Annotated in this window: 50 protein-coding genes and 3 tRNA genes (2 of these 53 only partly in view); 44 read left to right on the forward strand and 9 right to left on the reverse strand. The window is 69.2% G+C overall.

Annotated elements, in window-relative coordinates; all coding sequences use genetic code 11:
• A protein-coding gene (gene pulA / locus AC6CH0_RS06640; RefSeq protein WP_498099016.1) for a pullulanase-type alpha-1,6-glucosidase crosses the window boundary here: on the forward strand, positions 1-2,960 show its final stretch. It extends 3,106 nt beyond the left edge of the window; 2,960 of the gene's 6,066 nt are visible here — the last part of the coding sequence; its start codon lies off the left edge, out of view; the stop codon is at positions 2,958-2,960.
• A gap of 80 nt (positions 2,961-3,040) precedes the next feature.
• On the opposite strand, the gene AC6CH0_RS06645 is transcribed toward pulA, so the two are convergent.
• The gene (locus AC6CH0_RS06645) at positions 3,041-4,291 is read right to left on the reverse strand and encodes an MFS transporter (protein WP_498099017.1); all 1,251 of its coding nucleotides are present in this window, start codon (positions 4,289-4,291) and stop codon (positions 3,041-3,043) included.
• Between the two features lie 57 nt (positions 4,292-4,348).
• Here AC6CH0_RS06645 and AC6CH0_RS06650 point away from each other — a divergent pair, with 57 nt between their 5' ends.
• A complete protein-coding gene (locus tag AC6CH0_RS06650) occupies positions 4,349-4,711 on the forward strand; it encodes a MerR family transcriptional regulator (RefSeq protein ID WP_498099018.1) in 363 nt (120 codons plus the stop codon).
• Positions 4,712-4,753: 42 nt separating this feature from the next.
• On the opposite strand, the gene AC6CH0_RS06655 is transcribed toward AC6CH0_RS06650, so the two are convergent.
• Positions 4,754-5,743 carry an o-succinylbenzoate synthase gene (locus tag AC6CH0_RS06655; protein ID WP_498099019.1) on the reverse strand — a complete coding sequence of 330 codons (990 nt, stop codon included), beginning with the start codon at positions 5,741-5,743 and terminating at the stop codon, positions 4,754-4,756.
• A gap of 70 nt (positions 5,744-5,813) precedes the next feature.
• Here AC6CH0_RS06655 and AC6CH0_RS06660 point away from each other — a divergent pair, with 70 nt between their 5' ends.
• From AC6CH0_RS06660 to AC6CH0_RS06675, 4 genes are read left to right on the forward strand one after another with little or no spacing between them, the layout of a single operon-like run.
• On the forward strand, positions 5,814-6,005 hold the full coding sequence (locus AC6CH0_RS06660) for a hypothetical protein (protein ID WP_498099020.1): 192 nt from the start codon (positions 5,814-5,816) through the stop codon (positions 6,003-6,005).
• Positions 6,006-6,025: 20 nt separating this feature from the next.
• Positions 6,026-7,006, forward strand: a complete 981-nt coding sequence (locus tag AC6CH0_RS06665) for a 1,4-dihydroxy-2-naphthoyl-CoA synthase (protein WP_498099021.1) — start codon at positions 6,026-6,028, stop codon at positions 7,004-7,006.
• 13 nt (positions 7,007-7,019) lie between these two features.
• Positions 7,020-8,264 carry an AMP-binding protein gene (locus tag AC6CH0_RS06670; RefSeq protein WP_498099022.1) on the forward strand — a complete coding sequence of 415 codons (1,245 nt, stop codon included), beginning with the start codon at positions 7,020-7,022 and terminating at the stop codon, positions 8,262-8,264.
• A 43-nt stretch (positions 8,265-8,307) separates the two neighbouring features.
• A complete protein-coding gene (locus AC6CH0_RS06675; protein ID WP_498099023.1) occupies positions 8,308-9,342 on the forward strand; it encodes a 1,4-dihydroxy-2-naphthoate polyprenyltransferase in 1,035 nt (344 codons plus the stop codon).
• Between the two features lie 87 nt (positions 9,343-9,429).
• On the opposite strand, the gene AC6CH0_RS06680 is transcribed toward AC6CH0_RS06675, so the two are convergent.
• The gene (locus AC6CH0_RS06680) at positions 9,430-9,696 is read right to left on the reverse strand and encodes a DUF4229 domain-containing protein (protein WP_498099024.1); all 267 of its coding nucleotides are present in this window, start codon (positions 9,694-9,696) and stop codon (positions 9,430-9,432) included.
• A gap of 73 nt (positions 9,697-9,769) precedes the next feature.
• Here AC6CH0_RS06680 and AC6CH0_RS06685 point away from each other — a divergent pair, with 73 nt between their 5' ends.
• From AC6CH0_RS06685 to AC6CH0_RS06705, 5 genes are all read left to right on the forward strand, one after another.
• A complete protein-coding gene (locus tag AC6CH0_RS06685; RefSeq protein WP_498099025.1) occupies positions 9,770-10,201 on the forward strand; it encodes a PLD nuclease N-terminal domain-containing protein in 432 nt (143 codons plus the stop codon).
• Positions 10,194-12,035 (forward strand): 2-succinyl-5-enolpyruvyl-6-hydroxy-3-cyclohexene-1-carboxylic-acid synthase, encoded by a 1,842-nt coding sequence (menD, locus tag AC6CH0_RS06690; protein ID WP_498099026.1) that lies wholly within the window; start codon positions 10,194-10,196, stop codon positions 12,033-12,035. Before AC6CH0_RS06685 ends, menD begins: the two co-directional genes overlap by 8 nt.
• A gap of 76 nt (positions 12,036-12,111) precedes the next feature.
• On the forward strand, positions 12,112-12,966 hold the full coding sequence (locus AC6CH0_RS06695; RefSeq protein WP_498099027.1) for a polyphosphate kinase 2 family protein: 855 nt from the start codon (positions 12,112-12,114) through the stop codon (positions 12,964-12,966).
• A 46-nt stretch (positions 12,967-13,012) separates the two neighbouring features.
• Positions 13,013-13,958, forward strand: a protein-coding gene (locus tag AC6CH0_RS06700) for an IS5 family transposase (protein WP_498099028.1) whose coding sequence is annotated in 2 segments (ribosomal slippage) — positions 13,013-13,363 and positions 13,365-13,958 — 945 coding nt in all. Because the reading frame shifts where the segments join, the coding sequence is not laid out codon by codon here.
• 30 nt (positions 13,959-13,988) lie between these two features.
• Positions 13,989-14,555, forward strand: a complete 567-nt coding sequence (locus AC6CH0_RS06705) for a hypothetical protein (protein WP_498099029.1) — start codon at positions 13,989-13,991, stop codon at positions 14,553-14,555.
• Positions 14,556-14,729: 174 nt separating this feature from the next.
• Here the strand turns inward: AC6CH0_RS06705 and AC6CH0_RS06710 are convergent, their stop codons facing one another.
• Positions 14,730-16,022 (reverse strand): isochorismate synthase, encoded by a 1,293-nt coding sequence (locus AC6CH0_RS06710; protein WP_498099030.1) that lies wholly within the window; start codon positions 16,020-16,022, stop codon positions 14,730-14,732.
• Positions 16,023-16,126: 104 nt separating this feature from the next.
• Between AC6CH0_RS06710 and AC6CH0_RS06715 the strand changes: the two genes are divergently transcribed.
• The 15 genes from AC6CH0_RS06715 to AC6CH0_RS06785 all read left to right on the forward strand — a co-directional run bounded on the left by AC6CH0_RS06715 (position 16,127) and on the right by AC6CH0_RS06785 (position 30,903).
• The gene (locus AC6CH0_RS06715) at positions 16,127-17,083 is read left to right on the forward strand and encodes a hypothetical protein (RefSeq protein ID WP_498099031.1); all 957 of its coding nucleotides are present in this window, start codon (positions 16,127-16,129) and stop codon (positions 17,081-17,083) included.
• Positions 17,080-17,805 (forward strand): class I SAM-dependent methyltransferase, encoded by a 726-nt coding sequence (locus tag AC6CH0_RS06720; RefSeq protein ID WP_498099032.1) that lies wholly within the window; start codon positions 17,080-17,082, stop codon positions 17,803-17,805. Before AC6CH0_RS06715 ends, AC6CH0_RS06720 begins: the two co-directional genes overlap by 4 nt.
• Before the next feature lie 98 nt (positions 17,806-17,903).
• Positions 17,904-19,028 (forward strand): polyprenyl synthetase family protein, encoded by a 1,125-nt coding sequence (locus AC6CH0_RS06725; RefSeq protein WP_498099033.1) that lies wholly within the window; start codon positions 17,904-17,906, stop codon positions 19,026-19,028.
• Positions 19,029-19,044: 16 nt separating this feature from the next.
• Positions 19,045-20,424, forward strand: a complete 1,380-nt coding sequence (locus AC6CH0_RS06730) for an FAD-dependent oxidoreductase (RefSeq protein ID WP_498099034.1) — start codon at positions 19,045-19,047, stop codon at positions 20,422-20,424.
• Between the two features lie 66 nt (positions 20,425-20,490).
• A complete protein-coding gene (locus AC6CH0_RS06735) occupies positions 20,491-21,135 on the forward strand; it encodes a prepilin peptidase (RefSeq protein ID WP_498099035.1) in 645 nt (214 codons plus the stop codon).
• Between the two features lie 274 nt (positions 21,136-21,409).
• On the forward strand, positions 21,410-21,607 hold the full coding sequence (locus AC6CH0_RS06740; protein ID WP_498099036.1) for a Flp family type IVb pilin: 198 nt from the start codon (positions 21,410-21,412) through the stop codon (positions 21,605-21,607).
• An 80-nt stretch (positions 21,608-21,687) separates the two neighbouring features.
• Complete coding sequence (locus AC6CH0_RS06745) at positions 21,688-22,077, forward strand: TadE/TadG family type IV pilus assembly protein (RefSeq protein ID WP_498099037.1); 390 nt, start codon at positions 21,688-21,690, stop codon at positions 22,075-22,077.
• Positions 22,074-23,057 (forward strand): TadE/TadG family type IV pilus assembly protein, encoded by a 984-nt coding sequence (locus tag AC6CH0_RS06750; protein ID WP_498099038.1) that lies wholly within the window; start codon positions 22,074-22,076, stop codon positions 23,055-23,057. Before AC6CH0_RS06745 ends, AC6CH0_RS06750 begins: the two co-directional genes overlap by 4 nt.
• A 53-nt stretch (positions 23,058-23,110) precedes the next feature.
• A complete protein-coding gene (cpaB, locus tag AC6CH0_RS06755; protein WP_498099039.1) occupies positions 23,111-23,872 on the forward strand; it encodes a Flp pilus assembly protein CpaB in 762 nt (253 codons plus the stop codon).
• Positions 23,869-25,260, forward strand: a complete 1,392-nt coding sequence (locus tag AC6CH0_RS06760) for a CpaE/TadZ family protein (protein WP_498099040.1) — start codon at positions 23,869-23,871, stop codon at positions 25,258-25,260. Before cpaB ends, AC6CH0_RS06760 begins: the two co-directional genes overlap by 4 nt.
• A complete protein-coding gene (locus AC6CH0_RS06765) occupies positions 25,247-26,770 on the forward strand; it encodes a TadA family conjugal transfer-associated ATPase (protein ID WP_498099041.1) in 1,524 nt (507 codons plus the stop codon). Before AC6CH0_RS06760 ends, AC6CH0_RS06765 begins: the two co-directional genes overlap by 14 nt.
• Positions 26,767-27,720, forward strand: a complete 954-nt coding sequence (locus tag AC6CH0_RS06770) for a type II secretion system F family protein (protein ID WP_498099042.1) — start codon at positions 26,767-26,769, stop codon at positions 27,718-27,720. The genes AC6CH0_RS06765 and AC6CH0_RS06770 overlap by 4 nt, the downstream gene beginning before the upstream one ends.
• Positions 27,720-28,607 (forward strand): type II secretion system F family protein, encoded by an 888-nt coding sequence (locus AC6CH0_RS06775; protein ID WP_498099043.1) that lies wholly within the window; start codon positions 27,720-27,722, stop codon positions 28,605-28,607. Before AC6CH0_RS06770 ends, AC6CH0_RS06775 begins: the two co-directional genes overlap by 1 nt.
• Before the next feature lie 75 nt (positions 28,608-28,682).
• Complete coding sequence (locus AC6CH0_RS06780) at positions 28,683-29,729, forward strand: alpha/beta hydrolase (protein WP_498099044.1); 1,047 nt, start codon at positions 28,683-28,685, stop codon at positions 29,727-29,729.
• 199 nt (positions 29,730-29,928) lie between these two features.
• Entirely contained in the window at positions 29,929-30,903 is a 975-nt protein-coding gene (locus AC6CH0_RS06785) for a type IV toxin-antitoxin system AbiEi family antitoxin domain-containing protein (protein WP_498099045.1), read from the forward strand.
• A 90-nt stretch (positions 30,904-30,993) separates the two neighbouring features.
• Here the strand turns inward: AC6CH0_RS06785 and AC6CH0_RS06790 are convergent, their stop codons facing one another.
• Positions 30,994-31,482 (reverse strand): YajQ family cyclic di-GMP-binding protein, encoded by a 489-nt coding sequence (locus AC6CH0_RS06790; protein WP_022891219.1) that lies wholly within the window; start codon positions 31,480-31,482, stop codon positions 30,994-30,996.
• Positions 31,483-31,616: 134 nt separating this feature from the next.
• The gene (locus AC6CH0_RS06795) at positions 31,617-32,636 is read right to left on the reverse strand and encodes a LacI family DNA-binding transcriptional regulator (protein WP_498099046.1); all 1,020 of its coding nucleotides are present in this window, start codon (positions 32,634-32,636) and stop codon (positions 31,617-31,619) included.
• Between the two features lie 189 nt (positions 32,637-32,825).
• On the opposite strand from AC6CH0_RS06795, the gene AC6CH0_RS06800 reads away from it, so the two are divergent.
• From AC6CH0_RS06800 to AC6CH0_RS06830, 7 genes are all read left to right on the forward strand, one after another.
• Positions 32,826-32,990, forward strand: a complete 165-nt coding sequence (locus tag AC6CH0_RS06800) for a hypothetical protein (RefSeq protein WP_498099047.1) — start codon at positions 32,826-32,828, stop codon at positions 32,988-32,990.
• A gap of 4 nt (positions 32,991-32,994) precedes the next feature.
• On the forward strand, positions 32,995-33,648 hold the full coding sequence (locus AC6CH0_RS06805) for a PH domain-containing protein (protein WP_498099048.1): 654 nt from the start codon (positions 32,995-32,997) through the stop codon (positions 33,646-33,648).
• A 119-nt stretch (positions 33,649-33,767) separates the two neighbouring features.
• A tRNA-Tyr gene (locus tag AC6CH0_RS06810) sits at positions 33,768-33,852 on the forward strand.
• Between the two features lie 108 nt (positions 33,853-33,960).
• Positions 33,961-34,833, forward strand: coding sequence for an inositol monophosphatase family protein (locus tag AC6CH0_RS06815; protein WP_498099049.1), 873 nt, complete (start codon positions 33,961-33,963; stop codon positions 34,831-34,833).
• A complete protein-coding gene (locus AC6CH0_RS06820) occupies positions 34,830-34,991 on the forward strand; it encodes a hypothetical protein (RefSeq protein WP_498099050.1) in 162 nt (53 codons plus the stop codon). The genes AC6CH0_RS06815 and AC6CH0_RS06820 overlap by 4 nt, the downstream gene beginning before the upstream one ends.
• 412 nt (positions 34,992-35,403) lie before the next feature.
• Entirely contained in the window at positions 35,404-37,029 is a 1,626-nt protein-coding gene (locus AC6CH0_RS06825) for a M23 family metallopeptidase (RefSeq protein WP_498099051.1), read from the forward strand.
• Between the two features lie 20 nt (positions 37,030-37,049).
• The gene (locus tag AC6CH0_RS06830; RefSeq protein WP_498099052.1) at positions 37,050-37,424 is read left to right on the forward strand and encodes a CHY zinc finger protein; all 375 of its coding nucleotides are present in this window, start codon (positions 37,050-37,052) and stop codon (positions 37,422-37,424) included.
• A gap of 62 nt (positions 37,425-37,486) precedes the next feature.
• Here AC6CH0_RS06830 and AC6CH0_RS06835 read toward each other — a convergent pair whose 3' ends face one another.
• Positions 37,487-39,178, reverse strand: coding sequence for a glycoside hydrolase family 13 protein (locus AC6CH0_RS06835; RefSeq protein WP_498099053.1), 1,692 nt, complete (start codon positions 39,176-39,178; stop codon positions 37,487-37,489).
• A 182-nt stretch (positions 39,179-39,360) separates the two neighbouring features.
• Between AC6CH0_RS06835 and AC6CH0_RS06840 the strand changes: the two genes are divergently transcribed.
• The 8 genes from AC6CH0_RS06840 (at position 39,361) to AC6CH0_RS06875 (ending at position 52,329) form a co-directional block, all read left to right on the forward strand.
• Positions 39,361-40,593: a sugar ABC transporter substrate-binding protein gene (locus AC6CH0_RS06840; protein WP_498099054.1), complete on the forward strand. Its 1,233-nt coding sequence runs from the start codon at positions 39,361-39,363 to the stop codon at positions 40,591-40,593.
• Between the two features lie 78 nt (positions 40,594-40,671).
• The gene (locus AC6CH0_RS06845) at positions 40,672-42,291 is read left to right on the forward strand and encodes an ABC transporter permease subunit (protein ID WP_498099056.1); all 1,620 of its coding nucleotides are present in this window, start codon (positions 40,672-40,674) and stop codon (positions 42,289-42,291) included.
• A 98-nt stretch (positions 42,292-42,389) separates the two neighbouring features.
• Positions 42,390-43,283, forward strand: a complete 894-nt coding sequence (locus AC6CH0_RS06850) for a sugar ABC transporter permease (protein ID WP_498101060.1) — start codon at positions 42,390-42,392, stop codon at positions 43,281-43,283.
• A 184-nt stretch (positions 43,284-43,467) separates the two neighbouring features.
• A complete protein-coding gene (locus AC6CH0_RS06855; RefSeq protein WP_498099058.1) occupies positions 43,468-45,360 on the forward strand; it encodes a glycoside hydrolase family 13 protein in 1,893 nt (630 codons plus the stop codon).
• A 100-nt stretch (positions 45,361-45,460) separates the two neighbouring features.
• Positions 45,461-45,532, forward strand: a tRNA-Thr gene (locus AC6CH0_RS06860).
• A 35-nt stretch (positions 45,533-45,567) separates the two neighbouring features.
• Positions 45,568-45,641 (forward strand) — tRNA-Met (locus AC6CH0_RS06865).
• Between the two features lie 163 nt (positions 45,642-45,804).
• Positions 45,805-50,646, forward strand: coding sequence for a 3-keto-alpha-glucoside-1,2-lyase-like domain-containing protein (locus AC6CH0_RS06870; protein ID WP_498099060.1), 4,842 nt, complete (start codon positions 45,805-45,807; stop codon positions 50,644-50,646).
• Positions 50,647-50,865: 219 nt separating this feature from the next.
• The gene (locus AC6CH0_RS06875) at positions 50,866-52,329 is read left to right on the forward strand and encodes an alpha/beta hydrolase domain-containing protein (RefSeq protein ID WP_498099062.1); all 1,464 of its coding nucleotides are present in this window, start codon (positions 50,866-50,868) and stop codon (positions 52,327-52,329) included.
• Between the two features lie 91 nt (positions 52,330-52,420).
• On the opposite strand, the gene AC6CH0_RS06880 is transcribed toward AC6CH0_RS06875, so the two are convergent.
• On the reverse strand, positions 52,421-53,155 hold the full coding sequence (locus AC6CH0_RS06880; RefSeq protein WP_498099064.1) for an SDR family NAD(P)-dependent oxidoreductase: 735 nt from the start codon (positions 53,153-53,155) through the stop codon (positions 52,421-52,423).
• A gap of 3 nt (positions 53,156-53,158) precedes the next feature.
• On the reverse strand, positions 53,159-54,568 hold the full coding sequence (locus tag AC6CH0_RS06885) for an aldehyde dehydrogenase family protein (protein WP_498099066.1): 1,410 nt from the start codon (positions 54,566-54,568) through the stop codon (positions 53,159-53,161).
• A 279-nt stretch (positions 54,569-54,847) separates the two neighbouring features.
• Here AC6CH0_RS06885 and AC6CH0_RS06890 point away from each other — a divergent pair, with 279 nt between their 5' ends.
• The 3 genes in view from AC6CH0_RS06890 to AC6CH0_RS06900 are tightly spaced (at most 28 nt apart) and all read left to right on the forward strand, a layout consistent with a single transcriptional unit that may run on beyond the window.
• On the forward strand, positions 54,848-56,155 hold the full coding sequence (locus AC6CH0_RS06890) for an ABC transporter substrate-binding protein (RefSeq protein ID WP_498099068.1): 1,308 nt from the start codon (positions 54,848-54,850) through the stop codon (positions 56,153-56,155).
• 28 nt (positions 56,156-56,183) lie between these two features.
• Complete coding sequence (locus AC6CH0_RS06895) at positions 56,184-57,047, forward strand: branched-chain amino acid ABC transporter permease (RefSeq protein WP_498099070.1); 864 nt, start codon at positions 56,184-56,186, stop codon at positions 57,045-57,047.
• Positions 57,044-57,194: the 5' end (the start) of a branched-chain amino acid ABC transporter permease gene (locus AC6CH0_RS06900; protein WP_498099072.1), read on the forward strand. The gene runs 890 nt beyond the window's last position; only the first 151 of its 1,041 coding nucleotides appear in the window; its start codon is at positions 57,044-57,046; the stop codon falls past the right edge of the window. The genes AC6CH0_RS06895 and AC6CH0_RS06900 overlap by 4 nt, the downstream gene beginning before the upstream one ends.

Below are 57,194 nucleotides of genomic sequence, written 5' to 3' on the forward strand. Positions count from 1 at the left end.
CGCCGCTCGCGGGTACCGGGGAGCTGCGCGCGCACTGGGTGAGCGAAGACACGCTCGCCTGGCCGGCCGAACTGCTCGGCGGCGCAGAGGCGTCGGATGCCGCGTGGTCGCTCGAGCACTCGCCCGACGCGTCACTCGCGGTGGCCGATGGCGAGGTCACGGGCGGCGGCGATGCCGTCGAGCTCGAACTCGACCCTGCCGGGCTCTCCGACGCGCAGCTGGCGACCTTCCCGGCGCTCGAGGGCTACCTCGCCCTGCGTCCGGTCGGGCTCGACCGCGCCGAGGTGCAGGAGCTCCTCACCGAGCAGCTCGCCGTCGCGCAGCGCACGGATGACGCGCTGAGCGCCTTCACCGGCGTGCAGCTGCCCGGCGTGCTCGACGAGCTCTACGGCGACGCCGTGGCATCCGTGCCGCTCGGTGCGAGCTGGCAGGGAGACCAGGCGACGCTCTCGCTGTGGGCGCCGACCGCACGATCGGTTTCGGTCGAGCGGTGGGATGCCGGGGCATCCGGTGAGGCAGAGGTGATCGCCGCCGAACTGAACGACGCCGACGGCACGTGGAGCGTCGACGGCCTCGGTGCCGGCGACGAGTACCGCTGGTCGGTCGAGGTCTACGCCCCGTCGACCGGTGCGATCGAGACGAACTCGGTCACCGACCCGTACTCTGTGGCCCTCACGACGAACTCGGTGCGCTCGGTCGTCGTCGACCTCGACGACGAGTCCCTGCGACCGGCGCAGTGGGAGGAGACGCCCGCGCCGGTCATCGAGCGGGCGGTCGACCGGGCGATCTACGAGCTGCACGTGCGCGACTTCTCGATCGGCGACGAGACCGTGCCGGCCGAAGAGCGCGGCACCTACCGCGCCTTCACTCGCGAGTCGGCGGGCACGGACCAGCTGGAGCAACTCGCCGAGGCCGGCATCAACACGGTGCACCTGCTGCCGACGTTCGACATCGCCACGATCGAGGAGAACCGTGCGGCGCAGGCGACCCCGGCATGCGACCTCGCGTCGTTCGGGCCCGCGTCGGCCGAGCAGCAGGCCTGCCTCGAATCGATCCGCGACCTCGACGGCTTCAACTGGGGCTACGACCCGTTCCACTTCCAGGCGCCGGAAGGCTCCTACGCGGTCGACCCGAACGGCGGCGCCCGCGTCGCCGAGTTCCGCGAGATGGTCGGCGCGCTGCACGCGACGGGCCTGCAGGTCGTGCTCGACGAGGTGTACAACCACACCGCGGCATCCGGCCAGGGTGAGAAGTCGGTGCTCGACCGGATCGTGCCCGGCTACTACCAGCGGCTGAACGCCGCCGGCAACGTCGAGACCTCGACGTGCTGCCAGAACGTCGCAACCGAGCACGAGGTGGCGCAGAAGCTCATGGTCGACTCCGTGGTGCTGTGGGCCAGGGAGTACAAGGTCGACGGCTTCCGCTTCGACCTCATGGGCCACCACTCGAAGGCCAACATGCTCGCGGTGCGCGACGCGCTCGACGAGCTCACGCTCGCCGAAGACGGTGTCGACGGCTCGGCCGTGCACCTCTACGGCGAGGGCTGGAACTTCGGCGAGGTCGCGAACAACGCGCTCTTCGAGCAGGCGACGCAGGGCCAGCTCGGCGGCACGGGCATCGGCACCTTCAACGACCGGTTGCGAGACGCGGTGCACGGCGGCAGCCCCGTCGATGGCGCCTCGACGTTCGTGCAGGGGTACGGCACCGGGCTCGCGACCGATCCGAACGGCGACCCGATCAACGGCACGCCCGAGCAGGCGCTCGCCGACCTCAGGCACCAGACCGACCTCGTGAAGCTCGGCCTCGCGGGCAACCTGCGAGCCTACGAGCTGACGGATGCCTCGGGCCAGGTCGTGCGCGGCGATGAGCTCGACTACCGCGGATCGCCGGCCGGGTACGCCGACCAGCCCGACGAGGTCATCAACTACGTCGACGCCCACGACAACGAGACGCTCTACGACCTCTCGGTGTTCAAGCTGCCGACCGACACCTCGATGGCCGACCGCGTGCGCATGAACACGCTGTCGCTCGCGACGGTGACGCTCTCGCAGTCGCCCTCGTTCTGGCACGCCGGCACCGAGCTGTTGCGTTCGAAGTCGCTCGACCGCAACAGCTACAACTCCGGAGACTGGTTCAACCGCATCGACTGGACCGGCCAGGAGTCGACCTTCGGCTCCGGCCTGCCGCCTGCCGCCGACAATGAGGGCAAGTGGTCGATCATGGCACCGTTGCTCGCGAACCCCGCGCTGAAGCCGGGCGCCGCGGACATCGCCGCCGCCGAGGCATCCGCGCTCGACCTGCTGCGGGTGCGCAACGAGGTCGACCTGCTGCAACTCGGCTCGGCCGAGCTCATCGACGAGAAGGTGTCGTTCCCGGTCGGCGGACCGGATGCCGCGCCCGGCCTCGTCGTGATGCAGATCGACGATCTCGTGGGCGACGACGCCGACCCCGAGCTCGACGGCGCGCTCGTCGTGTTCAACTCGTCACCGGAGGCGATCACCGAGCAGGTCGACGGTCTCGCCGGTCGCGAGTTCGCGCTGACCGAGGCGCAGGTGTCGGGAGCCGACGAGGTCGTGAAGGCGACGACCTGGGATGCCGCGACGGGCGCCGTCACCGTGCCGGCACGAAGCGTCGCGGTGCTGGTCGACGAGCAGCCGCCGCCGGCAGTCGCGACGTTCACCGTCGCGACGCCGAACAAGCTGCTGGCCAAGGCCGGCTCGGCCGTTCGGATGCAGGGCCAGGTGTTCGCGGTCGACGGCAACGCACCGGAGGGCACCCTGCGGGTGTTCGACGGCGGCACGGTCATCGCCGAGACCGAACTCGTGGCGGCCGATCGCGGGCGCTTCGGCATCAAGCTGCCGAAACTGCCGCGCGGCCTGCACCTTCTGCGCGCCGAGTTCGATGGCGGCGAGGGCTTCGCCGATTCGCAGTCGTTCGCCGTGCCGCTGCTGCTCTGGTGACGCCGCCGATCGAGTAGCCGACGAAGGAGGCGTATCGAGATCCAGTGCGGGTCTCGATACGCCCCCTCCTTCGTCGGGCGCTACTCGACCGGCGGGGCGAGCGGTGCGAAGGCCGGCCGCACGGTCGCGGCGATGACGGCGGCGAGGGCGACCAGCACGAGCGCGAGCCACGGCAGCCAGTCGACTCCGAACGCATCGAGCGCGAGCCCGCCGAGGAACGCGCCCGCAGCGATCGAGCCGTTCCAGGTCGCGACGACCATCGACTGCGCGACATCCGCTGCCTCACCGGCGATGCGAGCCGGTGCGGCCTGCAGCAGCGTCGGCGCACTGCCGTAGGCGAGTCCCCAGACGCCGAGCGCGACGTACACGACACCGGGTTGCGACGCCCACAGCCCGATCGCGAGCATCGCGAGGCCGAGCAGCACGGCGGCGACGATCACCATCGAGCGCATGCGCCGGTCGACGAGCACCCCCGCGCCGATCACGCCGACCACCGCGAGCATGCCGAAGACCAGCAGCGCGAGGTCGAGGCGTGCGTCGATGCCCGACGCCACGGTCAGCGGCGCGATGTAGGTGTACGCGATGTTGTGGGCGAGGATGAAGAACGCCGTGGTGGCGAGCACGGCGGCGAGCCCGGGCATCCGCAGTACCGAGGTCAGCGACGGGCGTGCCCCGGCTCGCTCACCGGGAAACGACGGCAATGCGGCGATGGCCCACACGGCCAGGCCGACGCCGGCGATCGCGACGACGCCGAACGCCGCGCGCCAGCCGATCGCACCGCCCAGGCTCGTGGCGATCGGCAGGCCGAAGGCGAACGCCAGGGGAGTGCCGACCATCGCGATCGAGAGCGCTCGGCCCGAATGCTCGGGCTCGACGGTGCGCATCGCGTACCCGGCGGCCATGGCCCAGAGGAGTCCGGCGAGCATGCCGCCGACCATGCGGGCGACGAGGATGAGCACGTACGAGTCGGCGATCGCGGTGACGCCGTTGACGACCGCGAACCCGAGCACGAGCGTGACGAGCAGGGGCTTTCGGGGCAGGCTCCGGGTGAGGGCGGTGAGGGGAATCGCCGTGATCGCCGTGGTGACCGCGTAGACGGCGACGAGCTGGCCGATCTGCGACTCGGATGCCCCGAGGTCGGCGCTCATCTGCGGCAGGAGCCCTGCGGGGAGGATCTCGGTGACGACCCCCACGAAGACGACGGAGGCGAGCGCGAGGAGGCCGTTGAGCGGCAACCGCGCAAGACCGCGTCGGGGGAGCGGTCGGCGCGCTGGGCCGAGGCGGGATGCGGGCGAGGGCGCAGGGTGATTCGCGGTGATCGGTGAAGCCATGTCGACAGTGTCGAACCTTCACACTAATGTGAAGGTCAAGTCCACTCAGGAGGTGGCATGCGCATCGGCGAACTCTCCACCCGTACGGGCGTGGCCACGCGCCTGCTGCGGTACTACGAGGAGCAGGGCCTCGTGCCCTCGACCCGGGAGTACAACGGCTACCGCGACTACGCGGAATCGGCCGTCGAGCGCGTGAAGCAGGTGCGCGGGCTGATCGAGGCCGGCATTCCCACCGCAGTGATTCGCGACATGCTGCCGTGCCTCGCGAACACGTCGTTCGTCGAGGCCCCGATCATCGAACGCGCGCTCGCCGAGACCCTCGCCGAGCGCCGTGCTCAGCTCGAGCAGCGCATCGGATGCCTCTCGAAGAACCGCGACGCGATCACGACCTACCTCGAGCGGGCGACCGTCACCGGCTGAGGTCGTCGGCGCGCGTGCGCGACTGTTCGCGTGCTCGAGTCGTCACCCCGACGCCTGCGCGAGTACCGCGTTGCACCGCACGATGCGCTCCATCCACCACTCCGTGCGCTCGGGCGACGCAGCGTACCGGTCGAGCAGTTCGGGGTCGGGCAGTACCCGGCGCACGGGGATCGACCCGTTCTCGGGCAGCAACGGCGCCCGGGTGACATCCGCTGCCAGCAGCGCGGCGGTACCGAGTCCGCAATCGAACTCGAGCGAGGTGACGGATGCCGCGAGCTGGGCGCCCATCGCGAGGCCGACGCTCGTGTCGAGCGCACTCGAGACGACGACGGGCAGGCCCGTGCGCCCGATGAGCTCGAGCGCGCGGTGGATGCCGCCGAGCGGCTGCGCCTTGATCACGAGCAGATCGGCGGCGCCCGCCTCGGCGACCGCGAGCGGGTCCTCGGCCCGGCGGACGCTCTCGTCGGCCGCGATCGGCACGCCCATGTACTTCGTGCGCCGACGGATCTCGGCGAGCTCCTCGACGCTCTCGCACGGCTGCTCGACGTACTCGAGGTCGAACGGGGCGAGCGCATGGATCGCGTGCTCGGCTTCGTCGACGTTCCAGCCGCCGTTGGCGTCGATGCGAATGCGGCCCTCGGGCCCGAGCGCCTCTCGCACGGCGCGCACCCGGGCGACATCCTGTGCGAGGGTCTGGTCAGGGCTCGCGACCTTCACCTTCGCGGTGCGGCACCCGGGGAATCGGGCGAGCACCGCCGCGACACTGTCGGGATCGACCGACGGCACGGTCGCGTTGACCGGAATCCGGTCGCGCACGACCGGGGGCGGCGCGTTCCACCCGTAGTCGATCGCAGCGGCGAGCCAGGCGGATGCCTCGTGGTCGTCGTACTCGACGAACGGTGAGAACTCAGTCCATCCCTCGGGCCCCTCGAAGAGCACGGCCTCGCGCACGTCGATGCCGCGGAATCGCGTCACGAGGGGGAGGGCCACGACTCGGGCGGTGGCGAGCAGGTCATTCGGCTCGGGCAGCATGTGCCCAGTCTCGCACCCGTGCTCCCGGAAAGTGGCGGTGTTAGGGTGAACGCCCACAGGGATGGTGGACATGGACGCATTGCAGCAGCTCGGCATCGACGACGTCGAAGTGCCCGACGACCCGGTGTCGCGAAACGTGCTGATCGGCGTCGGCGGGATCGTGCTCGTGATCGCGGCGCTGATTCCGATCACTGCGGCCGTCATCACCGTCGTGGTCGTCGTCACGACGTACGGCAGTTCCCTCCTCGGGCTCGGCGGCTGACTCCCGAATAGGCTGGGGTCATGAGCGCCGAGGTCTCCGAACTGTTCGATGCGAGCGTGTGGGCGGATGCCGCGACCGCAGTCGCCGGGGCATCCGGCTTCACCGACATCACCTACCACCACTCGCTCGACGGGCGCATCGCGCGTATCGCCTTCGATCGGCCCGAAGTGCGAAACGCGTTCCGCCCGCACACGGTCGACGAGCTCTACCGCGCGCTCGAAGACGCCCGCACGAACCCGCGCATCGGGGTCGTGCTGCTGACCGGCAACGGTCCGAGTGCGAAAGACGGCGGCTGGGCGTTCTGCTCGGGCGGCGACCAGCGCATCCGCGGGCGCGACGGCTACAAGTACGAAGCGCCCGCCGGTCGAGACTCGGATGAGTCCGCCGGTCGAGTAGCGAGCGCCAGCGAGAGTATCGAGACCTCGTCGGCGACTCGATCTGCGGGTCTCGGGCGGCTGCACATCCTCGAGGTGCAGCGGCTCATCCGATTCATGCCGAAGGTCGTCATCGCGGTCGTACCCGGTTGGGCGGCCGGCGGCGGTCATTCGCTGCACGTGGTCTGCGACCTCACGATCGCCAGCCGCGAGCACGGCCGCTTCAAGCAGACCGACGCCGACGTCGGCAGCTTCGACGCCGGCTACGGCAGCGCGTACTTCGCCCGGCAGATCGGGCAGAAGTTCGCGCGCGAGGTCTTCTTCCTCGCCGAGGAGTACTCGGCCGAGCGCGCCTACGAGATGGGAGCGGTGAACCGAGTCGTGCCCCATGCCGAGCTCGAGCGCGAGGCCATCGCGATGGCCCGCACGATCCTCACGAAGTCGCCGACGGCGGTCCGCATGCTGAAGTTCGCGTTCAACGCGGTCGACGACGGCATGGTGGGCCAGCAGGTCTTCGCGGGCGAAGCGACGCGGCTCGCCTACGGCACCGACGAGGCCGTCGAAGGACGCGACGCCTTCCTCGAGAAGCGCGACCCCGACTGGGGCCCGTACCCGTGGCACTACTGATCCACGGTCGACCATGAAACCGCTCGAACGGGTTACGGCGGCGGATGTCCCGTCGCTCGCCGATGCGCTCCGCGCGGCCCTCGACGGCGGCCCCGCCGTCTGGCCGGTGCCCTCGGTCTCGCCCGAGTCCCGTGAGGTCGCGCCAGCTGCTGTCGAACGCGAACGCGAACGCGAACGCGACGAGCAGGTCGCGCGACGCCAAGCCGTCACGGGCGGAGTTCCCGACGACATCGCGCTCGTCGTCGAGACGAGCGGGTCGACGGATGCCCCGAAGCGGGTGATGCTCACCGCCGACGCGCTCATCGCGAGCGCCGATGCCACGGCCGACCGGCTCGACGGACCCGGTCGCTGGCTGCTCGCGCTGCCCGGACACTACATCGCCGGAGCGCAGGTGCTCGTGCGCTCGATGCTCGCCGGCACGACCCCGGTGCTGCTCGGCGAGGGGCCGTTCACGCCCGAGGCGTTCGCCGCGGCATCCGCTCGCCTCGACGCCGACGCGCCGCGCTACACCTCGCTCGTGCCGGTGCAGCTCGCGCGGGTCGTCGAGCGCGCGCAGCGCGACGCCTTCGTCGCGGCGGCGCTGACCGGGTACGACGCGGTGCTCGTCGGCGGGCAGGCGTTGCCTTCCGAGCTCGCCGCGCGAGCCGAGGAGCTCGGTGCCCGCATCGTGCGCACCTACGGCTCGAGCGAGACCGCCGGCGGATGCGTCTACGACGGGCGCGCACTCGACGGCGTCGACGTGCGCATCGTCGACGGCGGGGTCGAGCTCTCGGGCCCGATGCTCGCCGAGGGGTATCTCGGCGACCCCGAGCGCACCGAGGCCACGTTCACGACCGACGCCAGAGGACGCCGCTGGTACCGCACGGGCGACCTCGGCGAGCTCACGGCCGACGGTGCGCTGCGCATCCGCGGACGCGCCGACGACGCCATCATCTCCGGAGGGGTGAAGGTCGCGCTCGGCGAGGTCGAGCGGGCCGTGCGCTCTCGTCCAGGTCTGGCCGACGCCGTCGTGGTCGCGGTCACCGACCCCGAGTGGGGCGAGCGCGCAACGGTCGTCGTACCGGCGACGGATGCCGCGACATCCGTCACCCTCGGCGACCTCGCGTCGGCGACGGATGCTGCGGGCCTGCCGCCTGCCGCGAGGCCCGTGCGCATCGTCGTGATCGCCGAGCTGCCGGTGCTCGCCTCGGGCAAGCCCGATCGACGCGCCATCGCGGCGGTGGCTCGCGCTGCGGCTCCGCAACCGCCGTCGGCGTAGCGTGTCCGTGCGCTGAGGCGAGGCACCATGGCGGCGAACTAGCATGTTCGTTGTGGCACGCCCGAAATCCCAGCGCATGAATCCCGCCCCCGATCTCGCGGGCAGCAACCGCGCGCGCGGGCGCAGCGGCAACCCGGCCAAGGCCGCGAAGACGGCGGGAGGCGCGCCATCCGGCGGACCCCGCCGCCCGGCCCGTGATCGCGCCACGGCGGCCGACTGGGTGTCGGGCGCCCGTCTCCGCACGCTGCCGCTCGCCATCGCCCCGGTCGCGCTCGGAACCGGTGCCGGCATCGTCGCGATCCCCGACGGCCCTTGGCATGTCACCCGGGCGCTGCTCGCACTCGTCGTCGCCCTCGGGCTGCAGATCGGCGTCAACTACGCCAACGACTACTCCGACGGCGTGCGCGGCACCGACGAGCATCGGGTCGGACCGGCACGGCTGACGGGCTCGGGCATCGCGAAACCCCGGCAGGTGCTCGCCGTCGCCCTGACCTTCTTCGCGCTCGCCGCGCTCGCCGGCCTCGCCCTGACGATCGTCACCGGCCAGTGGTGGATGCTCGCCGTCGGCGCCGTCGCCATCGTGGCCGCCTGGTTCTACACCGGCGGCAAGCACCCCTATGGCTACTACGGACTCGGCGAACTCTTCGTGTTCGTGTTCTTCGGCATCATCGCGACCGCCGGGTCCGCCTACGTGCAGGCGCTCAACGTCAACTTCGAGGCCTGGCTCGGCGGCGTCGGGGTCGGCCTGCTGGCCTGCGCCGTGCTCATGGCGAACAACCTGCGCGACGTCGCGCAAGACAAGATCGCAGGCAAGCGCACCCTCGCCGTGCTCGTCGGGCCGCTCGCGGGGCGCATCCTGTTCACGATCTTCATGCTCGCGCCGTTCGCGATCGTCGTGTTCTTCGCGCTGCTCTACCCGACGGCATGGCTGGTGCTGTTCGCCCTGCTCGCGGCGCTTCCGGCGTGCCTGATCGTGCTCACCGCGAAGACCCCGCGGGAGCTCATCATCGCCCTGCAGCTCGCGAGCCTCACGGCGCTCGTCTACGGCGTCGGGCTCGGGCTGGCCTTCGCGCTCTAGCATCGGTCGAGGAGCGAGCGCCAGCGAGCGTATCGAGACCCATGCGGAGGTCTCGATACGGCCCTGGCGGGCCTACTCGACCGGCGGCTACCGGTCGCGCTCGACGGCGGCGTCTTCGGCCTCGTCGTCTTCGGCGACGAGCGGCTTCTCGCGGTGGCGAACGGCGTAGAGGTCGCTCGACATCGACTCGCGCGGGCGGCGCAGGAAGATGAGCGACGCACTGAACCCGAAGAGCGCGGCGACGGCCGCGGCGATCAGCGGATCCACCCCGACCATGAGCAGCACGGCGAGCGGCACGGCGAACAGCGCGAGGCGCAGCGCGGTGTACCAGATCCAGACGGGCACGGATTTCACCTGCCCAGTGTAGATCGCAATGCCTGAACGCACTCACAGCCGCAGGACACGGCCGCGCGCTTAGACTGGAGGCATGGCCCGGCTGCTCTTCGGACTCGGCGTCGCCGCCGTGATCTTCACGATCTACGCCGTCGCCGACTGCGCGTTCTTCGATCGCACGCGCATCCGTGGCCTGCGCCGCGGCTGGTGGATCGTCGTCATCCTCTTCGTGCCGATCATCGGTGCGCTGCTCTGGTTCGTCATCGGCCGCGGTCGCGCCGAACGGCTGCCCGGTGGGCGGTCGCACACCGTCGCTCCCGACGACGACGCGGACTTCCTGCGGCAACTCGGCAGCGACGCGGTGCAAGACGAGCGAATCCGCCGACTCGAGCAGGAGCTGGCCGAACTCGACGCCGACAAGAACGGCGGCAACGACGTCGACGGCTCGCTCGACACCGAGCGCAAGCGACCCGACACACCCGAGACACCGGGTGAGCCCGGTCCGTCCGGCCGCCCGAATGGCTGAGCCGGCACCACACCGATCAGCCAGCGGCAGCCCGGCGAGCGACCACGCGTTGGCCCTGCTCACGTCGTTCGTGCGCGAGGGCGTCATCGACGTCGTCGTCGCACCCGGCTCCCGCTCGCAGGCACTCGCCCTCGCCGCGGCCGAGCTCGAGCGTGCCGGCGCCGTGCGAATGCACGTGCGCATCGACGAGCGCGGCGCGGCGTTCCTCGCCCTCGGTCTCGCGGTGGAATCGGGACGCCCGGTCCCGATCATCACGACCTCGGGCACCGCGGTCGCGAACCTGCACCCAGCCGTGCTCGAGGCGCACCACTCGGGCGTGCCGTTGATCGTGCTCTCGGCCGATCGCCCGGCGGAGCTCCGGGGCATCCGATCGAATCAGACGACCATGCAGCCGGGCATCTTCGCGGGTGCGGTGCGCTTCGAACGCGATGTCACCGCGCCGGTGGGGGCGGCGAGCGAGACGGATGCCGCGGCTCGCCTCGCCCGCGACGCCGTCGCCGCTGCACTCGGCCGTGGCGCCGACGGGCTGCCTGCGCCGCATCCGGGTCCGGGTCCGGTGCACCTGAACCTGCAGTTGCGCGAACCGCTGTCGGCGGTGGTCTCGGCCGGCCCCGGCCTCGACGCCCCGCCGTCTGCCGCTCGAACACGTGAACCGCGTGCCGATCGGCGCGATGCCGACGCCGCTGCCGGTGCCGATGATTCGGCCGTGCCCATCGCGCCAGGGCCGCGCACGGTCGTGGTCGCCGGGGCCGGCGCCGGCCCCGGAGCCGAGCGTTTCGCCCGCGCGGGCGGGTGGCCGCTCTTCGCCGAGGTCACGAGCGGAGCCCATTTCGGGCCGAACCTCGTCGTCGCTTACCGCGAGCTCATGCGTGAGCCCGGGTTCGGCGACGAGATCGAACGGGTCATCGTCTTCGGGCACCCGACGCTCTCGCGGGAGGTGCCGGCACTCGTGCAGCGCGAGGGGGTCGAGGCGATCGCGGTCGCGCCGTGGGGCATCGAGTGGTTCAACCCCGGGCGCCGGATCGGCCGATTCGAGCGGGCCGTCCGCGCCGAGCCGCACCAGCCCTCGGCCGAGGAGCGCGCGTGGGTTGGCCGTTGGGTACACGCGAGCCGCCTCCTCGTCGAGGCCGGACTGCCGGTGACCGTCGTGCAGCGCAGCGGCATCGACGAGACCGGCCACGTGTCGGACTTCGAGGCGCAACGCGAGTACATGAAGGCGCAGCTCGCCGCAGTACGCGCTCCGGTCACCCGGCGCATGCTGGTCGACGCGGTGTGGTCGGCGACCTGGCCGCACGACCGGCTCGTGTTCGGGGCATCCCGCCTCATCCGCGACGCCGATCGTGCCGTACCGGGCCGGCGCATCGCGGTGCACGCCAATCGCGGGCTCGCGGGCATCGACGGCACGGTCGCGACGGCGATCGGCGTCGCGATCGCGAGTCAGTCGTCGCCACCGGGTGAGCCCGTCGAGGCGGATGCCGCGAACGCCGCCGATGCCGCGCGCACCGGCATCACCAGAGCGGTGATCGGCGACCTCACTCTGTTGCACGACGTCGGCTCGATGCTCATCGGCGACGGCGAATCGCGGCCACGGGTGCAGCTGATCGTGGGCAACGACGGCGGGGGCTCGATCTTCGACTCGCTCGAGGTCGCAGCATCCGCACCGGCCGACGCGTTCGACCGGGTGCAGTTCACGCCGCAGCACGTCGATCTCGCCGCGATCGCCTCCGCATACGGGTGGGCCTACACCCGGGCGACCACTCGCGGTGAGCTCGATGAGGCGCTCGCCACGCGCATCGACGGGCCGTCGCTGCTCGAAGTGCCGCTGCCGCGTTGAACCGGCACTTGCCGCGGCATCCGCTCGCTCGGCAGGATGGAGCCGATGCGACGCCGCGTCGCCGAAGGAGCCTGACATGACCCGCGAGTCGTACTGGACCGCAGACCCCGCCGATCTGCTGCGGGTCGGTGAGGGATTCGAGCTGGCGGAGTCCGACTCGCATGCCCACCCCGGGTTCGACGGCGACAAGGCGGCTGGGCAGGATGCACTCGCCGCGGGCGCCGAGATCCTCGCCGAACTGCAGGAGCAACTCTTCGCGATGAGTCGCATGGGCGACGAGCGTCGCGTGCTGCTCGTGCTGCAGGCGATGGACACCGCAGGCAAGGGCGGCATCGTCAAGCACGTCATGAGCGCCGTCGACCCGCAGGGCGTGCAGTTCGCCGCGTTCAAGAAGCCGACGCCAGAAGAGCTCGAGCACGACTTCCTGTGGCGCGTGCACAAGGAGGCGCCCGGCGCCGGCATGATCGGCGTGTTCGACCGTTCGCACTACGAAGACGTGCTCATCGGGCGGGTGCGGCAGCTCGCGCCTCCGGCCGAACTCGAGCGCCGGTACGAGGCGATCAACGAGTTCGAGGCCGAGCTCACCGCGACGGGCACGACGATCATCAAGGTCATGCTGCACATCTCGCGCGCCGAGCAGAAGGCGCGGCTCACCGAGCGGCTCGCCAGGCCCGAGAAGCACTGGAAGTTCAACCCGGGCGACGTCGACGAGCGGATGCGCTGGGACGAATACGCCGAGGCGTACCAGCTCGTCTTCGACCGCACCGCGACTCGGGATGCCCCGTGGTTCGTCGTGCCCGCGGACCGCAAGTGGTACGCACGGCTGGCCGTGCAGCACTTGCTCATCGACGCGCTCGAGGCGATGCAGCTCGAGTGGCCGAAGGCCGACTACGACGTCGAGGAGCAGCAGGCGAGACTCGCCGCGAGCTAGGGCGTGTCTGAGAAATGGCTTGCCCGTTTGCTGGGAGGCTGAGTGCGTGTCGCGGTTTCAGTTGCTCTCGGATGCTCAGTGGTCGTTGATCGAGGGGTTACTGCCGCGTCCAACGGGCCGGAAGGGGCGCCCGTTCTCGGATGCCCGGGCGGTAGTCGACGGCATCGTGTACCGGTACCGGACGGGCATCGCGTGGCGTGATCTGCCCGCGGTGTTCGGGTCGTGGCAAACGGTGTGGACATGGCATCACCGGATGGCGACGGACGGCACCTGGGACAGGGTGCTCGCGAAGCTGACCGCCGCGGCGGACGCGGCGGGACTCGTCGACTGGTCACTGTCGGTGGACTCGACGATCGCTCGCGCGCATCAACACGCGACGAACACGACCCGGCTCACGGGGGGCTGGATCGAACTACAAGAATCTGCGGGAAGAGCCGCCTGATCACGGCATCGGCCGATCCCGTGGCGGGTTGTCGACGAAGATCCATCAACTCGTCGATGGCCACGGCCTCCCGCTGGTCACGCTGATCACCCCGGGTCAGGCGGGTGACTCCCCGATGTTCCTGCCGTTGATGGCGCACTTGCGCGTCGGCCGCGACACGGGCCAGCCGCGAACTCGCCCCGACGCGGTGCGCGGCGACAAGGCGTACTCCTCCCGTGCGATCCGCGGCCACCTCCGCTCTCGTGGCATCAAAGCCGTAATCCCGGAGCCCGACGACCAGAAAGGCCACCGCAAGCGGCGAGGATCACGCGGTGGCCGGCCCGTCGGGCTCGACGCGGGCGACTACAAGAACCGGAACGTGATCGAACGTCGCTACTGCCACATCAAGCAATGGCGAGGTCTTGCCACCCGGTACGACAAGTACGCGATCGTCTACCGTGCGGCCGTCGTCCTTAACGCCGTCGTCGCCTGGTTGCAAGCGATGATCGGTGCTGCTACGCACTACATCGAGGACGGCTCTGAACCCGAACATCGTGGGCACCGAGATTGAGCAAGATGTGAGCGTCCGATACTGGGTCTTATGGAGAACCATGACGGCGCCGCAGCGCTGCGAGCTGAAACGCTTTGGATCGAATCCCGCGGTGGGAACGAGTGGATCGCGCGTTACATCCGCCCGTTCTACATGAACTGGATGGGTGAGAATCCCACGTTCCGGGACGAAGCGATCGCACAGATTGCCGAACTCCGAAGCCACGCATTTGAACTGGAACTCGGCGATGTCGAATCGATGCTTGGCATGCAGTGGCGAGTTCAAGTCGTTGGAGCCTGGTACGCGATAGCTCGCGCAGACTCCCGGCTCTCCGAAGCGGTCCACAGCGGCCTCGCGCACTGCTACGGAACTCTCACCGCTCCAGCACTGGCGACCGCAGCACTGATCTACCCGAATGACACGACGGTCGCGGTCCTTCGCGCGTATCAGGACCGGGACACCGCCAACCACTACGGCGCGGACGGCCTCATCAGCGCGGCGCTCCGAGCACTCGACCCCGAACCCACCCCAGACCCACGGACCGATGATGACGACACCATGAGCCGCTTGCTCGAAATCGCCAAAGCGCTACAGCACCCAAAAGCAACGCCGATCTAGAACGCGAGACGGACCTCATTTGTCAGACATGCCCTAGCTGCCCCGGGCGGCTCAGCCGCTGCAGGGGGCGTGTCGAGATCGGGCGGGGTCTCGATACGCTTCGCTACTCGACCTGCGGGGTCTCGCTTCGCTGCTCGACCGGCGGGGTCTCGGCTCTCGAGCGGCGGCAGGAAGTCAGCCGCCGAAGGCCTCGACGATCGGGCGGAACTTCATCACGGTCTCGGCGAGCTCGTCTCGAGGCGCGGAGTCGTGAACGATGCCGCAACCGGCATATGCAGTGACCGTGCCGTCGGCGTCGACCTGTGCGCAGCGCAGCGCGATCGCCCACTCGCCGTCGCCGTCGCCGTCGATCCAGCCCACCGGCCCGGCGTAGCGGCGCCGGTCGAAGCCCTCGAGCTCGGCGATGACGGGCAGGGCGATGCGTCGCGGGGTGCCGGCGACCGCGGCGGTCGGGTGCACGGCCTGCACGAGGTCGAGCGAGCTCGATCCGTCACCGAGGGTGCCCTTGAGGTCGGTGGCGAGGTGCCAGAGGTTCGGCAGCTGCAGGGTGAACGGTTCGGGGCTCGTGTCGAGGCGGGCGGTGTGCGGAGCGAGCCGCTTCACGGCGCTCTGCACGGCGAGCGCGTGCTCGGCGCGGTCCTTCTCGGACGCCGAGAGCGCGACCGCCCGCTCGCGGTCGGACGCCTCGCCCGCGCCGCGGGATGCGGTGCCCGCGAGTACCCGGGCCGACACGGTGCCGTGGTCGACGCGCACGAGGGTCTCTGGGCTCGCGCCGATGAGCCCGTCGACGGCGAACACCCACGTGTCGGGGTAGTCCTCGGCGAGACGGTTGATCGTCGCACGCAGCCCGGCGTCTTCATGCAACTCTCCGACGAGCTGCCGCGCGAGCACGACCTTCTCGAGTTCGCCTGCGTCGATGCGACGCACCGCTTCGGCGACGGCATCTTCGTATGCCTCTGGCGTCATCGAACCGGGCGTGAATGCCACGCGCGGCACCTGTCGCTTCGGGGCGGGCTCGGGCAGTGCCACGTCGACGGCGGAGCCGGAGACATCCGCGGCCTCGTCGTCGCCGGTATCGAGCGTGATGCGCGTCACCCAGGCCCGGCCGTCGCGTCGGCCCATCACGAGCTCGGGAACGAGGAGCACGCTCGTCGCCTCGGACTCGTCGGCGAACGCGAACGCGCCGAAGGCGACGAGCCCGGTGCCGGGCAGCCCCACCCGGTCGTCGATCTCGGCGAGCTCGGAGAGCGCGGTCCACGCGGCTGCGGCGTCTGCGACCCGGCTCGGCCCCGTGGTCTCGATGCGCATCGTCTCGCCGAGTCCCACGATGCCCTCGCCGCGGCGCATCCACACGAGCGGATGCCGCGGATCGGCGCGCGGGATCAGGGGCTCGGTCTCATCGACGGCGACGGTGCGAACGACGAGCCGAGCACTCGCGGCCTGCGCCGCGCCATCCGTCTGCCTCACCGCTTCAGCCTACGCCCGGCGTGCTGAGCGCCCCGCCGCTACGCTGACGGGTGGGCGCACTCGTCACCAGCCGTGCACGCCTGACGAGGAGACGGATCTGCACGATGACCGGTACCACCCCCGTGCCTGACGAGGCAGCAGCCGACGCACTCGCTGCATATGTCATCGACCCGGTCCGGTGGGGGCGGCGTCATGGCAGCTCGCATCTTCCGGCGGCGGCCCAGCTCGAGTACGCGCTGTTCCGTGCGCGTGGGCTCGGCGCCGTCGGCGACGCGACGTGGCATGCCGCGCGCGCCGTGTCGGATGCAGCGGGCCGCAGGGTCGGCCGGCTCGTGCGGGCCCGGTTCGGTGCGCGCAGCCCGAAGGGCGGGCTGGTTCCGATCTCGGTGTTCCTCCTCACCCTCGGGATGACGGCGCCGTTGGTGTTCCTCGGGATCGGCTACCGCGGGAACTCACTCGAGCCGAGACCCGATGCGGGAGCGTTCTGGACGGCGATCATCGGCGGCGCGATCTTCGTCGTCGCGCTGTGCACCCTCGGTCGCCCCGTTCCGCGCTTCACGTTCTTCCAGTCGCAGGTCGTCTGCGTGGTGCTCGGGGGATTGGCGGCGATCTGGGCCTTCGCGACGGAGTCACCGACGGTCCGTCTGGGGCTCGTCGTCGGCATCGTCGGGCTCGCGCTGACCGTCGGGATCTTCTGGTTCGGGCGAGCTCGTGATCGCGGCGCGACAGCGGCGATCGACTCGGCCGTCGACGACGCACGCGCAGAGGTGAAGCTCGAGGTGGATGCCGAGCGGGGGCGACTCATCGCCGACCTGACGGCGGAACTGGCCGAAGCGCTCCCGGGGCGCGATGACCTCGCGGTGCTGCGTCAAGCGCGGAACATCGCATTCGACGCCCTGCACGGCGAGGGGAACAGCGGCGAGGACCTCGATCCGGAGTCGATACCGGGCGCCCACATCATCGAGGCGCGCACGAGCGATTGGCTGCCTCGCCGAGACGGAGCGCAGCGTCGAGCGCGACCGTCGGTGATCAGGGACCGGCGAACTAGAATCGAGGGATGACGCGCGCAGACCTCGGCAAGCAGCCCGACCAGGTGTCGGCGATGTTCGATCGCGTCGCCGCGAGCTACGACCGCACCAACAACGTGCTCTCGGTCGGCAACGCTCCGCTCTGGCGGGTCTCGACGACGCGTGCGGTCGACCCTCGACCCGGTCAGAAGATCCTCGACGTCGCTGCCGGCACCGGTACCTCGAGTGCGAGCCTCGCGAAGTCCGGAGCATCCGTCGTCGCGGCCGACTTCTCGCCGGGCATGATCGAGGTCGGCCGCCGACGGCAGGCGGGGGTGCCCAACCTCGTGTTCGTCGAGGCCGACGCCACGAAGCTGCCCTTCGACGACGACGAGTTCGACGCCGTGACGATCTCGTTCGGCCTGCGCAACGTCAACGAGCCGAAGCAGGCGCTCGCCGAGTTCTTCCGAGTCACGAAGCCCGGCGGACGCCTCGTGATCTGCGAGTTCTCGACGCCGCCCGCGCCGCTCGTGCGCACCGGCTACGGCATCTACCAGCGCTACGTCATGCCTCCGCTTGTGAAGCTCTCGAGCTCGAACGACACCGCCTACGAGTACCTCAACGAGTCGATCAACGCGTGGCCCGACCAGCCGAAGCTGGCCGGCTGGGTGCGCGAGGCGGGCTATACGGATGTCGCGTGGCGCAACCTTGCGCTCGGCGTCGTCGCGCTGCACCGCGGCACCAAGCCGGTCTCACCGGTCTCGCCGGTCGAGTAGGCCCGCCAGGGCCGTATCGAGACCTCGCAACGGGCCTCGATACGCCCCCTCCTTCGTCGGGCGCTCCCCGGCCGACGACCCCCGGTAGGCTGGTGATCGTGAAACCGAGTCACCCGGTCGCCCGTCGAGGCTCATCGCTCGCCGCGAATCTCGGCCTCAGCGAGCGCGTCTTCGCCTCATCCGCCGACAAGGCGATGGCCAAGGCGATCGACGCCGGCCTCGACCGGGTCGAAGCGGGTCTCCTCGAAGAGGTGCGGTTCGCCGACACCGTCGCGGATGTCTCGACGCGGTACCTGCTCCAGGCGGGCGGCAAGCGCGTGCGGCCGATGCTGACCCTGCTCACCGCCCAGCTCGGTGCCGGGGTCACCGACGACGTCGTCACGGCCGCCGAGGCGATCGAGATCACGCACCTCGCCAGCCTGTACCACGACGACGTCATGGACGACGCCGACCGCCGCCGCGGCGTACCGAGCGCGCAGGCCGTGTGGGGCAATTCGATCGCGATCCTCACCGGCGACCTGCTCTTCGCCCGCGCCAGTCAGCTCATGGCCGGCCTCGGCGAAGGTGCCATCCGCATGCAGGCGACCACTTTCGAGCGGCTCGTGCTCGGCCAGCTGCACGAGACGGTCGGTCCGCAGCCGGGCGACGACCCCATCGCCCACTACATCCAGGTGCTCGCCGACAAGACCGGCTCCCTCATCGCTGCCGCAGCCCAGTCGGGCATCATCTTCTCGGGCGCCGACCCGGGCTACGAGGCCCCCATCATCGAGTTCGGCGAGAAGATCGGCGTCGCCTTCCAGCTCGTCGACGACGTCATCGACCTGTCTCCGCAGCCGGCGGAGACCGGCAAGGTCCCCGGTACCGACCTGCGCGCCGGCGTCGTCACGCTGCCGATGCTCCGGCTCTCCGAGCATGCCAAGCACGACGAGGCATCCGCTGCCCTGCTCGAGCGCATCGAGCGCGACGTGGTCGTCATCACCGACCCGGCAGCGCTCGGCGACCCGCTCGACACGAACACGCTCGCGTCGCGCATCGTGCCGTCGAAAGAGACGGTCGACGCGATCGTCGCCGAGCTTCGGGCGCACGAGGCCACTCGCGCTACGCTCGCTGAGGCCCACCGTTGGGCGCACGAAGCCGTCGCGGCCCTGGCGCCGTTGCCCGAGGGCAGTGTGAAGAAGGCGCTCACACGATTCGCCGAGACGGTCGTGGAGCGCGAGAGCTGATGGAGAGACCACGCACGTGACGAGGAACAAGCTGAGACTGGCGATCGTCGGGGCCGGCCCCGCGGGCATCTACGCCGCAGACATCCTGCTCAAGTCGGAGCGCAACTTCGACGTCTCGATCGACCTCTTCGACCACCTTCCGGCGCCCTACGGGCTCGTGCGGTACGGCGTCGCCCCCGACCACCCGCGCATCAAGGGCATCATCACGGCGCTCCGCGAGGTGCTCGACCGCGGCGACATCCGCATCTTCGGCAATGTGCGCTTCGGTGAAGACATCACCCTCGAAGACCTGAAGAAGCACTACAACGCGGTCATCTTCGCGACCGGCGCGGTGAAGGATGCCTCGCTGAACGTGCCCGGCGCCCAGCTCGAGGGTTCGTACGGCGCTGCCGAGTTCGTGAGCTGGTTCGACGGACACCCCGACTTCCCGCGCACCTGGCCGCTCGAGGCGCGCGAGGTCGCCGTCATCGGCAACGGCAACGTCGCGCTCGACGTCTCGCGCATCCTCGCCAAGCACGTCGAAGACCTGATGCCGACCGAGATCCCCGCGAACGTCGCGGCGGGCCTCGCCGCCTCGCCCGTCACCGACGTGCACGTGTTCGGCCGGCGCGGCCCCACTTCGGTGAAGTTCACGCCGCTCGAGCTGCGCGAACTCGGCGAGCTGCGCGACGTCGACATGATCCTCTACGACGAGGACTTCGACTACGACGACGCTGCCCGCGCCGCCGTGTCGGGCAACAAGCAGGTCTTCGTCATCGACAAGGTGCTGAATCAGTGGCGCCAGCGGTCCGTGGGCGAGGCCAGCCGTCGCCTGCACCTGCACTTCTTCGCGAAGCCGCTCGAAATCGTCGACGACGGCACCGGCCGGGTCGGCGCCATCCGTTGGGAGCGCACCGCGCCCGACGGCGAGGGCGGGGTCGTCGGCACCGGCGAGATCCGCGAGCTGCCCGTGCAGGCCGTGTACCGCGCGGTCGGCTACTTCGGGTCGCCGCTGCCCGGGATCCCCTTCGACAAGGACTTCGGCGTGATCCCGAATCACGAGGGCCAGGTGCTGATCCGCGACGAGCAGACCGGTGACGCCCGCCAGATGTACGGCGTCTACGCCACCGGCTGGATCAAGCGCGGCCCCGTCGGACTCATCGGGCACACGAAGTCCGACGCGATGGAGACGATCAAGCACGTCATCAACGACCTCGGCAACTGGTGGACGCCCGAGTCGCCGTCGGAGCAGTCGGTGATCGACCTGCTCGAGTCGCGCGACATCCGCTGGACCGACCTCGACGGCTGGCACCGCCTCGACGAGCACGAGCAGGCGCTCGGTTCGGCCGAGGGGCGCGTGCGAGTGAAGGTCGTGCCGCGCGACGACATGGTCGACATCTCGCGGGGCGAGGCGTAACGCACTCGCCGGTCGAGTAGGCGCGCCAGCGCCGTATCGAGACCCGTGACCCGCTACGCTCCACGGATGGCCCTGCTCGCACCCGCGCTGATCGCGGCTCTCGTCGGGTTCGCGCTCGGCTGGTGGCCGCTCGCCGCTTGGGCCGCTCATTCGATGCAGGGCGAGCGGATGTCGCGGCGCACGGTCGAGGTGACCGCTGCTGTCGTCGCATCCGTCGTCTTCGGCGCGCTCGCCTGGCGCTTCGGTCCGTCGTGGGTGCTGCCGGCGCTGCTCGCCTTCGCGGCCTGCGCCACGGTGCTCTCCATCGTCGATCTCGCCGAGCACCGGTTGCCGAACGCGGTCGTCTTCCCCGCGCTGGCCGGCGTGGCGGCGCTGCTCATCGTGGCGAGTGCCGCGACCGGCACCTGGATGGCGCTCCTCTGGGCGCTCGCGGGCGCGGCGGCGATGTTCGCCGTCTACCTGCTGCTGGCCCTCATCTCACCCTCGTCGATGGGAATGGGCGACGTGAAGCTCGCGCTCGTCATCGGGCTGCTGCTCGGCTGGTTCGGCCTGTCGACGTGGTTGCTCGGGCTGCTCGCCGCGTTCGTCATCGGCGGGGTCATCGCGATCGTCGCGCTTGCGCTCCGACGTGTGACGCTTCGGGGCTCGATCCCGTTCGGGCCGTCGATGCTCGCCGGCGCGCTCATCGCGGTGCTGGTCGCGGGGTCCTGACCGGGCGATCGCCTGAGCCGGTCGGGGGACACCATGTACCCCGATAGTGGGGGACGATGTACCCCATGGTGGGGGACAATCGGTACCCCCAGAACGGGGGTCGGGATGGTCGCATCGTGCGTGAAATCCGGCGGAATCGCGCGGTTCGTTGCGCGGTCGGCCCTCACATCCCCCGAAGGGGGGCATTCGAGGCGCATACACGCAGGACTACCTTCGGTTCACCGCTACCTACCCGAGCGGGGATTGCACCTCACCCGAACCCGAAGGACCCGAAATGCTCCAGGCATACTCGCGCATTCAGGCGCGCATCAACGCTCGCATCAACGCACTCCGTGACGAAGAAGAAGGCGCGACCGCGGTCGAGTACGCCCTCATCGTCGGGCTCGTCTCCCTCGTCATCATCGCTGCCCTCGCCCTGATCGGGCCGGCCGTCGTCACCTTCGTGAACACCGATATCATTCCGAACCTCTAGCCAGGAGGTCCGAACAGCGAGCCGACGGGCCGCGTCCGACCGGACGTGGCCCCGAGGTGCGTGAGCAGAGTGAGGTACTGATGCGATCTCCACGATCGGAGCACGGGGTTGCCGCCGTCGAGTTCGCGCTCGTCGTGCCCTTCCTTCTGATCGTGCTGTTCGCGATCGTCGACCTCGGATGGGTCTTCAACCAGCAGCTCACCGTGACGGCCGCTGCGCGCGAGGGCGCACGCTACTACGCGGTCCACGCGAACGATCCCGGCGCGCAGGGCGACGCCGAAGACATCGTCGCCGGCATCGTGCCCGGCACGCCGACGATCACCTACGCGTCGACGTGCAGTCCCAACGTCGATGACGACGAACTCACCATGATCGTGAGTATCCCGCTCACCGATCTCACGGGATGGCTGGCGGCAATCAGCGGCCAGGCAACCCTCGGCGGAACGGGAACCATGCGATGCGGTGGGTGAGAGCACGCAAGCGACACGAGCGCGGGGCGATAGCGGTCTGGGTGGCGATGTCGGTCATCCCGATCCTCGTCTTCATCGCGGTCGTCGCCGACGTCGGCCTGCTGTTCTGGGAGAAGGGGCAACTGCAGAACGGCGCGGATGCCGCGGCGCTCGCCGTCGCCCAGGAGTGCGCCGCCGACCCCACGTGCAGTGGCGGTGCCGGTGCGCTCGCTGATGAGATGGCGATGCTCAACGCCAACGATGACAGCGCGGCGAGCGAGCTCCTGTCGCTCACCGTGAACTCGAGCAGCGGTGAGGTCGTGGTGCGCGCGTCGACGATGACCGACAGCGGCACCACCGTCAGGCATCCGTTCGCCTCGATCATCGTGCCCACCGAGACGACGGTCGACGCCGAGGCGACGGCGGAGTGGGGGGCTCCGATCTCCGGCAACACGATCCCGCTGGCGATCGCCCAGTGCGAATTCGACGATCTGCCGGCACAGCCCGCCGACACGCAGAACCCGCAGCGTTCACTCATCCTGATCAACAACGGGAACACCGGGGAGCCGTGCGCCAACGGGTACCCAGGCGGATTCGGCTGGCTCGACGGCACCAACTGCCAGGCCGAGATCTCCGTTGGCGGGATCGTCGGCGGAGAGCCGGGCATTCAGCCGAACCCGAACAAGAACGGCTGTTCGAATGCGTATCTCAACACCCTGCTCTGCAAGACCGTGCTGATTCCCCTCTACAGCGCAACCACCGGGCAGGGGAACAACGCGACCTACACGATCTCGAGGTTCGCTGCCTTCAAGATCACCGGGTTGAAGACCAGCGGTGGAAACGACGTCTACTGCGGCGGCAGCCCGCTCACCCCCCAGTTCCCCAGCGGGAACTCCAAGGGCATTCAGGGCTTCTTCGTGAAGTACGTCGAACTCGGCGAAGACTTCGAACTCGGCAACTCCCCGGGAGCTGGATTGATGATCGTGCGCCTCTCCGAATGACCGACTGACCCTGCTCAGCGGAGGACTGACCCTACTCAGCGAAGAAGGACCACATGAAGACCCGAATCATCGGGGCGATCCTCGCCCTCGTGCTCGCCGCGCTCGGCGCATTCGTGCTCGTCAATTACGTGCGAGGCGCCGACGCCCGGGCGGCGAGCGGTGCCGAGATGGCCGACGTCTTCATCGTCGAGAAGGAGATCCCGAGCGGAACCCCCGGTGCTCAGGTCTCCGAGTACGTGACGGTCGACACGATGCCCAGGCGCAACATCGCCGACGGTGCGGTCGACGACCTCGCCACGCTCGAGGGCACCGTCGCCGACGTCGCGATCCTCCCCGGCGAGCAGCTGCTCGAGGCCCGGTTCGTCGATCCCGCGGTTCGCGCGGCACAGGGCACGGTGGATGTGCCGGTCGGCATGCAGGAGGTCAGCTTCGCGCTTCCGGTGCAGCGAATGGTCGGCGGTTCGGTCGTGCCCGGCAGCACCGTGGGGATCGTCGTGACCACGTCATCCGAAATCAGCTCGCCGCCCGGTGTCGCGCCGATCACCACTCGTTTCGAATTCGATGGGGTGCTCGTGACGGCGGTGCGGGTCGGCACGACAGTGTCCGACGGCTCCGAAGAAGTCGAAGGGGTGCAGTCGGGCGACACGCTCCTCTTCACGGTCGCGCTGGGCACCCACGACGTCGAACGCCTCGTGTGGGCGCTCGAGGCGGCCGAGAAGTATCCGCAACACCACGGAGTCTGGCTGACCCTGCAGAACGAGGCGACCGACACCTCCGGCTCCGCCCCCGTCGATGAGAGCAACGTCAGACGGTGACGACGGTGACTCCCTACCTCCTCATCAGCCGGTCCGCCGAGTACGAGCAGCGCTTGCGTGCCCTGCTCGGTCGACGGCTGCAGGTGGTGACGGGGGAGTTCCTGACCTTCGGTGCCGAGACGATCCTCGACATGGCGGGCGAGTCGCCGCGCATCGCGCTGCTCGGCCCAGTGCTGAACTACGAGGAGACGCGCGATCTCGTCGAGGGGCTCGTCGAACGTCACCCGGGCATCGGCATCATCGTCGTGCGCGAGCAGCGCAGCGACCTCGAAGACTGGGTCGACGAACTCGAGCTGCACGCAGTGCTGAGCCCGATGGCAAGTGACACGACGACGCTCGACCTGCTCGACCGGCTCTCAGAGTGGCTCGTCGTGAACGGCCGGGCCGAACAGCGGGACTTCGAGCTTCCGCCCGAACCTGAAGTCGACCTCCCCGAATTCGACGACGTCGTCGCCGGCGGCGGCATCGACGAGCTCGTCTCGTACGACGACCTGGTCGCCGACTCCGCCTCACTCGACGAAGCGGGGTCGGATGCGACCCCCGAGACGATCGAAGAGGCCGCCGAACCCGAAGCTCCCGTCTGGGAGTTCCCGCCGTTGCCGCCGGGCACCCGCAGCGAGGTGATCGCAGTGGTCGCACCGAAAGGCGGACAGGGAAAGTCGACCCTCGCGATCAACATCGCGGCGAGCGTCGCCGAAGGCGTGCCCAACTCGGTCGTGCTCATCGATGCCGACCTGCAGTTCGGCGACGTGAGCGCCTCGCTCGCGCTCGAGCCCACGGCGACGATCGTCGACGCGGTGGCGCCCGAGGCATCCGACGAACTGGTGCTGAAGACGACGCTCACCCATCACCCCGACGGCTTCTTCGTGGTCGCGAGCGCACCGTCGCCCGAACTCGGCGACGGCATCGCACCTCGCGCCCTCGCGCGGCTCATCGCCCGGCTCCGCGCTGCCTTCCGGTACGTCATCGTCGACACCACTCCCGGGCTCGGCGAGCACACGCTCACGGTGATCGAGCACGCGACCGACGCCGTCTTCGTCACCAACATGGCCGTCGCCAGCCTTCGCGCGATGCGCACCGAGTTCGAGCTGCTGCGAACACTCGGCCTGACCCCCGCCAACCGCCATCTCGTCGTGAACTTCAGCGATCGGATGTCGGGACTGACGATCAAGGACGTCGAGAACATCATCGGGGCGCCCGTCGACGTGGAGGTTCCCAGATCGCCGGCGGTGCTCCTCGCCGGCAACCGCGGGGTGCCGCTCGTCCGATCCGAGGCGCGCGACCCGGCGGCCAAGGCGATCCGCGTCCTCGCGGCTCGGATCGCACCCGACGCGTTGCCCGGCCGGGCCCGAACCAACAAGAGGCGGCGATCGCATGAGCCTGCATGATCGACTGAACGCGCTGCAGAACCCCGGCGCAGCGGATTCGACCGAGCCCGAGCCATCCGCGCCTCCCGCCGTTCCAACGCCCGAATCGCTCCTCGAGACGACGAGCGCCGGGGGTGAGGCGCCGTCCGAGCCCGAGTCCGTCGTGCCGGCGCCAGAACCGCCCCAGCGCGAATTCGTGCCCTACGCGGCCGGGAACGGTGAGTCCGCAGCATCCTTCGATCCGCTCGCCGGCGTGAAGGAGAAGGCGGCCGACGAACTCTTCGCGCGCATCGGGGCACGACTCAACGATGCGAGCCTCACCGAGGAGCAGCTGCACGCCATCGCCCGGAGCGAGCTCGCCGAGATCGTCGCCGGGGAGCAACTCGCACTGACGACCGCAGAGCGCAACCGCCTCATCGACGACATCGGCGCGGACGTGCTCGGGTACGGGCCACTCGAACCGCTGCTCGCCGACGACTCCATCAGCGAGATCATGGTCAACCGGCACGATCAGATCTACGTCGAGCGCCTCGGCCGGCTCTCGGAATCTCCGCACCGCTTCACGGGCGAGCCGCAGCTCCGGCGCGTCATCGAACGCATCGTCGCGCGGGTCGGTCGACGCATCGACGAGTCGTCTCCACTCGTCGACGCGCGACTCGACGACGGTTCGCGAGTGAACGCGATCATTCCGCCGCTCGCGGTCGACGGCGCCTCGCTCACCATCCGCAAGTTCGCGGGAACCCCGTACACGGTCGAAGACCTCATCCGCTTCGGGTCGATGACGCGCGAACTCGCGACGGTGCTCGATGCCGCGGTTCGGGCGAAGCTCAACATCCTCGTCTCGGGTGGAACCGGCACCGGCAAGACGACCCTGCTCAACGTGCTCTCCGCGTTCATCCCCTCCGAGGAGCGGATCATCACGATCGAAGACGCCGTCGAGCTGCAGCTGCAGCAGAACCACGTCGTGCGGCTCGAATCGCGCCCCCAGAACATCGAGGGTCGTGGGGAGATCACGATTCGCGATCTCGTGCGCAACTCGCTGCGCATGCGCCCCGACCGGATCGTCGTCGGCGAGGTGCGAGGTGCCGAGAGCCTCGACATGCTGCAGGCCATGAACACCGGGCACGAGGGTTCCCTCTCGACGATCCACGCGAACTCGCCGCGCGACGCCGTCTCGCGCATCGAGACGCTCGTGCTCATGGCCGGCATGGACCTGCCGCTCCGGGCCATCCGCGAGCAGATCGCCTCGGCGGTCGACATCATCGTGCAGATCAGTCGGCACAAAGACGGCGTGCGCCGAGTCACGCACCTGACCGAGGTGCACGGCATGGAGGGCGAGCTCGTCACCCTGCAGGACGCGTTCACCTTCGACTACACGGCCGGCTTCGACGAGGAGGGACGACTTCTCGGCCGCGTCGAACCGACCGGGGTGCGGCCACGGTTCGCGGAGAAGATCGCCGACCACGGCATCCCGCTTTCGATGGCACTGTTCCAGCCGCAGCAACGCGACCTGCTCGGGGAGATCCGATGAGTGCCGTGCTGCTCGTGCTGGGCCTCGTGCTCGGACTGCTCGCCGTGCTCACCCTCGTCTTCCTCGTCATCGCGCCGCCCGCACCGCGCGTGGCGGCGTCGCGCCGTCGCGCACCGGGGGTCGAACACGTCTCGCTGCTCAACCGGGCATCGGCGCGAACCACCGCCGTCGTCGATTCGGCGACGAGTGGGCGCACCCGATTCTTCGGCGCGGAGCAGCTCGAGTTGGCCGGCATCGCCTCGACGCCCTCGCAGTTCGTCATCTACGTGGCGGCCGCCGCGAGTGGCGCAGCCCTCGTCGGCGCGCTCCTCGGCCTGGCGAGCGGCACGGCCATCCTCCTCGCGGTGCTGTTCGCCATCGCCACTCCGCTCGTGGCCAAGGTGATCGTGATCCTGAAGACCGGGCGCCGGCGCGCACGATTCGCGGATCAGATCGACGACACCGTGCAGCTCGTCGCCGGCGGACTGCGCGCCGGGCACGGCCTCTCGCGCACGATCGCCGCCGTCGCGAGCGAGGCACCGGCACCGATGGGTGAGGAGCTCGCCCGAGTCATGAACGAGACGCGCCTCGGCCGCGACCTGCCCGGCTCGCTCAGCACCACGGCCCGGCGCATGCACAGCGACGACTTCGACTGGGTCGCCCAGGCGGTGAGCATCAACGCCGACACGGGCGGCAACCTCGCAGAGGTCCTCGACCGAGTCGGCACCACCATCCGGGAGCGCAACCAGATCCGCCGCCAGGTGAAGGCACTGAGTGCTGAGGGACGACTCTCGGGCATCATCCTGGTCGCGCTGCCGATCGGCATGTTCATCCTGCTCTCGGTGATCCAGCCGAACTTCCTCCCCTCGTTCTTCGGGACGTTCATCGGCATCATCGCGTTCATCGTCGCGGTGATCCTCCTGATCCTCGGCACGTTGTGGATCGCGCTCGTGGTGCGGGTGAAGTTCTGATGGACACCCTCATCGCCTACCTCGCGGCCGGTATCACGGCGGCTGCCGTCGCGCTCTTCGTGTTCCTGCTCTTCCCGAAGCGGACGGCGGCGGCGGCGACGGCGACCGACGAGGTCGTGGAGGTGCACCCGACCGCCGGCGTCGTGCAGCAATCGACCCTCGGCAGGTCGTTGGCGGCCGCCGCACCGAGCGGCTACGTCGGCTGGCTCGAGCGGCAGATCGTGTTCGCCGGCCGGCCGGCGGGTTGGAGCGTCAACGGCATCGTCACGTGGAAGCTCGTGCTCGCGGTCGCCGGCGCGCTCTTCGGCCTGCTGTTCGTCGTCGTGGGCGGGCCGCATCCGCTCAAGGTGCTCCTGGCGGTCGCGGTCACGATCCTGTTGTTCTTCCTCCCCGACGTGCTCATCAACAGTCGAGCGCACGAACGTCAGCAGGCGATCCGGCGGGCGCTTCCCGACACCCTCGACCAGATGACGATCGCCGTCGAGGCTGGGCTCGGGTTCGACTCGGCGATGGCCAAGGCGGCACGCGGAAGCGCGGGGCCGCTCGCCGAAGAGCTCATCCGCGTGCTGCAGGACATGAGCATCGGGCGCACGCGCAGGGCCGCGTTCATGGAGCTCCAACGACGCACCGACATCGACGACCTCAACCGATTCGCGCGCGCAGTGATCCAGGCGGATGCGTACGGCGTCGCGATGGGCGACATGCTCCGCGTGCAGTCGGGCGAGATGCGGCTCAAGCGTCGCCAGCGCGCGGAGGAGCAGGCCATGAAGATGACCGTGAAGATCCTCTTCCCGCTCATCTTCTGCCTCCTGCCGGTGCTGTTCATCGTCATCATGACGCCGGCCGTCGTGCAGATCGTCGCCACCTTCACCGAGCTCGGCTCCTGACGCTGCGCGCGGCGCCGTCGCGTGCGGGCACCGAACCTCGGCGCGCCGCTCGTTAGGATGCGCGGAGGAGGTCTCGTGAATCCCACCAACGCGCTCGACGGCGGGGCCCCTGCCGCGAGCTCAGGAGAGCAGTGGCGGCCCGACGTGCTCGGGGCGCACTTCGAACAGCTCACCCTGCCGCTCGGTCACGACGATCAGGGCGAACTCGTCGCCACCCTCGTGCGGCACCGACCGCCGTGGCGCCCGCGGTTCACGCGAGGCGCGGCATCCGGAGCCGATGTGCTCTACGTGCACGGCTGGAGCGACTACTTCTTCAACCCGGAGCTCGCCGAGTTCTGGTCGAATGCCGGCGCCCGCTTCTTCGCGCTCGACCTGCGCAAGTACGGCCGAAGCCTTCGTCCCGGCCAGACCCCCGGATTCATCAGCGACCTCAGCGACTACGACGCCGACATCGAGGCCGCGCTCGTCGCGATGGGCCAGGGCACAGCGGATGCCGCGGCATCCGCTCGGCCGTTGATCCTGCTGGGCCACTCGACGGGCGGGCTCACCCTCAGCCTCTGGGCGGGCCGTCATCCCGGCCGCGCCGCGGCGCTCGTGCTGAACAGCCCGTGGCTCGAGTTCCAGGCGAGTCGCGTGGGGCGGGAGGCGCTCGCGCCCGTGATCGGGTGGGGAGCGAAGGTCAACCCGCTCGGCGCGCTGCCGAACGTCGACCTCGGGTTCTACACGCGGTCGGTCGCGAAGGAGGCCGACGGCGAGTGGGAGTACGACCACGCCTGGCGGCCCGACCGCGGCTTCGCGACGCACGCGGCGTGGTTGACGGCGGTGCTGAACGGGCACGCCACGGTCGCCTCCGGAATCGACGTGGGAGCGCCGGTGCTGACGATGGTGTCGGCGAGATCGACGATCCAGCCGCGGTGGGATCCCGGGATGCTGTCGAGCGACATCGTGCTCGTCGTCGACGAGATCGCGCAACGCGCCCTGCGCCTCGCGCCGACCGTCGCCGTCGCGCGCATCGACGGGGCACTGCACGACGTGTTCCTCTCGCGGCAGCCGGCGCGGTCGGCGGCGTACGCGGCGATCACCCACTGGCTGCGCGGCTACGCCCCGCGCTCGCGCACCTGACCCCCGCCCTCTCGCCCGCGCGCCTCCCCGCCCGCGACGACCTTTCGACGCATCCGGGTAGGAATGCACCTTGGCCCTTGCCGTCAAGCCGTCGTGACGCGCGCCGACAGTCGCCCTCCACAGCGACGCCGGACCTGAACCTCGGCGGTTTCCGCCATCGTGGCGTCGCCGAGGACGCCCCAGCCGGCACAGTGATCGGATGGAGCTGCTCATCCCGAACGAGAACGGGTTCGTGCTCGCGCGCGATGCTCGCCCGGCCGGATTGACGTCTGCGCTTGCTGCGGCGGTGCGGCATGGCGATCTCGAGCGAGTGCGTCGAGGCGTGTACCGGCCACCGCCAGCATCCGACCCGGCGCTGTCGCGCCCGCAGCGCGCTGCACGTGACTACCGTCATCAGGTGCTCGCGGCCGCCGAGACACTGCGCGACCCCGTGTTCACGTCGTACTCGGCCGTCGCGCTGCACGCATTGCCGATGATCGGCTCGTGGCCCGAGGCGGCGTACGTGCTCGCTGACGGCGACCACGGCCATCGCCGTTCGTCGACGATCACGGTCGCGCGCATCGGTGATGTGCCGATCACCGAGGTCGATGGGGTCGCCGTCACGGCGATCGAGCATTCGCTCATCCAGCTGTGCAGGCACGCGCCGCTCGGCGGCGCACTGGTCGCCGTCGACGCCGCGCTCAGTTCGATGCCCTGGGAGACGTCGCCACCACTGACGACGATCGACGCGCTCTTGGCCGAGCACGAACGCCTCTTGCCGTATGCCGGCAGCCGCCGAACGTCGGCAGTGCTGCAACGAGCGACATCGCTCGCGGCGACGCCGCTCGAGACGTGCAGCAGGCTCGTGTTCGAGGAGTACGGATTCCCAGCGCTTGCGCTGCAGCATCCGCTCTGGATGCCCGAACTCGGTGCGTGGGCGTATCTCGATTTCTACTGGGGCGAGTTCGGAGTCGGCGGCGAGGCAGATGGCGACGGCAAGTACCTCAGCGGAGGAAACGCGCACGTGTCGTCGCAAACGGTGGTTCAAGAGAAGAAACGTGAGGAGGCGGTCCGTCGCCGGATGCGTGCCTTCGACCGATGGGATTGGGCCGACATGTGGGCACGCAGTCCGCTCGTCGCGCGGTTGCGTCGCCTCGGTCTGCCGGGCGGGGCACGCCGGCTGCGGCTCTTCTGAATCGCGTCACGACCTTTTGACGGAAGTGGGCGGTGATGAAGCCGTCGTAGATCGTCGAAGGGTCGTGACGGGAGAGTGGGGCGCCGCCAGCTAGCGGAAGTTCACGAACTGCAGGGCGACCTCGAGGTCTTTGCCCTTGAGCAGCGCCATCGTGGCCTGCAGGTCGTCGCGGCTCTTCGAGGAGACCCGCACCTCGTCGCCCTGCGTCTGGCTCTTCACGCTCTTGGGTGCTTCGTCGCGGATGATCTTGTTGATCTTCTTCGCGTTCTCGGAGTCGATGCCGGCCTTCATGGTCGTCTCGATGCGGAACTCCTTGCCCGACGGGAACGGCTCCCCGGCGTCGAGCGAGCGCAGCGAGATGCCGCGCTTGATGAGCTTCGCCTCGTAGACCTCGAGGATCGCTTTCGCGCGCTCCTCGCTGTTGGCCTTGATCAGCACCTTCTCGCCGGACTGCTCGATCGAGGCACCGACGTTCTTGAAGTCGTAGCGCTGCGCGACCTCTTTCTGCGCCTGGTGGAGGGCGTTGTCGGCCTCCATCTGGTCGACCTTGGAAACGATGTCGAACGTTGCATCTGCCATGCCGCCCAGTGTATCGGCGAGCGGATGCCGCGGGCATGGTGCTGCGCGCCGGTCACGAGCGCCCCGCGGAGGTCTCGATACGGCCGCGAGCGGCCTACTCGACCGGCGTCGGGCCTCGAGCGAGCCCGAGCGAATCAGGCCGGCGGGCGGGCCGTCGACGAGCGCACGCGCAACTCGTACGGCAGGGGAGTCGCGGCGGGCGTTGCGGCATCCGTCGTGCTCGGTTCGAGTTCGTCCATCAGGATCTCGACCGCCATCTCGCCCTGCACCCGCGGGAACTGCGCGACGGTGGTGAGCCCGAAGAAGTCGGAGAGGTCGTGATCGTCGATGCCGGCGATCGAGACGTCGCGCGGCACCACCAGCCCGAGGTCGCGTGCGGCGAGGATCGATCCGATCGCCATCTCGTCGGACGCCGCGAAGATCGCCGTCGGCCGATCGTGCGGTGCGCCGAGCAGCTGCTTGGCGGCGTGGTAGCCACCGCGGATCGTGAAGTCGGCCGGGGCGAAGAGCCGCGGATCGATGTGGAGTCCGGCGTCGCTGAGCGCGCCCTCGTAGCCGATGCGGCGGTTGGTCGGCAGGTGGAAGTCGAGGTCGAACTCGAGGTCGCCGCCGATGTGCGCGATGCGGGTGTGGCCGAGCCCGATGAGGTGCTCGGTCGCGAGGCGGGCGACGGCGACATCGTCGATCGTGAGGGTGCGCACGCCGGGGATGGGGCCGCCGACGCCGACCAGCGGCTTGCCGAGCTCGTGCAGGCGGGCGACCTCGGGCTCGGTGAGCTCGAGCGACACGGCGATGACGGCGTCGACGCGCTGCCGCAGCAGGAAGTGCTCGAAGACGCTCGATCGCTCCTGCCCGTCGCCCGAGAGGTTGTAGAGGGTGAGGTCGTAGCCGCTGCGGAGGAGCGACTGCTGCGCGCCCTCGAGCACCGAGGAGAAGAACCAGCGGTTCAGGAACGGGATGACGACGCCGATGTTGCGCGTACGGCCGGAGGCGAGGCTCGAGGCATTCGAGGAGACGACGTAGCCGAGACGGGCGGCGGCTTCTTCGACCTTCGCCTTCGAGGTGGGGGAGACGTGACCACGGCCGCTGAGCGCGCGCGACACGGTCGCGGTGGACACGCCCGCGAGTCTCGCGACCTCTTCGATGCCGGCCATGGCTCCTCAATCCCGGGCGTCGCCGAGTCGGTTCCCGGCCTCGCCGAGTCAGTGGAATCCTATCGCCCGGCTCGGCCGCGGCCCGCGTGGCGCATTGTCCACTTCCGCCCGGTGCGGTAGACATGCGTGTCGGGGCCGGCTCTGGGGGTGGTGGTTTGCCCCAGTCGCCGACGTGAAGGGAAAGCACCCGTGAAGTGGCTCAAGGGCATCGCTGTGGCGTTGGTCGTGATCTTCGCCCTGTTCTACATGATCAGCCGGCCTGAAGATGCGGCGAACGTCGTGCAGGGCGCGTTCGGCGCGGTCGTGACGGCAACCGAGGCAGTGGGCAGGTTCTTCACCTCCCTCGCCACATGACGCCATGAGCGTGTTCGGCTTCGATCCACGCGTCGAGCGGCATCTGATCGCCGACGAGGGCGAGGTGATCGTCGACGAGGTGCGCAAGCACTGGGCGGCGATCGTGGGCGCCGTGCTCGAGATGCTCGCGGCGGTGCCGGCACTGCTGCTGCTCGCGTGGGTGCCGCAGCAGGTGTACTGGCTGCCGCTCTTCCTCGCGCTGTTCCTGCTGCTTCACGGCCTGTGGCGCATCCTGCAGGCGCGCATGGACCGCTTCGTCATCACGAACATGCGAGTGTTCCGGGTGCACGGCATCCTCTCGCAGCGCATCGCGACCATGCCCATCTCGCGCATCCTCGACATCTCGGTGCACAAGCCGGTCATCGGCAGAGTGATCGGCTACGGGCACTTCGTCTTCGAGTCGGCGGCGCAGGACCAGGGCTTGCGCGAGATCCGCTTCGTCGGTTCCCCCGACGAGCGCGGTGCCACGATCCAGCGGGTCATCCAGCGCTCGGGCCTCCGCGGACCGGCGCGCTCCATGCATCGCGACGAGCAGTACGAGTCGGCGCCATCGCCGCGTCGTTACGACCCGGCACCGCGGCCCGACCTCTACGACACGACCCCGCAGCGCGATCCGAACGACACCGCCGAGATGCCCTGGTGGCGCGCCTCGAGTTGACGCGTCTACGGCTCCTTGCGGGGCGTCCTCGCGCTCCCGGCAGCCGATTTCTCGCACCGGGCCTCGACGGGTATCCTTGACAGGCCCCCGGTTGTGTGCAGAACGTGGTCGGGTGCGATGGCGAGTTACCCAAGCGGCCAAAGGGATCTGACTGTAAATCAGACTGCTCAGCATTCGGGGGTTCGAATCCCTCACTCGCCACCAGAGAAGCCCCGGTTCGCCGGGGCTTTCGTGGTTCCGGCCGGCGTCGCAGCGGATGCCGCGTGGCCGGCGCTCGGGCCGAACGGAACGTCGCCGGGTTAGCGTGAAGGCATGAGCGAACTCGAGTCGACGACCGGAGACCACGAAGCGACGAGCGCGGGCGAGGTGCGCGGCGGTGCGACATCCGCTGCCCTGCTCGATCTCGCGCGTCGCATCGCCGTGCAGGCGGCCGACTTCGCGCGTGCGGCGCGCCGCGGCGGCGTGAGCGTGGCCAGCACGAAGTCCTCACCGGTAGACATCGTGACGGCGGTCGATCGCGACACCGAGGCGCTCATCCGCCGGCTCGTCCTCGAGGCACGGCCCGACGACGGCATCCTCGGCGAGGAGGACGCCACGCACGTCGGCACGAGCGGCATCGACTGGGTCGTCGACCCGATCGACGGCACCGTGAACTTCCTCTACGACATTCCGGCCTGGGCGATCAGCATCGCGGTGGTCGAGGGGCCGGCGGATCCCGAGTCGTGGACCGCGCTCGCCGCGGTCGTCGTCAACCCGACGACCGGCGAGGTGTTCGAGGCGCACCGCGGCGGCGGTGCACGTCTCGACGGGCGCACGCTGCAGGTCAACTCCGAGGTGCCGCTCAGCCACGCCCTCGTCGGTACCGGGTTCTCGTACTCGGCCGAAGCACGGCGAGCACAGGCCGAGGTGCTGCTCACGCTGCTGCCGCGGGCGCGCGACATCCGTCGCATCGGTTCGGCCGCGCTCGACCTCTGCGCAGTCGCCGCCGGTCGTCTCGACGCCTACTACGAACGCGGGCTGAACCCGTGGGATCATGCCGCCGGCGCCCTCATCGCGCACGAGGCCGGAGCTCGCGTCGCAGGCCCGGCAGGCGGTGCAGCGACCTTCGAGCTCACGGTCGCGGCGGCGCCCGCGCTGTACGAGGAGCTGGCGGCGACGCTGCGCGAGGCCGGCCTGAACGCATGAGTCGGTGGCAGGACGCGCCGACGGGCGTCGTCGGCGGCGGCTCGCCCGAGCGGCCGGCCGGCCGTCAGCGCGGCGGTTCTGCGGATGTCGCGGGCGCGCGCCGCGGTGACATCCGTGAATGTCAGTTCCACATGGCGTGCACCGCCGAGACCGGGTAGTCTTTACCAATCCGTTATCCCGGTGAGACGCCGAGATGTCACCTCCCCAAACGTCCCCGTTCGCCCCACGACGCCGAGAGTTTCCCTACACGTGCTCGAGTCCCCCCTCGTGCCCGACGGTTCATCGCCAGGCACCCAGGCCCCTTTGCGGCCCGAGCGACCCCTGACCCGTCGAGAGCTGCGTGAGCGCGAAGCCGCTGAGGCGCATCGAGCCGGCGGCCAGACGTCGTACGGGCAGGCAGGTCAGCCGGGCGATGCCCAGCAGGCGGGCCGCGAACCGGCAGCGACGGACGTCTCGTGGCAAGCGATGTTCACCCCGGCGGCGGTTGTTCCGGCCCCCGGCCCGGCCGCTCCTGCAGCCGGCTCGCTTCGACCCCGGCGTGCCGCTGCTTCATCGCCCTCTGCTCTCCCGATGCCCCTCGCTCCGACACCCCAGGCCGAGCCGGTCGACCTTCCCGTCGACAGGAACTCGGCCTTCGCTGTTTCTGCACCTGCACCTGCACCTGCTCCCGTCGTCGAGCCGCAGGCGCCCGCGCCCGCTGCTCAGGCCGCCCCCGCCCCTGCGTTCCCTGCCGTGCCGGCTGCGCTGCCGGCCCCGGCCGCTGCGTTCGCCGCCGCACCCGCTGCGCAGCCGGCGCCTGCTGCGACCGCCCCTGAGGTCGTCGTGGCTGCCGCTCCTCTGACCGCGTCTGCACCTGCGGATGCGCCCGAGACCGTGCCGGGCAGCGGTGCCTTCGATGCGATCTTCGCCGGTCTCGGCGACGTCGAACCCGAGCCCGAGGTCTCGCGCGCGTCACGTCGTGAGCAGTCGTCGAAGCGCTCGCCGCGGCTGTCGCGCGCCGAGCGCAAGGCGGCGAAGGCCGACGCGGCGGCGAATGCCGACACGACGTCGAGCGCGTCCGGGCCTCGTCGGAGCGCACCAGCAGCCGTGCCTGCGGTCGTGCCTGCGGTCACCGCTCCCACCGCCGACTTCGCCGCCCTCATCGAGTCGGCGAGCGCGCTGCCCGAGCCGGTCGTCGAGGCCGTGCCGACAGCGTCGCTTCCCGAGCTCGGTAGTGCGAACACGGGCGTCCCCTCCGGCCGGCGTGCCCTCGTCAGCCGCGAAACCCTCGTGGCAGCGGCGTCCGAGAGCGCCGCTCCCGCGATCGCAGACCTCGAGCATCACCGCATCCCGTGGCAGCCGTCGACCGGTGTCGTCCGCGACGCCGACAGCCGGTCGCGGCGTGCGGCCGGTGCCGCCGTCGCGTCCGGCGGGCGTGTACGTCGAGGCACCGCGACCGCGGCGTCCGCACCGGGCCGCCCCCCTGGCAACGGTCGCGTGAAGGGTCCGCGCCGCGTGACTCGCGTGGCCAGCGGCCTCGCGGCCATGGGATTCGCCGCGCTACTCCTCATCACGACCTCGGTGCCCGCACTCTCGCTGCTCTCGCCCGCCGAGGTGCAGGCCATGGCCCTCGAGAGCGCGACGCTCGACAGCGAGCCCGGCCAGCGCGTCGAGATCACGGGCGGCACCCTCGCCCAAACGGTCGAGCGCGAGGGCTACGAGACGCAGACGATCGACGAGTACGCGCGTGCGGCCGGCATCCGCGCCGAGGCGACGTTCACCAACAACCCGGCGGGCACCATCCAGTGGCCCTTCGCGGTGGGCGTGCACATCGGCGACCGGTTCGGCTACCGCGACTGCGCGGGCTGCTCGAGCGATCACGGTGGTCAGGACTTCAACCCCGGGCTCGGCGCCGAGATCCAGGCGATCGCCGACGGAGTGGTGTCGAACTCGACGGACTCCGGTGGATCCCTCGGCGTGGTCATGATGATCGACCATGTCATCGACGGCGAGACCGTGACGAGCGTCTACGCGCACATGGTCGACGGCTCGCGGCGCTTCGAGGTCGGCGAGACCGTGAAGGTCGGCGATCCCATCGGACAGACGGGCAACACGGGCATGTCGACGGGCCCGCACCTGCACTTCGAGATCCGCATAGGCGGTATCAACGGCACCAAGGTCGACCCGCTCGTCTGGCTCTACGACCACACGAACTGACGTCCGCAGAGAAGGCCGCGATGCACGAGTCGACGGATGCCGCGGCGATCGGGCCGACGCTCGCGCAGGCCAGCGTGCGGCCGCACGTGCACGGCCGCACCGTCGACGACCAGACCCGCTGCGTGCACTACGCCACGAGCGTCGACGTCGTCGCCATCCGGTTCGCCTGCTGCGACCGGTACTACCCGTGCCACTCCTGTCACGACGAAACGGCGTCGCACCCGGTCGTGCGGGTACCCAGGGCCGAGTGGGATGCGCCGGGCATCCTCTGCGGAGTCTGCGGCACGCAGTTCTCGGTGAGCGCCTACCGCTCGACCGACTCCTGCCCGGCCTGCGCCGCGGACTTCAACCCGCGCTGCCGCCTGCACTGGGATCTGTACTTCGACGACGTGTGAGACACGTTCGCGTCGAGCTACGGCTCGCAGCGCGGGCAGCGCTGCGCGACCGGCGCCGCGAGCTACGCCGTGAGCCACGCCGTCGTATCGGCGGGCAGCACGCGACCGGCGAGGGCTTCGCTCGAGAGCAGCACCTCGCCCTCTGGCAGCTCGACCGCGGCATCGCCGGTATTGGCGATCACGACCACGTCGCCGTTGCGGAACGCCACGACCGACTCGGGGAACCCGGGCAGCCATTCGACCGCACCGGCACCGAGCTCGCGCGCGCGCCGCAGTGCGAGCGCGTCACGGTAGAGCGAGAGGGTCGAGGTCGGGTCGCCCTGCTGCCGGTCACGTGCCAGCGATGCCCACTGCGCGGGCTGCGGCAGCCACGACGCGTCCGTCGGCCCGAAGCCGTACGAGGGCGCTGAGCCTTCCCACGGCAGCGGCACGCGGCATCCGTCGCGGCCGTAGCGCTCGCCGGCGGTGCGGAACCACGTCGGATCCTGACGGGCGTCGTCGGGCAGGTCGATGACCTCGGGCAGGCCGAGCTCCTCGCCCTGGTACAGGTACGCCGAGCCGGGAAGCGCGAGCATGAGCGCCGTCGCGGCGCGAGCCCGGCGCACGCCGGTCGCGTACTCGGGAAGCCCCTTCGAGCGCGGTCCGAGACCGTGGCCCTGCGGGTTCGCCTCGGTGACCGAGAGCCGGGTCGCGTGCCGTACGACATCGTGGTTGGAGAGCACCCAGGTCGACGGGGCGCCGACCGAGCCGAAAGCATCGAGGGAGGCGTCGATGACGTGGCGCAGCGCCTCGGCCTTCCATGGCGTCTCGAGGTAGGCGAAGTTGAACGCCTGGTGCATCTCATCGGGGCGCACCCACTTCGCCACGCGGGGGAGCGGGTCGACCCAGGCCTCGGCCGCGAGGATGCGTTCGCCGGCGTACTCGTCGAGCAGTGCGCGCCAATCGCGGTAGATCTCGTGCACGCCATCCTGGCCCCAGTAGGGTGCACCGTCACCTGGCTCGGCCGAGATCTCGGGCTCGAGCGCAACTCCGGATGTCTCGGCGGTGAGGCCCGCCGCGCCGCCCATGCTGCCGCCCTCGGCCGGGGGCGTGTAGTCGGGCAGCCCCTCGGCCTTGATCATGCCGTGGGCGACGTCGACGCGGAACCCGTCGACGCCGCGATCGAGCCAGAAGCGGAGGATGTCGCGGAACTTCTCGCGCACCTCGTCGTTGGTCCAGTCGAAGTCGGGCTGCGAGCTGTCGAAGAGGTGCAGGTACCACTGGCCCGGGGTGCCGTCGGCCTCGAGCACCCGGGTCCACGCGGGGCCGCCGAAGACCGACTCCCAGTTGTTCGGCGCCTCGGCACCGTCGGGGCCGCGGCCGTCGCGGAAGAGGTACCGGGCGCGCTCGGGGCTGCCGGGGGGCGCCGCGAGCGCGGCCTGGAACCACTCGTGCGCGTCGGAGGAGTGGTTCGGGACGAGGTCGACGATCACGCGGATGCCGCGGGCGTGCGCCTCGGCCACCATCTCGTCGAAGTCGGCGAGGGTGCCGAAGAGCGGGTCGACGTCGCAGTAGTCGGCGACGTCGTAGCCGGCGTCGCGCTGGGGCGAGGTGTAGAACGGCGAGAGCCAGATGGCGTCGATGCCGAGCTCTTGCAGGGCCACGAGCCGTGAGGTGATGCCGGCGAGGTCGCCCATGCCGTCGCCGTTCGCGTCGGCGAAGGACCGCGGGTAGATCTGGTAGATCGCGGCAGTGCGCCACCATTCGGAAGTCATGACGGAAACTGTACGACATCCCGTCACCTGATGGAAACGCTTGCAGTCAGAGAGCTTCACCTGTTGGTTACAAACCGGTATCGATGCTGGCGCAGCAGTTTGGTAAAGGGCCTCGCGCAGGGTATACCTGTAATCGCTTGCATCATGCGGGCAATCCCACGCACACTGAGAAGGGCACACCAATGAGGGTGAACACGAAGAGCCTCCTCGCTGCCGGGGCCGTCGCAGTCATCGCGACGCTCGGTCTCGCGAGCTGCTCCGCCGGCGACAGCGGCTCCGAAGGCGAGGCCTCGTCGAGCGGCACGCTGACGGTCTGGGTCGACGCCGAGCGGGTCGACGCGCTGCAGGCTGCAGCCGACGCGTACTCCGAGGAGAAGGGCGTGAAGGTCGAGCTCGTCGGCAAGGACAACGCCGACATCAAAGACGACTTCATCCAGCAGGTGCCGACGGGCAAGGGCCCCGACATCACGATGGGTGCGCACGACTGGCTGGGCGAGCTCTCGACGAACGGCGTCGTCGCCCCGATCGAGCTCGGCGACTCCGCCGCCGACTACCTCCCGGTCGCGATCGACGCGTCGACCTACGAGGGCACCGTCTACATGCTTCCCTACGCGGTCGAGAACATCGCCGTGCTGCGCAACGCCGACCTCGTTCCCGAGGCCGCAGCGAGCTTCGACGACATGATCGCGAAGGGCCAGGCCGCGGGCCTCGCCCAGCCGTTCGTCGTCGAGCAGGGTGCAGAGGGCAACCCCTACCACCTCTACCCGTTCCAGACCGCGTTCGGCGCTCCCGTCTTCGGCAGCAACGACCAGGGCTACGACCCGACCGACCTGCAGCTCGGCAACGCCGGCGGCGAGCAGTTCGCGACGTGGCTCGGCAGCCAGGGCAAGAACGGCACCGGCGTCTTCAACACCGACGTCGACGGCGACATCGCCAAGCAGGCCTTCCTCGACGGCACGGCGGCCTTCTGGCTGACCGGCCCGTGGAACGTCGGCGCAGCGACCGACGCCGGCATCAACGTCGCGATCGACACCGTGCCGAGCCCGACCGCTGAGGCTGCGTCGCCGTTCGCCGGCGTGAAGGGCTTCTTCATCTCGTCCGAGTCGAAGAACAAGGTCGCCGCGAACGACTTCCTCGTCAACTACCTCGGCACCGAAGACGTGCAGCTCGAGCTCTTCAAGGCCGGCAACGTGCTGCCCGCGCTGAGCGCCGCAGCCGAGACCGCGTCGGAAGACCCGATCGTCGCCGGCTTCGCCGCCGTCGGTGCAGAGGCCGTGCCGATGCCCGCGATTCCCGCCATGGGCGCCGTCTGGCAGTACTGGGGCATCGCCGAGGCCGACATCATCAACGGTGCCGACCCCGTCGCCACCTGGCAGAAGCTGACCGCTGACGTGCAGGCTGCGATCAGCAAGTAACGGCAGAGCAGCTCCGGGTCGGATGTCGCCACGGCATCCGGCCCGGAGCACTCACGTGCGACGAGAAGAGCGAGCAGCATGAGCACCACGATCGACGACGAGGTCACGCCCGAGACCACGCCGAAGCCGACGAAGCGCCAGCGTCGTGCGGCGAACATCGCCGACGCGGCATCCGGCGGGGTGAAGATGCTGCTGGTGAAGCTGCTGCTGCTCGGCATCGTCGACGCGATCGCGGTCTACGGCGTCGTCATCCTCGCGAGCGCCGGCCAGTGGCTCGTCGCGGCCATCGTCGCCGTCGTGACCGTGATCGTCAACTGGATCTACTTCTCGCGACGCAAGCTTCCGGCGAAGTACCTCGCGCCGGGCGTCATCTTCCTCGTCATCTTCCAGGTGTTCGTGCTCGTCTACACGGGCTACATCGCCTTCACCAACTACGGCACGGGCCACAACGGCTCGAAGGAGCAGGCGGTCAGCTCGCTCATGGCCTCGTCGCTCGAGCGCGTCGAGGACTCGCCCACCTACCCGGTCACGGTCGTCGACCAGGGCGGCACGCTCGGCCTGCTGGTGACCGACCCCGACGGCCAGGCCAGCGTCGGCACGAACGAGCAGCCGCTCGACGAGGTCGACGCCGAGATGGAGGGCGGCAAGGCCGTCGCCATCGACGGCTGGAGCACCCTGAGCTTCGCCGACGTCATCGCCCGCACCGACGAGATCACCGAGCTCGCGGTGCCGTTCTCCGACGACCCGAACGACGGGGCGCTGCGCACTCCCGACGGGTCGAGCGCCTACCTCTACCTCTCGAACCTCGAGTACGACGAGGCTGCCGGCACGATGACGAACCTCGACACCGGCACCGTCTACTCCGACCTCGGCACGGGTGCGTTCACCTCCGACCAGGGCGAAGAGCTGCTGCCGGGCTGGCAGATCGTGGTCGGCTTCGACAACTTCGTGCGCGCCGTCACCGACGAGCGCCTCGCGGGCCCGCTCATCTACGTCACGCTGTGGACCTTCGCGTTCGCACTCATCTCGGTCGCGTCGACGTTCTTCCTCGGCCTGTTCCTCGCGATCGTCTTCAACGACATGCGCATGCGGGGCCGCAAGTACTACCGCGTGCTGATGATCCTGCCGTACGCGATCCCCTCGTTCCTCTCGGCACTCGTCTGGGCCGGCATGATGAACGAGAGCTTCGGATTCATCAACCAGGTGCTGCTCGGCGGGGCATCCGTGCCGTGGCTCACCGACCCGGTGCTCGCCAAGGTCTCGGTGCTCATCGTGAACCTCTGGCTCGGATTCCCGTACATGTTCCTCGTGTGCACGGGTGCGCTGCAGTCGATCCCCGATGAGCTGCAAGAGGCCGCGACCGTCGACGGCGCGAAACCATGGGCCGTGTTCCGGCTCATCAAGCTGCCGCTGCTGCTCGTCTCGGTCGCGCCGCTGCTCATCGCGTCGTTCGCGTTCAACTTCAACAACTTCAACGTGATCTACATGCTCACCGACGGTGGGCCGCGCGACTCGAACGCGCCGATTCCCGTCGGGTTCACCGACATCCTGATCTCGATGGTCTACAAGGTGGCGTTCACCGGGCAGACGCGTGACTACGGCCTCGCGAGCGCGTACTCGATCATCATCTTCATCATCGTGGCCGTGATCTCGGTCATCGCCTTCCGTCGCACCAAGTCGCTCGAGGAGCTCAACTGATGTCCGCGCAGCAGCCAGTTCCCGGTACGCCGACCGGCCTCATCGCCGGTGAGATCGACGAGTTCGCGGATGCCTCGACGCGCGCGAGCGTCTCGGTGATGGGCTCCGCCCCCCGCGCGCCGATGCCGCGCAAGCCGTTCCAGTTCGGCCGCTGGTTCCGGGCGACCGGCTGGCGCCACATCGTCGGCGTCGTGATGGTGCTCTTCTCGCTCTTCCCGATCGTGTTCGTGATCTCGTCGGCGCTGAACCCGCAGGGCACGCTCACCGGGTCGAACGCGCTCTTCTCGAAGATCGGCATCGACAGCTTCGTGCGCATCCTCACCGACCCCAAGGTTCCGTTCCTCACGTGGTTCGGCAACACCCTCATGATCGCGGGCATCACCGCGGTCGCGACGGTGTTCCTCGGTGCGCTCGCGGCGTACTCCTTCTCACGCATGCGGTTCACGGGCCGTCGCTTCGGGCTCATCTCGATCGTCGTCGTGCAGATGTTTCCGCAGCTGCTCGCGGTCGTCGCGATCTTCCTGCTGATGAGCGCGATCGGCGACTGGTTCCCCGCGATCGGCTTGAACACGCACCTCGGCCTCATCATGGTGTACCTCGGCGGCGCGCTGGGTGTGAACACGTACCTCATGTACGGCTTCTTCAACACGGTGCCCGCCTCGATCGACGAGGCGGCGAAGCTCGACGGCGCGGGGCACGCACGGATCTTCTTCACGATCATCCTTCGGCTCGTCGCGCCGATCCTCTCGGTCGTGGCGCTGCTCTCGTTCATCGCGTCGGTCAACGAGTTCGTCGTGGCATCCGTGCTGCTCATCGATACCGAGCAGCAGACGCTCGCCGTGGGCCTCACCAAGCTCGTCTCGAACCCGCGCTACGCCGACTGGAGCGCGTTCTCGGCCGGCGCCGTGATCGCGGCGCTGCCGGTGGTGGCGCTCTTCCTCTTCCTGCAGAAGTACATCGTCGGCGGGCTCACCGCCGGCGCCGTGAAGTAGCCAGCACTCTCGCGTCGGCCGGGCCACCCTCTTCCTGGCTTCTCAGCAATGTCTCTTCCCGACCTCGCAGCAATTCAGGAGCGGAGGCGTGTCGCGCCGCTGCCGGTGTCATTTCGATAGCGACTCGCCACTCCCATCCTGAATTGCTGCAGGTGCCGTGGGTGGGTGATGGAAAGGTGGACTCATGCCAGAGGCCCTGACACCGCATCATGACGGATCCCCGCTGCACGTCTCGACCCCGGCGCCTGCGCTCGGCGAGGTCGTGCAGGTTCGGCTGCGGGTGTCCGAGTCGTTCGGGCCGCTCTCGTGGGTCGGCACCCGGTCGAACCCGAACCGCGAGCCGCGGTTCGACGAGGCATCCCTCATCGCGACGATCGACGGCTGGCAGTGGTGGCAGGCGGCCGTCGAGGTCGAGAACCCCGTGCACGGCTACCGCTGGCTGCTCGTCGGCGCTGACGGGCGTCAGCACTGGCTGAACCAGCTCGGCCTGTCGGCGGTCGAGACGCGCGACCACGACGACTTCAAGCTCCTCGCCCATGAGGCGGCGCCCGAGTGGGCGGCGTCGAGCGTCATGTACCAGGTGTTCCCCGACCGGTTCGCGAGGTCGGGCGATGCCCCGTTCGACACGCTCAGGGCCGAGGGCGCGCTGCCCGAATGGGCGATGCCGGCCGACTGGAGCGACCCCGTCGACCCGGTCTACCCCGGGCGCTCGAAGCAGCTCTTCGGCGGCGACCTCGACGGGGTGCGCGAGAAGCTCGACCACCTCGAGTCGCTCGGCGTCGACCTGCTCTACCTGACGCCGGTCTTCCCAGCACGCTCGAATCACCGGTACGACGCCTCGACCTTCGACCTCGTCGATCCCCTGCTGGGCGGCGACGACGCGCTCGTGAGGCTCGTCGAGGCGGCGCACGCGCGCGGCATCCGCGTGATCGGCGACCTGACCTCGAACCACTCGGGCGATGCGCACGAGTGGTTCCGTGCTGCCCAGGCCGACCCGGCGGCGCCCGAGCGCGAGTTCTACTTCTTCCGCGACGAGGCGCACGGCGGCGGCTACGAGTCATGGCTCGGCGTGCCGAGCCTGCCGAAGCTCGACTGGAGCTCGACCGAACTGCGCCGGCGCTTCATCGAGGGTCGAGACTCGGTGGTCGCGCGCTTCCTCGCCCCGCCGTTCAACCTCGACGGCTGGCGCATCGACGTCGCGAACATGACCGGGCGGCTCGGCGAGACCGACCTGAACGCCGAGGTGCGTCAGACGATCCGCCGCACGATGATCGACGTGAACCCCGACACGATCCTGCTCGGCGAGTCCACGAACGACGCGGCGAGCGACTTCCAGGGCGATGCGTGGCACGGGGCGATGACCTACACGCCGTTCACGAGGCCGCTCTGGAGCTGGCTGCTCGAACCCGGCAGCCCCGGCGGCGGCGGCATCGGCTTCGCCCTGCAGCGAGTGCCGTCGTTCACGGGCGGCGACTTCCACGCCACGCACCTGCGGTTCGCCGCCGGGTTCCCGTGGCGCACGCGTCTGGCCACCATGAACGCGCTCGACACGCACGACACCCCGCGGTTCGCGACGCACGCCCGGCCCGGCACGGTGCCGGCGGCCCTCGGCCTCGCGGTCACCCTGCCCGGCATCCCGGTGGTCTGGGCCGGCGACGAGTTCGGGCTTACCGGCGAAGACGGTGAGGCGTCGCGCACGCCGATTCCGTGGGGGAGTGAGGCGTCGGCCGAGGTCGCCCCTGTGCTCGATTTGTATCGCGAGCTGCTCCGGCTGCGCCGCGACCACCCGGTGCTCGCGAGCGGCGGCATCCGCTGGCTCGCTGTCGACGATGATGCGGTGGCATTCGTGCGAGAGTCGGCTGCAGAGACGGTGCTCGTCGTCGCCTCGCGGGCGGCGGCGGTGCTCGAATTCGACGCCGACGGGCTGGCCGGGTCGGATGCCGCGACGAGTCTGTTCGGCGACGTGAGGCTCGAGGCATCCGCTGGTCGAATCACGCTGCAGATCGACGGTGCGGGTTTCGCTGCGGTCGCCTTGCCGGGCGTCGCGACCCCGTCGTGGCAGGGCGTGCCTGCATGAACCGACGCCCGTGCAGTGAGACCGGCGCACGCTCGTGGTCACGGTTCGGCGGCACTCCGCAGAAGTGATATCCTCGTACGGTTGCCGATTGTGGCAGCGCGCCCCGATAGCTCAGTGGTAGAGCACTTCCATGGTAAGGAAGGGGTCGTCAGTTCAATCCTGACTCGGGGCTCTGGTTCTCTTCGGTTCTGCCGTCGAGGCCTACCCGGCGGGGTAGCTCAGGTGGTTAGAGCACACGGCTCATAATCGTGGTGTCGCGGGTTCGAGTCCCGCCCTCGCTACTGTCAGACTTCAGCTCTCCCTGCGCGCGGCACGGCTCATGGCGGTGCGTGTTCGTATCTGTGTGATTCGGAACAGCCAAGTTCGAATGCTTCCGTACGCACTGCCGGCGTGCTTTCCTACCCTTCGACCCAAGTGGGCTCTTTCGAAGACGAGGAATCATCCATGACGAAGATGTCATCGACCCGGATCACCAGCGCCGTCACGGTGGCCGCGCTTGCGCTGGCCACTGTCGTGCTCCCCGTCTCCCACGCCGCGGCTGCCGGCGCCGAGCCGGTCACCGTCATCGTGGATGGCGCGGATGTGGCAGCGGCGGCCGAGAACCGCAATGGACTCACGTTCAAAGGGTTCGGCGTACTCACGGCCAATTCCACCAGTGCGCTACTGCTGGACTACAAGTCGCAGCATCCCGAGAAGTACTGGGAGATGATCGAGACGCTGTTCGGCGGCGACAACCCCATCATGAACACGATCAAGATCGAGATGGGCAACGACCGAAACACCTCGACCGGACCGAACGCCGCGACGATGCGCTCGAGAGACGAGTACCCGAACGTGCTCCGCGAGCCAGGGTTCCAGCTCGCCGCGGATGCGCAACTCGTCGCTCACGGCGACCTTCACGTCAGCATCCTCCGCTGGAGCCGCCCGACATGGGTGACGAGCCACCAGGACCAGTACGTGTGGTTCAAGAACACCGTGTTGGCGGCATCTCGCGAGTTCGGCGTCATGGTCGACTCCATCAACCCCGACACCAACGAGACCAACAACCCCGACATCCAGCTGTACCGAGACTTCTCCGGCTGGCTCCGCAATGACACCTCCGGTTACCAGGGGGCGACGGCGGATGACCCGAACAACGGGTTCGTCTCCGACGAGGAGCGGCGGCTGTACCGTGCCATCGAGACCGTCGCAGCCGACACCGTCGGAACGCCTCCGCTGTCGTTCGGCAACGCGATGACGGGGTCGGATCCGTCACTGCGCGACGCGGTCGATGTCGTCGGCTTCCACTACTCCAGCGCCGACGACAGCGCCGGCAACATGAAGAAGATCGCCGAGCAGCTCGATCAGGAAGTGTGGAACTCCGAAGGGCAGTCGACCTTCTCGAACTCCGCCGACCGGCCGAACAACACGAACGCAGACGAGCAGGGCGGTGTCGGTACCGGGTTCGGTGGTCCGAACAGCGCGCTCGAGATGGGCAACTGGGTCACCACCGGGTTCCACGCCTCTCGTCGCACGCTCAACATCTTCCAGCCGGCGATCGGGTCGTTCTACGACGGGTCGCAGTACGCGTCGAAGGAACTCGTCAGCGCCCGCGACCCCTGGTCGGGGTGGCTGTACTACGACGGCGGTCTTGCCGTCATCGAGCACTTCACCCAGTTCGCCGAGCTGGGCTGGGAGAACGACGACAACACCGCAGGCGTCTGGCGTGCGATCCCCAACGCATCGGGCAGTGAGCTCGGCACCGGTAGTCCGCCGGGCGGCGCCCGAGCCGGCGGTGCGTCGTACACGACGCTGGCCGCGCCGGACGCGTCCGACTTCTCCACCGTCATCATCAACGACAGCAAGTTCACGAAGACCTACAGCATCCGAGCCGAAGGGCTCAGCCTGGGCACCGACGAGACCGCGGAGGTCTGGGAGACCCGTGCGGCCGACGCGGGCCGCGCCTTCGACGCGAACTATCTCGCTCCCATCGCCGAGATCGCGCCGACCGTCGACGGCACCTACACGGTCGACGTCAAGCCGTGGTCGATGGTCACCATCACGACTCTCGACCACGCGGCGGCGGCAGGCGACGGTTCCCTCATCGCGAGCGAGGGCTACGGCAGCACATTGCCGAGCACCCCGGAGTACACGAACGCCGACGGCGGTCGCGACGTGCTCGACACCGACCCGAGTGGCGCGGTCAACGGGGTGACTGACGACAACGTGCTGTACGCCGACGACTTCGACTACGCCGAGCAGGGCACGGTGAAGGGCTACGACCCGGAGACCGGTGGGCTCGTCGACACCGGCGAGTCGTTCCTCGAAAGCCGTGGCAGCCGCGCCAAGCCCGACGGTACGCCGAGCATCCAACCGGAAGACGAGGGCGTCACGCCCCGGTACACCAACGATATGAACGGCGCATTCGAGTCCGTCGCCACAGCGGACGCTACGCACGGACGCGTCCTACGGCAGCAGGTCGGGCCGGGCATGGCTGGTGCCGCGTGGAACGGCGGCGACCCGAAGACCACCCTTGGTGACGCCCGCTGGGCCAACTACACCGTCTCGACCGACATCCTCTTCGAGGCGACCGGCTCGCAGTACGCCAGCGTCGGAGCCCGTCAGCAAGGCGGCACGGCGAACGGGCAGAACACCTCGGCCGCCGAGCTGAAGATCGACCCGTCGGGCACCTGGACGTTCATGCGCTTCGGCGCGACGCTGTCGACCGGTACCGTCACCGACGTGCCTGCAACCAGTTTCGAGACCGGTGCAGGCGTGTGGAACAACATCGCCGTCTCGGTGACCGGTGCGGTGTACAAGGCGCACGTGAACGGCGTGGAGATCGCCTCCTACACCGACGCCGCACCGCAGGCCGCGGGCCGCATCCAACTCGGCTCGACCTTCAACTTCGTGCAGTTCGACAACCTGAGGGTCGAGACGATCGCGGCGTACACGCCCTACTACGCCACCATCATCGACGGCATGCATCAGACCAGCTGGGATGACACCTCGGCGCCCGTGCTCGAGTTCGACGAGAGCTGGAGCCATGTCAACGGCCAGGGAATGTTCGAGTGGCAGCGCACGGCGTCGAAGAGCACGGCGCGGGGCGCCGCAATGACGTACACCTTCACCGGCACCGGGCTCGACATCATCGGCACCAACCCAGGTTCTGCGACCCTCGACGTCGTCGTGGACGGTGTCACCGTGGCTGCAGCAGCCCCCACGTGGAGCACCGGAAGCGAGCGCACGACCTTCCAGCTTCGCGGCCTCAGCAACGCCGAGCACACCGTCACCGTCAGAACGGCGAACGACAGCGCCCTCAACGTGGACGCGGTCGGCGTGATCACCGCGACGGCCGATTCGGCGCACGTGGACACGGCGGCGCTCGCCGCCGCGATCGATGCGGTCGACGATCTCGTTGAGAGCGAGTTCAGCCCGGAGACGTGGGCGTTGTTCGCGGCCGTGCTCGCAGACGCCCGCTCGGCCGTCGCCGAGACGGTTCAGTACGGCCTCGACGCGGAGGGCTCCGTCGCTCTCGCCGCGCGCCTTGCCGCTGCGGCAGACCAGTTGACGCCGAAGGACGTCAGCCCCGACGTGCTCGAGCTGGGCGTGGTCACCATCACGTCCTCCGGCCGAGCGCTGCCGGCGACCCTGGAACTCGGCGGTGCCGCGGTGGCCGTGACGTGGGGCCAGGGCTCCGTCGCGAGCGCAGCAACCACGGCGGAACTCGCGACCTTCGCGGCGACCGGACGCTCGACGGAGAAGCTCCAGTCGGGCCTCTATCAGCGCTTCAGTGCCACCGTCCTGGTTGTGCCCGCAAACCTCGAGTACTTCATCGACTCGGGCTCGTCGGGTGCGACTGCCGGCTCCGCGTACGCCGCGGTCGCAGCATCCGACAGTCTGCGCAACGACAGCGCTGATGAGAAGTGGGACGGCGTGGTAACCGGAACGACGTGGGGGTATGCGACCGCCGCCACCGCAGCGGCCGCCGGAACGCCTCAGGACTGGGCCTCGTCGTACGTCGGTGCCGACTACAACAAGCCGGTCACCTACCACCTCACGCTTCCGGCCGGCTCGTACAACGTGGTCGGCGTTCAGGCTCCGCGCGCGGGGCTCACGACCAACGTCTCCTCGAAAGTGACGGCTGCGGGCTCGACGAGCACGAAGACCGCTGTGTCGACCGGGACGGCGACGCCCGTGTCGCAGACTCTGACGTTGGATGCCGAGACCGTCGTCGCCCTCGAGTTCGGCACCACTGGAACGACGGGCTACAACGCGCGGCTGGCTCTGGTCTACGTGCAGAGCATGCCGCGCGACCTCGGCGTGCAGAGCGCTCTCGGCGTCGACGACGATCTTCCGCACACGGTGAACGTCGCCGGAACGCAGCAACCGGTCGAGTGGGATGCCGACTCCGCCGCACAGAAACGCACGGCGTACGCGAAGCTCACCGTGACGGGCCGCCTCACCGAGACCGATCAGCCGGTGGTAGCGAGCTTCGAGATCGTTCCAGCCCGTCTCGTCTACTACATCGATTCGGGCACCAACGGCGCCGAATCGCCGCAGTACACGGCGGTCAAGGGGTCAGTGCCTGGCCTGCGCAACGACAAGGTCGATCAGGCATCGACTTCCGCCACTCAATGGGGCTACGTTGCCGAGGGCATGCGGGTAAAGGGAACGACCGACATCAACGACAAGTACTCGACCGGGTTGTACCAGGACACGACGAAGCTGACGTATCGGCTCCCGCTCGAGGCCGGTACCTACACGCTCACGGGTGGCTTCGCCGAGTGGTGGGGACTGAACCGAACCATGAACCACACGGTCGCAGCCGGGGGAGTCGAGCTCGCCAAGGGCAACGTCGCGCTCTCAGCGACGAACACGCCGCTTTCGGCAGCACTCACCTTCACGGTTTCGGAGCAGACCACGGTCGAGTACGTGGTGACCAACGAAGGCGCCGGCAGCGAGAAGCCGGTGATTTCGTGGCTCGCCGTCGCCGACGTGACCGAGGAAGCGCCGGATCTGGCGGTGTCGGCCACGCCGATGACGCGGTGCGTCGCGGGCAAGGTCGTCGTCGTGGTGACCGCGGCGAACAACGACACCGTTCCGGTGGCGATGACGGTTGCGACTCCCTTCGGCAGCAAGGACCTCGGCATCCTCGAGTCCGGAACGCGCGCAACGGCCGCGTTTTCAGCGCGGCTCTCCTCGACGCCCGGCGGTGTGATCTCCCTGACCGCTTCGGCAACCGTCGACGGGCAGCCGGTGGAGGTGCGCAAGGAGTTCGAGCTTCCCGCGGCATCCTGCCAGTGACGCCGAAGCGCGCGGCCCCGCCGACCGGCCAGGCCATCGCTCCCACCGTCGAGCACCGCATCCGAACGGCAGCGCGCCGGCCGACAAGGGTTGTGCGTGCACCGGCAAGCCGGCGCACCTGGCTTCGCACGAGACTGCACCCGTCAGGCCACTGAGCTCGCGTCCGCGAGCCCGGTGAAGGCGGGAGATGACTCCCACGCGACGAAGGAGTTCGTGAACATGAGCCACCAACACCAGCACCAGCACGATCCGGCACGGAGGTCTCGCAGCGTCGCGAGAACGCTCCTGCCGCTCATCATGACCGCGGCGCTCGTCGCGGCTCCGACAGCTGCATTCGCATCGAGCGCGACAGCGGCGGATGCGCCGCCGGTGCCTGCCGCGGCCCTCACCCCCGTCGACGTGCCGGGCACGACGCCGCTCGGAGCTGCCGCGGTCGATCTGGAGGCACTCGGCTACACCGAGCGGGAGTTCTACGCCGAGGGCACGGCGAACCGCTATGCGGGCGCGGAGACCGGCGTGCTGCAGGCGGCGCAGGTGCTCGACGGCGACTGGCCGTATCGCACGCGCGTGCTGGTCAGGGCGCCGCAGCCAGAGAACTTCAATGGAACCGTGATCGTCGAGTGGGCCAACGTGACCACCGGGCAAGACGGCGAGTTCCTGTTCGCCGAGGCCTACGAGCATCTCTTGCGCGAGGGCTACGCGGTCGCCGCGGTTTCGGCGCAGCGCGTCGGTGTCGAACACCTCAAGCGATGGAGCCCGGAGCGATACGGGGATCTCTCGGTCGACGTCAGCGCGTGTGGTGATGGCGCGGCATCGCTCTGCACGGGCGATCCGCTGTCATGGGACATCATGTCGCAGGTGTCGAAGGCGCTCGTCGACAACACGGCCCCCGAACCGCTGCCCGGACTCGACGTGCAGAACATCATCGCGTCAGGCCAGTCGCAGTCCGCTGCACGCCTGACCGTCTACTACAACACGATCCAGCCGCTCTCGGGGCTCTTCGACGGCTTCGTCTATGAGGATCAAGCGGGTCAGCTGCGCGCAGACCAGGCGGTGCCGGCGATCAGCGTGAATTCCGACGCGTTCGCATTCGGCCTGCCGAGGACCACCGCCGAGCACACTCGCGTCTGGGAGGTCGCCGGCAGCACGCATGCGTCGCTCTACGGCTCGCAGTACATGAACGACGTCATGGTTCGTGATCAGTCGCTGCTCGGCCCGAACGGCCCGATCTCGTTCACGGAGTGGATCGAGCCGTCGTGTGTCGTGCTCCCGGCATTCAGCACCGTCGATACCGGACTGGTGCTGAACGCCGCCATCGAGTCGGTTCGCACGTGGATTCTGACCGGGAAGGCGGCGGCGCCTTCGAAGCTCTTCGACCGAGATGCCGCCGGCGTGCCGGTGCGCGACGCCGACGGGAATGCGCTCGGCGGTGTGCGTCTCGCACAGCTCATCGCCCCGACCGCGTTCGTGACGCCGCTCAACGGCCAGGCGTTCCCCTGTTCAATCTCAGGCCAGCACCGGTACTTCACCGACGAGGAGTTGACGGCGCGATACGCGAGCCACAACACCTACGTCAAGCTCGTGCGCGCAGCAATGCACGAGGCGCAGAAGGACGGCTACCTCCTGAAGTTCGATGAGAAAGCTGCCGTGAATGCAGCGAAGGACTCGGACGTCGCTCGCTGAAACTGCAGCGGCTGCGCCCCGAACTCCCGAGAGGGGTTCGGGGCGCAGCCGCCCGAGCGAGAACCGAGACTGAACCGATGCCGCCGCGTGCTCAGATGCCCGTGACGAGGTAGCCGCCATCGACCGGCAGCACCGCGCCGGTGATGAAGGATGCCGCGTCGGAGGCCAGGAACGCGACGACCGCGCCCACCTCCTCAGGGTCGCCGAAGCGCCCGAGTGGGGTGCGGGAGAGCAGCCGATCACCGATCACCGCATCCTCCTTGAGCGGAGTCAGGAGCGGAGTGTCGATCCAGCCGGGAGCGATGGAATTCACTCTCACGCCGTCGACCGCGTAGACCTCGGCGAGTGACTTGGTCAGCTGCACGACGCCGCCCTTCGCCGCCGAGTAGGCGGCGATCGTGCCGCCGCCGAAGTACGCGTACATCGAGGCGATGGTGACGACGCTTCCCCCGCTGCGGGCGAGCAGCGGATGTGCGAGCTGGATGGTTCGGTAGACGGCGAGCAGCTGAATCGAGATGACGCGCTGGAAGGCATCCCATTCGAGCTCTCGCTCGCCCAGGCTGATGCCGGCCGCGGGCACGAGGATGTCGACACGATCGAGGTTCGCGAACAGCGCCGTGAGCGAGCTGTCGTCGGTGACGTCGAGTTCACGGACGCGAATCAGCGGATCGTCGAACAGCTCGGGGTCTGCGCCGAGACCCACGGCGTGCACCTCGGCGCCCAGCCGTGCGAGCACGCGCGCGGTCGCAGCGCCCAGTCCCGAGGTGCCTCCGGTCACCACGGCGACCCGGCCGGCGAACAGTCCGGCCCGAAAGGTGTCGCTCATCTCTCAGCCGTTGATGATCTGCGGCACCGCAACGGACTTCAGGCCCTCGACGCCGAACTCGAGCCCGTAGCCCGAACTCTTCACTCCGCCGAACGGCGCCATCGGGTGCAGGGTGCCGTGCTGGTTGATCCACACCGTTCCGGCCTCGAGACGAGCGGCCACCTCGCGCGCCAGCGCCGGGTCGGCGGACCAGACGGATGCGCCGAGGCCGGTGTCGAGCCCATTTGCACTCGCGATGGCATCCTCGACATCGAAGTACCGGATGACCGGGAGGGCGGGGCCGAACTGCTCTTCGTCGACGAGGGGGTCGCCGTCGTTGAGGTCGGCGACGATCGTGACGGGGTAGAACAGATCCCCGAGCTCGGTCGCGGCAGCGCCACCCGTGATCACCCGGCCGCCACGCTGCTTGGCGTCCTCGACCAGGCCCGACACGATGTCGAACTGCTTCTTGTTCTGCACCGGCCCGAGCACGTTCGACTCGTCGAGACCGTTGCCCATGGGCATCCGTGCGGTCACGTCCTTGAGGGCGGCGATGACCTCCTCGTAGATGGAGTCGTGCACGTAGAGGCGCTTGAGCGCCGCACACGTCTGGCCGGTGTTGATGAACGCGCCCCAGAACAGGTTCTCGGCGATCTCGACCGGGTCGGTGCCCGGCAGCACGATGCCGGCATCGTTGCCGCCGAGCTCGAGCGTGAGCCGGGCCAGATTGTTCGCCGAGCTCTTGATGATCTCGCGGCCGGCAGCGGTGGAGCCCGTGAACATGACCTTCGCGATGTGCGGGTGGGCTGCGAGTCGGGCTCCGACGTCGCGGTTGCCCGAGATCGCCGTGAGCACACCGGGCGGCAGCACCTCGTTGAGGATCGACACCATCGCGAGCACGCTGAGGGAGGTGAACGACGACGGCTTGACGACCACGGTGTTCCCCATGCGCAGGGACGGGGCGATCTGCCAGATGCCGATCATCAGCGGCCAGTTCCACGGGCCGATCGCGCCGACGACTCCGATGGCCTTGTACGTCAGTTCCGCCTTGGTGGTGCCGTCGTCGACGACGGTCTCGCTGTCCAGCACGGTTGCCGCGGCGGCCCTGAGCCATGCGGAGCATGCGCCGACCTCGAAGCGCGCGTTGGGACCGTTGAGCGGCTTGCCCTGTTCGCGCGAGAGCAGTTCCGCGAGCGCCTCGGATTGGGCGTCGATGCGGTCGGCGGCGGCATTGATCAGCTCGATGCGCTTCGCATGGCCGAGTGCGGCCCATGCGGGTTGCGCCGCCTTCGCGTCGGCGATGGCCGCTTCGAGATCCTCGACCGTCTGCTCGCGAACGCGGCCGACGACCGCGCCGGTGGCCGGATCGGCGACCTCGCGGCCTTCGCCAGCGGGCGCCGCGATGCGGGCCAGCAGCTCGACGTATTCCGACATGACTTCCTCCTAGATGAGCACAGGTGATGCAGCCCTTCCAGCATCACGAGGAGTCGGCGGAATGCGGTTGACCGTGCGTGCACGCCGTGTGTCCCTCAGCGCAGGCCGAGGATCCGGCGCGCCGCATGCCGACTGCTGTGCGCGCTCGGGCAAGGCCTCTTCGCCTCGGAACAACACCCTTTCGGCGTCGCTGATCGATCCTGAGGACGGCACCACACCTGGGCGATCCTCGCCCCGAGCGTTCTCGTCACGTTTGCCCGTACGAAGGAGTACCACGACATGAGTGCAATCACAGCCAAGAGCGCCCTCGCGCTCGCCACCGGACTACTGCTCGCCCTGTCGCTGAGCGCGTGCGTCGCAGATGATGGCGGCGGCGGCAATGCCGGCGGCACCACCGACAAAGACGACCTGCAGTGCGGCATGGCGACGGGTGAGACGGCGACGGGCGATCCCATCGCCGTCGGCGCCATCGCGACCGCCAGCGGCGGTGTCGACTTCTCCTCGTCGCCGAAGGCCGCCGCAGCGTACTTCGATTGCGTCAACGAGAACGGTGGCATCAACGGGCGCCCGGTCGAGTACTCCTACCAGGATGACGCGCTCGATCCGACGAAGACGGCTCAACTCGCCGCCGGTTACGCGGCCGACACCAGCGTCGTGGGGCTCGTCGGAGATGCGACCTTCATCGGCTGCGACGTCGCCAACGCCGAGTACGCCAAAGCCGACCTCTACTCGATCACGGGCGTGGGCGTGCCGCAGGCCTGCTTCAGCTCCAGCAACATCGCGCCGGTCAACGCCGGGCCGCGTCAGAGCGCGATCCAGCTGCTGCAGTGGCTCGAACAGGAGGGCAAGGCCGACGCGGTCTTCCAGGTCGGTCTGAACACGCAGGGCAACGGCGACTGGGTCGCCGCGGGCATCCTCGAATACGCGGAAGCCAACGGCATCAACATCGTCGGTACCGAGCTCAGTGATCCCACCGAGACGAACTGGCTTCCCTTGATCCAGAAGATCAAGGACTCCGGCGCCACGTCGGTGATCATCGTGGATCCGGGCCCCATCACCGCAGCGATCCTCGCCGCCGTCGAACAGCAGGATGCCCGCGGCGACATCACCTGGACCTGCACCGCGTCGTGCTACGACGCCCAGTTCGGCACGCAGATCGGCGCGTACTGGGAGGGCTTCGTCGCGAACTCGGAGCTGCAACTCGTCGACGCGGAGGGGGAGGACAACGAGCTCTGGAAGTCCGTCATGGATGCCTACGCGGCCAGTGACGCGCCCCGCGACACGTTCAGCCAGGCCGGCTTCCTCGCCGCCAAGATGTTCACGAATGCGCTGCTGGAGCTCGACCCCGAGAACATCACGCGAGAGACCGTGTCGCAGGCAGTGCTCGGCATCACGAACTCCGAGTCGGATCTGCTCTGCCGCCCGTGGTACTACGGCGAAGCTGACGAGCACAACGCGAATCACTCGACCCGCACCGCCGAGATCAAGGACGGCGTGTTCACGAAGCTGACCGACTGCATCGACTCGGGAGACCCGGCGCTCGCGTCGATCCTCGAGAACGAACAGTCCCAGAGCCTGGTCGGCTGACCGGCCGAGTGAGAGAGTCGTTGCTCCCGTGATTCTTCCCTTCATCGTCGCCGGTCTCGTGCTCGGCTCGCTGTTCGCGCTGAGCGGCGTCGGCATGCTCGTGCTGTACCGCACGACCGGGGTGCTCAACTTCGGGTACGGCGCGCTCGGTGCGGTCTCCGCGATGCTCGCCTGGCAACTCGTCGAGCTCCGGATGCAGCCCGTGCTCGCCTATGCGATCGGGATCCTGGCAGCGACGGCTCTCTCACTCCTGTTCGGCTTCCTCGCCGGACCATTCCTCGCCACCGTGAACACGCTCACCAAAGCGACGGCCACTCTCGGCCTCGCTCTCATCCTGCTCGGCGTCATGCTCTTCGCCTGGGACGACAAGGCTCGAACCCTGCGCCTGCCCACCGACACGATCGGCTTCAATCTTGGAACTCGGATCACGGTGACGCAGCTCATCTGTCTGGCGCTGGCGCTGGCGATCGTGATCGCGACGTCGATCTATCTCCAGCGCAGCCCCACCGGAACGGCGATGCGCGCACTGGCTTCAGATCGCGAGCTCGCCTCGATGCTCGGCATCCGGGTGCGGCGGGTCGAACTGCTGGCATGGGCGGTCTCGGGCGCCCTCGCCGGCATCTCGGGCCTGCTGCTCTCGAGCCAGACGCGACTCGAACCGGTCTTCCTGACGTTCATCGTCATCCCGGTGCTCGCGGCGGTCGTCGTCGGCCGCTTCCGATCCCTCGTCGGCACCCTGATCGGCGGGCTGGTGATCGGCGTCGTCCAAGCCGTTGCCTCGGCCTTTCCGGCGACGTCGCCCTTCAGCAATGCCACGCCGTTCGTCGTGGCCACCATCGTGATCCTCTATCTCCAGCGTCGCAAGGTCGTCACCATCGAGGTGGCACGATGACCGCCGTGCCGCAGCGGTCGAGCCGCATCGCGGGCTGGAGAGCCGAGAAGCTCTTCACCGTGCGGAATGTGGTGCTCGCGGTCGTGCTCATCGCCATGTTCGCTGCCGGACCGGTCGTGCTCGGCGCGTACTGGACGCGCATCGTGA

This window comes from Agromyces sp. GQ35 (genome assembly GCF_059758475.1).

Excerpts from the sequence above, each read along its gene's own strand:
- AC6CH0_RS06645 (WP_498099017.1), bottom strand. The coding sequence starts at position 4,291 with ATGGCTTCACCGATCACCGCGAATCACCCTGCGCCCTCGCCCGCATCC.
- AC6CH0_RS06855 (WP_498099058.1), top strand. The coding sequence starts at position 43,468 with ATGCCAGAGGCCCTGACACCGCATCATGACGGATCCCCGCTGCACGTC.
- AC6CH0_RS06685 (WP_498099025.1), top strand. The coding sequence starts at position 9,770 with ATGGCCCGGCTGCTCTTCGGACTCGGCGTCGCCGCCGTGATCTTCACG.
- AC6CH0_RS06655 (WP_498099019.1), bottom strand. The coding sequence starts at position 5,743 with ATGCTGCCCGAGCCGAATGACCTGCTCGCCACCGCCCGAGTCGTGGCC.
- AC6CH0_RS06795 (WP_498099046.1), bottom strand. The coding sequence starts at position 32,636 with ATGGCCGGCATCGAAGAGGTCGCGAGACTCGCGGGCGTGTCCACCGCG.
- AC6CH0_RS06845 (WP_498099056.1), top strand. The coding sequence starts at position 40,672 with ATGAGCACCACGATCGACGACGAGGTCACGCCCGAGACCACGCCGAAG.
- AC6CH0_RS06705 (WP_498099029.1), top strand. The coding sequence starts at position 13,989 with ATGGAGAACCATGACGGCGCCGCAGCGCTGCGAGCTGAAACGCTTTGG.
- AC6CH0_RS06765 (WP_498099041.1), top strand. The coding sequence starts at position 25,247 with ATGAGCCTGCATGATCGACTGAACGCGCTGCAGAACCCCGGCGCAGCG.
- AC6CH0_RS06675 (WP_498099023.1), top strand. The coding sequence starts at position 8,308 with ATGTTCGTTGTGGCACGCCCGAAATCCCAGCGCATGAATCCCGCCCCC.
- AC6CH0_RS06890 (WP_498099068.1), top strand. The coding sequence starts at position 54,848 with ATGAGTGCAATCACAGCCAAGAGCGCCCTCGCGCTCGCCACCGGACTA.
- AC6CH0_RS06660 (WP_498099020.1), top strand. The coding sequence starts at position 5,814 with ATGGACGCATTGCAGCAGCTCGGCATCGACGACGTCGAAGTGCCCGAC.
- AC6CH0_RS06695 (WP_498099027.1), top strand. The coding sequence starts at position 12,112 with ATGACCCGCGAGTCGTACTGGACCGCAGACCCCGCCGATCTGCTGCGG.
- cpaB (WP_498099039.1), top strand. The coding sequence starts at position 23,111 with ATGAAGACCCGAATCATCGGGGCGATCCTCGCCCTCGTGCTCGCCGCG.
- menD (WP_498099026.1), top strand. The coding sequence starts at position 10,194 with ATGGCTGAGCCGGCACCACACCGATCAGCCAGCGGCAGCCCGGCGAGC.
- AC6CH0_RS06870 (WP_498099060.1), top strand. The coding sequence starts at position 45,805 with ATGACGAAGATGTCATCGACCCGGATCACCAGCGCCGTCACGGTGGCC.
- AC6CH0_RS06885 (WP_498099066.1), bottom strand. The coding sequence starts at position 54,568 with ATGTCGGAATACGTCGAGCTGCTGGCCCGCATCGCGGCGCCCGCTGGC.
- AC6CH0_RS06670 (WP_498099022.1), top strand. The coding sequence starts at position 7,020 with ATGAAACCGCTCGAACGGGTTACGGCGGCGGATGTCCCGTCGCTCGCC.
- AC6CH0_RS06880 (WP_498099064.1), bottom strand. The coding sequence starts at position 53,155 with ATGAGCGACACCTTTCGGGCCGGACTGTTCGCCGGCCGGGTCGCCGTG.
- AC6CH0_RS06790 (WP_022891219.1), bottom strand. The coding sequence starts at position 31,482 with ATGGCAGATGCAACGTTCGACATCGTTTCCAAGGTCGACCAGATGGAG.
- AC6CH0_RS06770 (WP_498099042.1), top strand. The coding sequence starts at position 26,767 with ATGAGTGCCGTGCTGCTCGTGCTGGGCCTCGTGCTCGGACTGCTCGCC.
- AC6CH0_RS06835 (WP_498099053.1), bottom strand. The coding sequence starts at position 39,178 with ATGACTTCCGAATGGTGGCGCACTGCCGCGATCTACCAGATCTACCCG.
- AC6CH0_RS06650 (WP_498099018.1), top strand. The coding sequence starts at position 4,349 with ATGCGCATCGGCGAACTCTCCACCCGTACGGGCGTGGCCACGCGCCTG.
- AC6CH0_RS06665 (WP_498099021.1), top strand. The coding sequence starts at position 6,026 with ATGAGCGCCGAGGTCTCCGAACTGTTCGATGCGAGCGTGTGGGCGGAT.
- AC6CH0_RS06735 (WP_498099035.1), top strand. The coding sequence starts at position 20,491 with ATGGCCCTGCTCGCACCCGCGCTGATCGCGGCTCTCGTCGGGTTCGCG.
- AC6CH0_RS06820 (WP_498099050.1), top strand. The coding sequence starts at position 34,830 with ATGAGTCGGTGGCAGGACGCGCCGACGGGCGTCGTCGGCGGCGGCTCG.
- AC6CH0_RS06825 (WP_498099051.1), top strand. The coding sequence starts at position 35,404 with ATGCCCCTCGCTCCGACACCCCAGGCCGAGCCGGTCGACCTTCCCGTC.
- AC6CH0_RS06720 (WP_498099032.1), top strand. The coding sequence starts at position 17,080 with ATGACGCGCGCAGACCTCGGCAAGCAGCCCGACCAGGTGTCGGCGATG.
- AC6CH0_RS06830 (WP_498099052.1), top strand. The coding sequence starts at position 37,050 with ATGCACGAGTCGACGGATGCCGCGGCGATCGGGCCGACGCTCGCGCAG.
- AC6CH0_RS06850 (WP_498101060.1), top strand. The coding sequence starts at position 42,390 with ATGGGCTCCGCCCCCCGCGCGCCGATGCCGCGCAAGCCGTTCCAGTTC.
- AC6CH0_RS06840 (WP_498099054.1), top strand. The coding sequence starts at position 39,361 with ATGAGGGTGAACACGAAGAGCCTCCTCGCTGCCGGGGCCGTCGCAGTC.
- AC6CH0_RS06715 (WP_498099031.1), top strand. The coding sequence starts at position 16,127 with ATGACCGGTACCACCCCCGTGCCTGACGAGGCAGCAGCCGACGCACTC.
- AC6CH0_RS06775 (WP_498099043.1), top strand. The coding sequence starts at position 27,720 with ATGGACACCCTCATCGCCTACCTCGCGGCCGGTATCACGGCGGCTGCC.
- AC6CH0_RS06745 (WP_498099037.1), top strand. The coding sequence starts at position 21,688 with ATGCGATCTCCACGATCGGAGCACGGGGTTGCCGCCGTCGAGTTCGCG.
- AC6CH0_RS06785 (WP_498099045.1), top strand. The coding sequence starts at position 29,929 with ATGGAGCTGCTCATCCCGAACGAGAACGGGTTCGTGCTCGCGCGCGAT.
- AC6CH0_RS06805 (WP_498099048.1), top strand. The coding sequence starts at position 32,995 with ATGAGCGTGTTCGGCTTCGATCCACGCGTCGAGCGGCATCTGATCGCC.
- AC6CH0_RS06740 (WP_498099036.1), top strand. The coding sequence starts at position 21,410 with ATGCTCCAGGCATACTCGCGCATTCAGGCGCGCATCAACGCTCGCATC.
- AC6CH0_RS06875 (WP_498099062.1), top strand. The coding sequence starts at position 50,866 with ATGAGCCACCAACACCAGCACCAGCACGATCCGGCACGGAGGTCTCGC.
- AC6CH0_RS06815 (WP_498099049.1), top strand. The coding sequence starts at position 33,961 with ATGAGCGAACTCGAGTCGACGACCGGAGACCACGAAGCGACGAGCGCG.